Genomic DNA, 54,486 nt, shown 5'->3' with positions numbered 1-54,486 from the left:
ACCCGCTCGATAGCAGGTAACTCAAGTGCGCTGAAAGCCACTCGAAGATGCTGCTCATCAATTGCCACGGTTCCTATTCCGCACTGTTCGAGCAGATATTGGCGCAGTGTTTCTGCAGAAAAACCTATGCAACGTATACAGGTAAAATAACCAGAATTACACGGCAAAAACTCAACACGCAGCGGTACCGCAGCCCCACACTCCGTTGTGCTCCAGGTAAGATCACGTACCACGCGCTGCACCTCTCGGTAGCGTGCACACATCAACTGAAAAAATTGGTGTCTCTCACGTGCCGTGGCTGAACCCAACCCAGCAGGCTCATCTTCTTCAGCCAACAGACGCAGCGCAAGCGTCTGCGTAAGCGTGGCAGTACATGAAAGTGATGCACGGATCACCCCCATGACTTTTTTTTCAAAAGCCTGGTACTGGGAAACACCAAGAGCGAGTCCTGCACAGCTTAGAAAACCCACGCGTAATCCCCATGCGTACTCTTCCTTCGTTAACCCATCTATCTTTAACGCGCAGATATTCTTGTGCGCTTGCGCAAAGCGCGCAAAAAAAGAGCCACGCATCAAAGACGCCTCATACTCGAACCCGCTATACGCATCGTCACAAATCACCAGTACCGCACACCCTGCGTCAGCATAAGCATACACCACCTCGTATAATTGCTGTGCCTCCTCTTCCGTGGGGGTATAACCTGACGGATTATGGGGGAAATTCAAAATTAACCTTATCACCCCATCCGAAGCCTGTGCGTCCAGCGCTTCCTTGCACGCGCCCAAATCAAAGCGCCCCGCTCGAAAAAGAGAAAAGGCAACCGGCGTTGCCGCACAACGCACTGCTAGCATGAGATCATAATTTTCCCAGCGCGGTGCCGGCACCAAAACCGTCTGTCCTGCACCCACAAATAAGTCCATAGCACAGGACAACGCTGCCGTAAGTCCCGGCAACACGATAGGAAGCGACATCTTTGGAAAAACTGCCGCACAAGAATGCTCTCCCTGCTCTGCTGCACTCTGCATTGCTGCAACGTCCGGTTCATCCGGACACAACACAGGATCACGCGCACACAAACGCCGCGCCCAGCGCTCGCGAAGCGCAGGAATACCTGCAGTCGGCGCGTAGGAAACTATTTCAGAAGAAGAAAGATCAGGAACAAGCGCATGCAACGTATCACGAAGCACCGGCACCCCATGACGCAGAACCATGCCAACCGCCCCATTCATATCAGGCGCACGCATCCGCGCCTCTGCATTCTGTGCAACAATCCCGTGGGGAAAATACGCGCGCAAACCAAGAGGAGATAACAGCGCGTGCACCACCGTTCCTTCAAGAGCAGCGTTTAACGCACGCGCGCCTTCAGAGAGGTCCATGTCTCACAGTGTAGACACGCCCCCTGACCCTGTCAATTTATGCACCCCAGTGAATCGACAGCCCGACTTCAGAGCACACAAGCCCGCGCAGCCACACGGATGAGCTCGCCTGCGGCAAATGGTTACACAAACACCGTCACTTCACCGCAGCATATATCCCTGCACCAATAGCGGCTACACCGCACACAACTGCAACCCCGATAAGAACATTATTCGTGATCTCTAAACGCCTCAACCGCATGTTCAATGCGTTCACACGCTGCCTCAATATCTCCAATTCGCTTCTCAATGTCTCTATCAACTCTTTCGATTCGCTCAATGCGTGCTCCGATTCCTCCAAGGCCTTGGTGGCCTTCTCCAATTTCACGTCGAGCGTCTGTAAGGCCTTTTTGAGCGCGGCCGATTCGGCGTGCCGTTCCCTCAACTGCTGCTTGAGCATGTTTGATTCGAGCCGGATCGATGCCACCTCCCCCATAATTTCCTTTAAAAGCCCACCAGTAGCCGCCTGCGAATCCGCATATGCCACAAAAGAGCGCAACAACACCATACCCCACAATAGTGCGCCCACACCCCGCTTCCACATTCGGTCTCCTCACGACGATGCGTTCACCTTCCATTCATGAATAAATCCGAGCATGTATTGCTGGATATCCTCAAACCACTTCTTTTGGAGTGCGCACGCACGCACCCCTACATAACGGAAATGCCACGGCTCCCATACATACCCCGTCACCTGCTCGTAACCAGGGGGAAAAGACAGCGACCATCCAAAACGATGGGCGTTGCGCTGCGTCCACCTCCCTGCATCACTCCGTGCAAACGCCGGCGTGATAGAACCGAAATCCACTACCGTCCCCAACTGGTGCTGACTTGTTCCTTCTCGCGCGGAAAAACGCATAGCCTCCTGCATGCCATGCTCCTGCGCATACCAGGAGAACAACTTTTTCTGATACGCAAAAGAGCGATAGGCAGAACCAACGGACAGTGCCACCCCGTCATGCGCAGCCGCCTGAATCAGCTGATGTAACGCTTCGTACGCAACCTTAGTTAAGAGGAGCGATCTCCCCTTTGAAAAAAAGAGCCACTGCTCACGCAACGGCACCAAATGCTCCGGCACGAACGTTTCTGGCAGGGGATGTTTCTTGTCAACCAAACGCAACAGATACCCCTCCGTGGTAAGTACCGCGTCGAGCTCTTGCAAAAACTCCCTCCCCTGTGCACACAAACGCGTAGCAAGGCGCGCAGGAAGCGCCGCGCGCTTCGCAGCAGCACGCACACGATGCAGATCCACCCGATCCACGCCCTGCGGCGAGACCGCATTTCCCAGAGCAACTAACACGTACCCTGCATACGCACACGCAGTTCCAACGCGCCACTTAGTCCAACTCATCTAATGATCTAATTACCGTGAACATTTCAGAGAAGCCGGTCAGCTCTATCGCTCTGCGTACGCTCTCAGAAGGATTAAGAATGCACAGACGACGCTGGTACTTCAGTCCCTCATCGTACGCAGAGATAAGCACCCCCAATCCCGAAGAAGACATAGCCGTCACGCCAGAGAGATCCAAAACGACGTGATTCTCTTTGAGCGCTCCATTCGGGGCACACGCGACTCAAACTCCCCGTAAGTATAGGAGCTGACCGCTCCAGTCACCGTTAATAAAACGCACCCAGGCCGAACGTCTTTGGCGATATTTATATTATCCATACGGCGCCCCCGAACTTTTCCTCATTTCCTACCGAGGCCCAAGGCACTTTATTGCCAGAACAGTTACATCATCCTGCATATCTCGCGCCATAAACTCACACAGCCGAGCATAAATAGTACGGGTAATTTGAGAAACCGGAAGACCATGACTTTCCTGTAGAATCCTACCCACACGCTCGTTACCAAAGCGCTCCCGCTGCAAATTTTGTACTTCTACCATTCCATCAGTGGAAAATACCACCACGTCCCCCTGACCGAGTTGAACTTTCCTCACCCGCAAAAAGGGCATAACATCTTTAACAAAACCCAGCACGCGCCCCTCGCCTTGTATCTCCACCACGTTCTTGTATGAAGCGATGTACATCGACATGAGCGGTATGCCACAGTTCGCATAGTAGAGCGTATGGGTTGCCAGGTCAAGAATACAGAATACACCCGCAAAAAAAGTCCCACACGGCAAATTGTCTTTGATAAACCGGTTTATCTTCTCAATAAAGGTTGTAAATACTGCCGTTTCTTCCAGGCACAGTCCCCGCAGAAAGGTACTCAGTACAGACTTCAAAATCACCATTGACATACTCGCTGCCAGACCTTTTCCCGATACATCCCCGATAACTAGCAGGTATCTTTTCTCGGACAGTTTAATGAAATCAACAAAATCGCCCCCAAGTTGGTGCGCAGAATACGCAATTGAATCCACCTCAACGGAGGCATCCTGAATAAAATCCCTTTTCCGTTGTATTGACTCAATAATCTGATGGGACATTTTAAGTTCTTTTTCCACCGTGATAACCACGTCTTGCTTTGCAATATTCTGTAAGTAATAGGAAACCAATACAAAGTGTGAATACAACTTTTCTAAAACATGCTGATCATGATTGCTATATTCTACGCCGTTGTTTTTCATACCAAAACATAGACATCCAATAAGTTTCTGAGCTTCCCGAATCAAGACAATCATCTGGGCGTGCGTTATATCAAAAAAATGCAGGATATCTGTCCGAATTGCCTGACGTGCATGGTCAATAACTGGATCCGATTTTCTGATCATAAGAACATCTTGATTGAAAAAATACTGTAACGACTGATGTTCCATCTCATGCGTTGCCATCTCTTCAAAATCAGAATACACCGTCTTGAATACGCCTGCCTCGTCAGCAAGTAAAAATGTCAATCCTCTACACGCGATGCGCATACGCAATGTGTCCATAAACGTACGGAGTACCTGCGCAGGTTTTGCCGTGTAATCTAATGCTTGAAGCTCTGCGGCTAACTTCTGTCCAGAATCAGCAATTTCCCCAAAAAACACGCTACATGCATCAAAGGCATAATCACGCAGAGCAAACAGCGCATATACGATAAAAAACCCAAATACAAACTGCATATCAAGCGTAGAAAAACGGTGCACCCAAAATACCGATATATAACCTGCTGTACATGAAAACCCCACCGTGCATAACACAAAACGCAATAGCGCAAACACCACTTCTTTAAAGGAAACAATTCCAGTAGACGCAAATGCCCACTGAGAAAATAAAACTATAAATACACCTCCTAAGGGAAAAAACACAAACACCCAGGGAAAAACCGCAAACAAGAACAAGATAATAACCCACGTGATAAAACCCAAAGCCACTGCCCCCGCGAGAAACAGGAGTTGTTGCCGATATGCAATACTTTTCATCATGAATGCTTTTTTCACCAAAGTTGCGAACGTAACACAGGGAATGATTAGAAAAAAAAGCGCCGCGTATAACACAATACCCGAAACAGAAGAAAACAAATAATTTTGGTAAAATTTAAAACTCACCAGAACGTTCCATTTAAACGGACCCATGCCAAATATGATTATGAGAATTCCAAACAAATGGATCGTCGTATTACATAAGAAAAATCTCTTATCTTTTTTAAAATAGGGTAGTTGATACGCCATGTCAGAAAACAGATATGAAGCGTGGGTAAAAAGTATCAGTGCAATTTTAAATAAAAATGCCTGGATATTCATTTTACCGTACAGGACAGCGGTGAGCGACAAAGACAAGAAAAAAGAGGCTACACCTGATACCAAGGCTATATTTGCCAGCAGTGCATACGCGCGCCTTGTGTAAAACTTTAAACAGAATACGTCGAAAACAAAAACCGCGACAAAGAGGTAAGAAAAAAATAGTAACCCCATTACCTACCTCTTCACCTGCACAGTTACAATGGTCATGTCGTCATGGGTAGTGCGATCCGCACTGAAATTCAATGCTAGAGCTGCAATACTTTGAGCCATCTGCGCAGGGTGTTCACCCACATGGCGCTCTAATGTGTGAAGATACTCATCGGCGTCGCGCAGCTCTACTCCTTGGGCATTGACTACTTCAACTACCCCATCTGATACCATGACCATTACATCCCCAGGACACAACGCACGCTCATGAATCTGTATAGGGGGCAGATCCACAATGCCAATAACTGGACAATTCGAATGAAGATGATACACTTCGTGCGCCTCTCCCGCCTGGGTAAAGACAAGGGGACTTTCCATCGATGCGTTAATGTAGCGAATATTCATACCCGCTGTGTCAATTAATCCCAAGAATAAGGTCGTGTACTTATCGTGGAGATGCATACGCTTTACTGCCCGGTCCACCGCATACAAAATCTCAGGAAGATTCTTTTTGTCTTCCACGATGCGAATCGTGCTGAGCACAACACCCATAACTAACGACGCGGCCAAACCTTTGCCAGAAACATCTCCAATTACAAATAAAAACAGGTGTTCATCAATTGAAATAACGTCGTAATAATCCCCAGATACATTAACCAATGGCTGATAGAATGCCCCGACGCATATTTCCTTGGTATGTGGGAGCGCCTTAGGCAAAAGTGCGCGCTGTACACGCGCCATCATTGCCCATTCCTGGGATACATGGGAGTACAACAACAAAGTGCTCATGTTCCTCTTTCGATTTAAATACTCTTCAAACTCTTTGAACAAGAGCGATATAACTTCGCGCTCAACAGCACGGATAAAACGACATACTATAAAAAGACGCAGCTCTCCACTGGAAAGATATACCCCACGAGCCCTACGTCGGTCAGACATAAGACACAGATCATCATCAAAAAAATATATACCGTCTGACCAGTGCCACGTGTAGTCCATAGAAAACTTATGAAGCACAAGATCATACGTGCGTGTGTCTGAAACAAATCGTGCAGCACTGTTGTAAATAACACGATTACTTATCGTATCCATTAAGAGCACTGCGCAATCGGCGCGATATTCAAGCACCTCCTGGAAGGCAGCAACAAGTTGTTCATTACGGTAGCAAAAGCGCAGCAGTGTAATAAAATGTTCAAAAAGACGCGTTTCAGTTTGTCGATAGACAACAAGACGGATGCGCCCGTGCGCATAGCGTTGGATTTCTGTAAGCGCAAGCGCAAAAATCATGAAAACGAAACCTACCAGCAAGGCTCGATCACGCGAAGAAAGCTCAGGCAAATGCTCATACCGAGAAATCAACAGCGCCATATCGCGCGCAGAAATGAAACGACCGAGAAACGAATACCGCGGACTGAGAAAGCGCAAAAATATTGAAAAAAAAAGCGCCAGGAGTGCGAACGAACCTGCCTTTACAATTGCGAGCCTTCTGCGAATCACCTACCGTTCCCTTTGTATGGCTGCTTCAAAAACACGTTGTCTTTTAAACTGTGAGAAGAAAACTCAGATAGCACACGCACCCATCACAATGAAGCCAACTCATCCTGCGACACACGAGAAAGAAACACCACGCACGCGAGAATAATCCTTTTACCCCACGCGCCCCTTTCTGTAGCCTACTTGAGACTTGAAAGTTCAAGCAACGGCGGATGGGTGTTTTCCCCTTCCTCTTGAGAAATCTCCGCTAAGAGCGCACGCGACCGTGCAGAAAGCGTAGTTGGAATACGCACCAATACCTTTACGTACAAATCCCCCGCCCCGCGCGCCAGTGGGACCCCCATACCCTTAACACGCAAAAGCGCACCTCCCTGCGTGCCGGCCGGAACCCGCACCTGCTGCGCAGATCCATCTAATGCCCGCACCGTCACCTGCGCGCCCAAAATCGCTTGGGTTACCGATATCGAAGTTGCACAGTACAGGTCAGCACCTTCACGTTCGAAATACTCATGCGCACGAACAAACACAAACACGTACAGGTCCCCGTAGGCACCGCCTGCGCGACCGGCGTTTCCCTGACGGGGAATAGTAATGCGCCGCCCTTCTTCTACACCTGCCGGAATACTGACGATAATTTTTTGCTTTTTACGCTCAATGCCACTACCCGCACACCGTGCACAGGGACTTTCGATAATCGTCCCCTCACCACCACAGCGCGCGCAACTTTGCGCAATAGAGAAAAAACCTGTACTACGCCGAATCTGCCCCGTACCCTTGCAATCTGGACACATCTTACGCCCACCGCTGGCCGAGCCGGCACCCTTGCAGGTAACACACGTTTCGTCGCGCACATAGTGCAGCTCACTCTTTTTCCCGTACACTGCTTCTTCAAAAGAGATTTGCAAATCATAACGCAAGTTTGCCCCACGCCCGGAGCCACCCGAGCCGTCGTTCCCTGAACCGCCGCGGCGAGACGAAGTCCCAAAAATATTTTCAAAGATATCAGAAAAGCCACCCCCAAAAATATCTTCGAACCCCTGAAAGGCCGAAGAGTTAAAGCCATGCGCACCGTGCATATCCTTCAGGCCATCAAAGCCATACCGATCGTACGCGGCACGCTTCTGTGCATCAATGAGCACCTCATAGGCTTCGGTAGCCTCCTTGAAGCGTTCCTCCGCCTCTTTATTTCCCTGATTACGGTCAGGATGAAACTGAATAGCCAGCCGCCGGTACGCCTTTTTGATTTCTTCTCCACTCGCGGTCTTTGAGATACCGAGAACCTCGTAATAATCCTTCTTTGCCACGATCACCCCGTCTAGAGAATCTTTGTCTACATTTGCGCGCACACACAGAAAAACAGGGTGCGCACGCGAAACCGGCACAAAAGCAGGATGCCTGAAGCACCGCCTACGCAGGCTACATCCAAACACCCACTAGACAGCCGAAAGACCCGGGCGATCAGGCGAACACCCGGATCACAAAAGGCCTGGGGGAAGTCAGATTACACAGCTCCTACACGCAGGCTATTCCCTCCCCGCAACACCAGATGTCTACTTCGAATCTTCGTCCTTCACTACCTCGTAATCAACGTCACCACCTTCTGCCTCATTGCCAGAGGGTGCATCACTCTTCTTACCTGCAGCGGCACCCGCTGCTGCTTGACGTTTATACATCTCCTCCGCAATTTTGTAGGAAGCTTGCTGCAAGATCTCAGTCTTCGCTTTGATCGATGCGACGTCGTCGCCTGAGAGCACCGTTTTCAACTCTGCGATCGCCTCGTCTATGCGCGCGCGGTCCGCAGCGTTCACCCCGTCTCCCGCCTCTTTGAGCGTCTTTTCCGTCTGATAGATTAGGGAGTCAGCCACGTTACGCGCTTCGATTTTCTCCCGCTCACGCTTATCACTTTCTGCATTCGCTTCGGCTTCCTTTACCATGCGGTCGATTTCACTTTCGCTCAGACCACTCGAACTTTCAATGCGGATGTGCTGCTCTTTTCCCGTCCCCAGGTCTTTGGCAGAAACGTGCACGATACCATTCGCATCAATGTCAAACGTCACTTCAATTTGCGGCACTCCCCGCGGAGCAGGGGGAATTCCTACTAGATCAAAATTACCGAGCGTCCGGTTTTGGTTCGCCATGCCACGCTCCCCCTGCAGCACGTGAATGGAAACTGCCGTCTGCCCATCAGCTGCGGTGGAAAACACCTGACTCTTGCGCGTGGGGATGGTGGTATTACGACTGATAAGCGGTGTGAACACCCCGCCCATTGTTTCAATTCCTAGAGAAAGAGGCGTAACGTCTAAGAGAAGTACGTCCTTCACGTCCCCCCCGAGGATACCACCTTGAATTGCAGCGCCAATTGCGACAGCCTCGTCAGGATTGACTCCTTTCGATCCTTCTTTCCCAAAGACATCTTTGATCACGTGCGCTACTTTGGGCATGCGCGTGGAACCACCAACTAAGAGAATCTCATCGATCCTGTCCGCACTAATTCCGGCGTCTTTGAGCGCCTTGCGGCAAGGCTCCTTGGTCCGCTCAAAAAGATCATCAGTCATCTTCTCAAACTCAGATCGAGAGAGAGTCCTCTGGAGATGCTTTGGCCCATTGGCATCTGCAGTAATGAAGGGCAAATTAATCTCGGTACTCGCAGAGGAAGAAAGCGCTATCTTTGCTTTCTCCGCCGCTTCTCTCAGCCGCTGCAACGCCATGCGGTCGTTGCCCAAGTCGATACCCGTGTCACTCTTGAAGCCCTGCTCCAGCCACTGCACGATACGTGCATCAAAGTCATCGCCCCCCAGGTGAGTGTCCCCATTCGTTGACTTGACTTCAAAAACACCGTCACCGAGTTCCAAGATGGATATGTCAAAGGTACCCCCCCCAAGATCATACACAGCAATAATCTTTTCTCTCTTAGAGTCTTTGTTAAAACCAAAGGCAAGCGACGCAGCAGTCGGCTCATTAATAATACGCTTCACATCGAGCCCTGCTATCTTCCCCGCGTCCTTGGTTGCCTGACGCTGTGCATCGTTAAAGTAAGCCGGAACGGTAATGACTGCCTCTGTGACTGCCTCGCCCAAATAATCCTCAGCTGTCTTCTTCATTTTTTGCAAAATGAACGCGGAGATCTCCTGCGTAGAGTAAAGCTTACCCTCCACCTCAACGCGCACGTCGTCTCCCTGTGGAACAATTTTGTAGGGCACCTTTTTTGCTTCACCGGTCAGTTCATTGAAACGACTGCCGATGAAGCGCTTTATCGAATAGATAGTATGTTCCGGATTAGTAACCATTTGGTTTTTTGCTGGCTGACCGACGACGCGTCCACCATCAGAGGTGAAACCGATAATGGAGGGCGTAGTCCTTCCCCCTTCGGCATTTTGAATGACAACGGGCTCTCCCCCCTCCATGATCGCAACACATGAATTTGTCGTTCCCAAGTCAATGCCAATAATCTTCCCCATAACCCTCAACTCCTCTGTATAGGATACCCGCCCTGCCTACAGGGCGCGCAGTATAGCCGTTACCTAGCACCGGTGCTCCAGAACTCCATCCTGACCTCTCAGCATACCCTGCCTGTCACTCCGAAGGGCCATCCCCACGATCGGGCTCTGTCTGCTCTTCAGGAGTGAGCACCATAACCTTGGCATGCCGGAGGATACGGTTCCTAACCCTATATCCTTTTTGTAGCTCTGCCCCTACTATCTTCTCATGCACAGAAGCGGAAGGACTCATACTCAAAGCCTCATGGAGATTTGGATCGAAGCGCTCCCCGAGCACCGGGTAATACTCAAGACCATACTTTGTCTCAAGCACTGAGGAGAGCTGCTTGCGGATCATAAGAACACCCTCTCGGAAGGCAGACGAAGCCTCCACCTCTGCACTCGACACGTGATCCGCCGCTTCAATAGCACGGTCAAAGTCATCCAAGACAGCGACGATGTCGGCAAGCAGCGCCGCGTACGCGTGTTCCACCGCCTCCTGCCTTTCCCGCAACGCACGCTTCCGGTAGTTTTCGAGGTCGGCAGCCTTGCGCAGGTACTGCTCCTGTAAAACATTCACGCGCTCGCGCAGGGCCTCTTCAGAGGCACCTGTCTCCAACTCCTGACTATGCTCCCCAGGAACAGAACCCTCCCCCGATTCAACCGGTACAGGATCAGACGCGCGAAGGCTATCTGCCCGCTCCAAGGCCTCGTCACAACCTGAGGCAACTCCCTGCCCCTGAACGTCGCCGCCGCACACTTTCTTCTCCTTTTTTGCCATAACACCCTCGCGGTAATGCCGTAAAAGTAACGAGAGACGCCGCCCTCGGTCAAGAAAACACCTATTTACCGTCTGACTACACCGACCACGATGCGACCTGCATCCCAATGGTAACTGCCAAGCACAGAAACGGACAACCACCTAACGTCCTTGGGACGGAACCTCATATCACGAGGATGCGCGATCAAGCTCCAGGCTGCGCATCCAAACGTCTCTTCCTATTCTGGAGAGTCGCGCGCCCAACCTTGGAAACCTTGACCTTCTTACCATCAATCTCGCACTCATACAGGAGCTTTACCCCCGTCTGCCCAGTCACCGGACACACGCCACGGCCACGACCGACCATACCCCGGATCCCCTTTCCACGATGAGCCTTTGACATACCACCCCTCCATCGCCCAACTGCTATTCTTCCTTCTTTCCTATTTTTTGAGACTGACCGTCTGGAACCATCCCACCGACGCGCGAAGCATCCTTCTTCCCAGCTCCTTTTCTTACAGGCACACTATCAGTACGCGCGCGTTTTTTGAGGCTTTTTTCAAAGGTATAGTCAACCAATTCCAACACAACCACATGTGCCGCATCCCCCTGCCTGAGGCCCAACTTCAATATGCGCGTATACCCCCCCTCACGTTCCCGCATGCGAGGTCCGATATCCGCAAATAACTTGTGCAACACAGCCTTATCCCAAATAAAACGGGCCACCTGGCGCCGGTTATGCACGGAGTCAGACTTAGAACGCGTAATTAACCTCTCTGCCGCGCGCCGCACCTCGGCAGCTTTCGGCTTCGTCGTGGTGATCCGCTCAAACTTAAAAAGAGAAGTAACCATATTGCGACGGAGCGCACGCCTATGCGCAGCCATACACGAAAGCGGGTTGAAACCGGTCCTATGCCTCATCTATTTCTTCCTTCTGTCGCATCAGTCTACTAACAACCCCCACATGGTTGTAGTCAGCCATACCCAGACGCAAGTTATATTCCTGCAACTTTCCCTGTATCTCACTTAAACTTTTCTTACCCACATTACGCGTATTCGCAAGTGTCTGCTCAGAAATCCTTGTCAACTCCCCCAGCGTCTTGATTCCCATAGTCAAAAGGCAGTTACGCGCACGCACTGAAAAATCTACATCAGCGATTTTCATGTTCAACAGCTCCAGAACGGCAGGGTCATCCTCTTCTGGCTCGTCCTCCAGGTCGAGCGCGGTCTCGTCAAAATTAACAAAAACTGTAAAGTGCTCCTTGATAATTTTCGCTGCCTCGGCTATCGCGTCTTCGGGACGCACCGTACCATCTGTCCACACTTCAAGGGATAACTGATCGTAATCCCCCCGCTGACCTACACGGCAAGACTGAATATCATAGCGGACTCTCAACACGGGACTAAAAATTGCGTCAACAGGGATAACCCCAACTAAATCGGCATACCGATCGTGCGATTCAGCAGGTACATACCCACGCCCGAATTCGACGTGTAGCTCTACTTCAACATGCGCACCGTCCATCATTTCCATGATGAGCAGGTCTTGAGACAGAACCTCGAGTTGAAACTTCTTAGCAAAGTCCTTCCCCGTCAAAGACACCGCGCCGCGAAACTCATACGTGAACGTACTAGACTCTGCCCCCTGCGGCAGGAGAAAACGCAGACGCTTAAAATTATTTAGAATCTCGAGGGTATCTTCCCGTACGTGGGGAATCTGTTCAAACTCGCTTGAAATGAAGTGCGCAACCCCGTCCGCATCAAAGGACGTGATGCGAACCCCGGTGACCGCATACCCCTGGATAGAAGAAAGCAAGACGCGCCGCAAACAGTTACCAATAGTGGTGCCAAAACCAGTCTCAAAAGGAGAGGCGGTGAACTTCCCATAACACTCGCTTGAGTTCTCCGAAAGAAACTCCAGCACCTTAGGTCTTTTAAAACCCTTCAAAAGATTTCTACGAGGCATGCTCACTCCTTTTATCAGATGCGGCGAGTTTTACGCGGACGACAGCCGTTATGTGGAAGGGGTGTGATGTCGCGAATCGAACGCACCCTCAGTCCCATGGTACCAAGCATTCTAATTGCTGACTCACGCCCAATACCCGGCCCTTTGACAAACACATGTACTTCACGCAGTCCGCACTGCTGCGCTTTCTGTACCGCAGCTTCCGCGACCGTCTGCGCTGCAAAAGGAGTAGATTTCTTTGCCCCGTTAAACCCAAGGCCTCCGGACGAAGCCCAGGAGAGCGCATTTCCTTGCAGGTCAGTAACCGTTATGATGGTGTTATTGAAAGTCGCCTGGATATACACGTTCCCCTCGTACACATTCTTTTTTTCTTTACGCTTTTTTGTGACCGCCACAATGCCCTCCTGATCCCCTTACTTTTTCTTTCCAGCGACGGTTTTTCTCTTACCCTTGCGTGTGCGCGCATTTGTTCGCGTGCGCTGCCCACGAACAGGCAGCCCCTTTCTATGTCTTAGCCCTCGGTAACACCCAATATCCATCAACCTCTTGATATTTAAGGCAACCTCAGTTCTCAGACGACCTTCCACTTTGTATTCTCTATCGATAATTGCACGGACAACTGCAAGCTCATCTTGACTCAAATCGTTTATCAGACAAGCAGAACTGATGCGGGCCTTCTCACAAATAGTCCTGGCGGATGAACGCGAAATACCATATATGTAAGTTAACGCAACGCTGACATGCTTATTAGGAAGATCAACCCCCGCAATACGCGCCATACCTCGTCTACCCCCTTAGCCCTGACGTTGCTTGTGCTTTGGATTCACACAAATCACCCGGATAATACCGAAACGCTTAATAAGCTTACACTTATCACAAATAACCTTTACGCTCGTCCTTACCTTCATGAACTCACTCCTCGTATACATCCTTTCGCAAGTACCCGCTACAAACTGCGCGGTAGCACTTTGCCACGCCCTCCCAACCCCTCACGCTGCCGCATTTTCAACTGCGCCTCAATCTGACTCATAGTGTCTAGATCCACCCCTACCAGAATCAACAGAGAAGTACCGCCCATCAGTAAGGAAATAGAGGACGGAAACCCAAACGCAGCTTGAATCAAGGTGGGCAGCACTGCGATCATCGCAAGATACAACGAACCGGGAAGTACCAGGCGGTTCAAGATCCCTTGTAAATATTCTTCCGTCTTATCCGCACGAATACCCGGAATCGTACCTCCGTTCTCGCGAATCTGCTTTGCTATCTCAGTCGAGTTAAGGGTGACTTGCGTGTAGAAGTACGCAAAAAACACAATCAAAACTACATAGAACGCGTTGTACCACCAACTGTTCGGTCGTAAGAACTGCGCAAGCTGATGCAGAAAGCGCACGTTCGGTCCAATACTGCTGGCTATCTGCAGGGGAAATGTCAAAAAAGATGAGGCAAAAATAATCGGAATTACGCCCGAAGGGTTTATTTTAAAAGGGATATACGTGCTCTGACCACCGTACATTTTCCGCCCGACCACACGCCGCGCATAATGAATTGGTATTTTTCGTTGCCCCTGCTGCTCATACACCACCAGCACAATAATTCCTACAAACATCACAAACGCAACGATCACAAACACCATATTCAATTCGCCAAGACGCTGCAGCCTCCACATCTCCGCAAGCGCATGAGGCAAACGCGCGACAATACCCGAAAAAATAATCATTGACACACCGTTACCAATGCCTCGCGCTGTGATCTGTTCCCCAAGCCAAAGCGTGATCATACTCCCTGAGGTCACCGTCAGCATGGTGACAAACAGATGCACGGCGTAGCTCTGAATAACAATGGCACCGGGAATCTGATTTGCGTAGACGGTTACCGCAGAAGACTGTATAAGACACACAAAAACCGTTGCAACACGTGTCCAAAACTGAACGCGACGTCTCCCCCCTACATCTTCTACAACCTTCTTAAGACTTGGAAAAACAATCATCGAAAGCTGCATGAGAATCTGCGTCGAAATGTACGGCATCACTCCCAGCATAAACACTGAAAAATTCGAGAACGCCCCGCCTACAAAAAAATCCATGTAGTCTGCAAAAGCATTTCCCCGAACCTGAGATCGGAAATAAGCAGAAAGCGCACGCGGGTCTACACTCGGAACTGTCAGCACCGAGCCAAAGCGAAACACCGTCAACACGCTAAGCGTGAAAAAGATACGCGCACGCAGCTCCCTTATCCGGAACACCGCTGCAAAAACACCCTGTTTCATATACCGCTCATCGTTCCTGCGCTTCAATACACTCCACTGAACCGCCCGCCTGCTGAATCTTCTCCTGCGCACGAGCAGAAACCCGGTCCACCCGCACCACAATAGACTTTGTCAGCTCTCCGTCTGCCAAGATTTTGATGAAGGGGACCCGCCCCTTTACCAAGCCCTTCTCGATGAGAGTCTGTCTGTTGACCGTCTCCCCTGGAGCATAGACAAACTCAAGCGCGCCCACATTAACTACCGCGTATTCCTTTCTGAAAGCACAGTTAGAAAAACCACGCCGCGGCACACGCCGATATAGCGGCATCTGCCCACCCTCAAAACCTACATAAGCCTTACGCCCCGCACGGGCCTGCTGTCCCTTAGTACCCCGCCCAGACGTGGTACCCCGCCCAGAGGAGGACCCACGACCCACGATACGACGCGCCCTATTAGCCCCCTTCGGAGCAATCAAATGGAAATCCGCCACTAACCTAACTCCTCCACCCGCACCAGGTGCGAAACAGCTCGCACCATCCCCAAGACGGCAGGACTCCCGTCTTTCTCCACCATTGAATGCAACTTCCTCAAACCCAAAGACCGAACCGTCCGACGCACCGGCTCCCTCTGACCGATCGTACTCCTCACCAGCGTTATACGCACCCTCTTTGTCATGCCTACCCCCACATATCCACGAGTGCCTTTCCACGCTCACGTGCCAACTTTCTTGCATCCATCAACTGCGCAACCGCCCCAAACGTTGCACGAACCACGTTGATAGCAGAATTCGAACCCAAAGACTTAGACAGCACATCGGTTGCACCTGCAACCTCCATGATAGCACGCACGGTTCCACCAGCAATAATACCCGTACCTGAACAGGCAGGGCGCAGTAACACCAGAGAGCCCTTAAACTTAGCTTGTACTTCATGCGGGATGGTACCATCCTTGAGCGGAAAGAGCACCATACTCCGCTTCGCCCTTTCAACACTCTTCCTAATTGCCTCGCTCACATCCCCGGCTTTACCAAAACCAAACCCCACGCGGCCCTTTTGATCACCAACTACCGTGAGTGCCGAAAAGGAAAACCGACGTCCGCCCTTTACTACCTTTGCCGTGCGGTTCAGCTTGATTAATTTCTCGGTAAACTCTTTGTCTCGAAGTCTGTCTTTGCCAAAATCCCTGCGACGATCCATACGCTCTCCTAGAACCTAACTCCTGCCTTACGTGCACCATCTGCGACGGCCGCCACTACCCCGTGGTACAAGTACCCATTTCGGTCAAAGATAACCGTGTCAATGTGTTTCTCTAAAAGGCGCCTGCCGATCTCTTCTCCTATCTGCAAACCAGAAGAAACATTTGCCCTAAGCAGAACAAAATCCTTCTCAAGAGTAGAAACTGACGCAAGCGTGCTACGCGCGTCGTCGTCAATGACCTGCACCGAAATGTTCCGATTACTTCGGAACACCGTCATCCGAGGGCGAACCGCCGTGCCATACACCCTCTTCCTAATATGAACCTTACGCTTCATCCTCTTTCGCTGTTTATCACTGCACTTCCTTAGCATGCGTACCTCTACTTTACCCCTGACTTTCCTACCTTACGCACAATGGTCTCGTAATCATAGCGAATACCCTTACCCTTATACGCCTCAGGCAACCGCAGCCTACGAAGTTGCGCTGCGAACTCCCCCACTCTTTCCTTACTTACACCGGAAACAATAACCCTCGTGGAAGACTCAACCCGCACCTCAATACCAGAGGGAATGAGCACTGTAAAGTCATTGGAGTAACCCAATGCCATCACCAGCACCCGCCCTTGAACCTCAGCGCGGTACCCGATACCCGTAATTACCAATGTCTTAGAAAACCCTTCGCTTACCCCAACTACCATATTGCTCAAAAGCTTGCGATACAGCCCATGACATGCACGCGCGCGCTTGGAATCATCACACCGGGCAACAATTGCGTATTCCTGCTCAACACGAACCGTAACCACTGGGAGAAACGCACACGAAAGCACCCCCTTTGGACCCTCGACCTCAACCACCCCAGAAGAGACTCGCACGTGCACACCGCGAGGAATAGACACAGGAACTTTACCAATTCTTGACACTACAGCCCCCTACCAAACTTTGCAAATCAGCTCACCGCCCACACGCTGCTCCCTTGCATGCCTGCCAGTGGTCACCCCTAGAGAGGTAGAAACAATCAAAGTGCCGTACCCGTTATACACACGACGAAGCGTCTTGTACCCCGAGTACACACGGCGGCCCGGAGTAGAAATCCGCTCGATACCGTGAATAACCGACGTTTCGTTATCGTCATACTTAAGAAACACACGAATACAACCGGAACCATCCTCCTCTACTTTCCTGAAGTTCCTGATATATCCTTCCGTTTTCAGTATTTTCACAATCTCAACTTTCAACTTCGAAGAAGGTACATCCACTTTTTCATGTCCCGCACGCGCCGCGTTACGTATCTTCGTGAGCATGTCTGCAACAGGATCCGAAACACCCATACTCTCCCTCCTTTCCTACCAACTCGACTTCGTTACCCCAGGGATTTGACCCTCGCTCGCCAGCTTTCTAAAACACAGGCGGCACAATTGAAATCTCCTCATGTACCCGCGGGGTCGCCCACACACCCCACAGCGGTTGTACCTGCGCGTAGCGTATTTCGGAGTTGCTTTTGCCTTATTGATCATTGCTACTGTCGCCATGAAATCCTCTCTTATTTTCTAAAAGGCATACCGAGCTTCGTAAGAAGAGTACGAGCCTCCTGATCTGTCTGCGCAGATGTCACTACATTGACGTTCAAACCGCTAATTCGCTCGATTTTGTCAAAGTCAATTTCAGGAAAAATAATCTGTTCCGTAATACCCATCGAGTAATTACCATGTCCATCAAACCCACGAGGACTTACCCCACGAAAATCCTTTACACGAGGCAGAGCAACATTGATGAGCCGGTGGAGAAACTCATACATCCTACTACGGCGCAGAGTCACCATCACCCCAATCTCATTGCCTTCACGCAGCTTAAAATTCGCAATACTCTTGCGCGCCCTAGTCTTTACTGCATGCTGGCCACTAATAATACCCAAATCTGCTACTGACGCGTCCAAAAGCTTCCGATTAGCGAGCGCTTCCCCGAGACCCATACTCAACACTATCTTCAACAGCCTAGGAACCTGCATCACCGTCGAGTAACCAAAATCCCGCATCATATCCGGAACAATCTGCTGCACATACCGGACTTTCAGTTCAGGTATGCAAGAATGATCGGTCATAGCACCTCTCCTGTTTTACGACACACCCTCACTTTCTTACCGTTTTCCATCCGATACCCCACGCGCGTAGGCCCCTTCTTGCCCATAATCATAACGTTGGAAATATGAATAGGAGCTTCAACCTCCATGATACCCCCCTCATCCTGAGCACTCTTTCTACGAATCGTCTTTTTGCGCATGTTCAAACCCTGCACCAAAACGCGATCTACGTCGCGGAGCACACGCAGCACTGCACCCCGCTTACCCCGATCTTTGCCGGCAATCACCAATACCATGTCATCCTTGCGAATCTTTACCGTCTTCCCCATCACTTTCCCCTTCACAAAACCTCAGGAGCTAAAGACACGATTTTCGTAAAATCCATATCCCGCAGCTCCCGCGCAACAGGACCAAAAATACGCCTCCCCTTAGGATTTCCATTAGCATCGATAACAACACAGGCATTGTCGTCAAACCGAATATAAGTACCGTCTACGCGACGATACTCCTTAGAAACTCGCACAATGACGGCCTTCTCTACTGACCCTTTCTTAATCGCAGAAGTGGGAAGTGCATCCTTCACTGCCACCACTATGATATCCCCAACACTCGCGTACCGGCGACGGGATCCACCCACCACCTTAATACACTGCACCAACCTGGCTCCAGAATTATCCGCGACGTTCAACCGCGACTGCACCTGAATCATGACACAAATCCCTTACTTCGCTCGTTCAACAATCTCTACCAACCGCCAGCGCTTACGCCTACTCAAAGGACGACTCTCGGCAATACGCACCACATCCCCTGCCCGCGCGGTATTTTCCTCATCATGAGCCTGATACTTTTTGCTCCTCGACACGTACTTCTTATACAACGCGTGCAACTTCTTTGTCGTAATCCGAACCGTAACGGTTTTGTGCATCTTGTCACTGGTCACCAGCCCGACAAGGGTGCGCCGCTCAGGCCTTTTCACCGTACACTGCTCCATCACTCCCGAACCCCTCTCTTTTCTAGTTCAGTCAACTCTTTATGTCGCAAAAAAGTATTAACCACCGCAATTTGACGACGGAGAATCCTTTTCATAAGCTTGTTGTCAACATGCTCAACAACAAGCTGAAAGCGCAGATCCAAGTATTTTCTCTCAAGCTCACGACGCCTCGAAAGAAGCTCAGAATATGATAATTGCGCACACTCACCCCGACCCATCTTACAGCTCCCTTCTAAATTTCCTGTACGCGTTCGGCAAACCGCGTCTTGATTGGAAGTTTACTTCCTGCCAGAAGCATCGCTTGCTCTGCCAACGCCCGTTCTACACCCATTAGTTCAAACAGAACAGTACCTGGCTTTACTACCGCAACCCAATACTCAGGCGACCCCTTTCCTTTTCCCATACGCGTTTCTGCAGGCTTCTTGCTGTATGGCTTATCGGGAAAAACACGAATCCACAACTTACCCCCGCGCTTAATCCTTCGGTTTAACGCTACACGAGCCGCTTCGATTTGTCGGCTCGTCAACCAAAACGGCTCAAGACACACCAGCGCGTACGCACCAAAATCAACCGCATTGCACCGAGTGGCATCCCCCTTCACCCTCCCCCGCTGTACCTTTCGGTACTTTACCCGCTTGGGACTAAGCGCCATACCTCAACCTCTCTCCGCATGCGTACGCTCGTCGCGCACCAACTCGTCAGACCTTTGACCACTCTCCCTGCGCGATCGCCGCAACAGAGAGCCTACATCTTTGCGACACTCATTCCCGTACATCATCCCTGAGTATAGCCACACCTTTACCCCGATACTCCCATAAGTCGTATGTGCCTCGGCAAAACCATAATCAATATCTGCGCGCAGCGTGTGCAGAGGCGTACGCCCCTCTTTTATCTCCTCAGTGCGAGACATCTCAGCACCACCCAAACGCCCCGAAACTCGAATTTTTACCCCTTGAGCACCAGACTTCATCGTCCCCGCACAGGCATGCCGCAAACACTTACGAAAAGAAACACGCGCCGTGAGTTGGCGAGCAACATTCTGCGCAACCAAGTAAGCATTTAACTCCATGCGCTTGATCTCTTTTACCTTGATTTGAACCTTCTTATTCAAACGCTTTTGAACCTCAGCGCCAATCTTTTCTATGTTTACACCCTTTGCTCCAATGACTACTCCAGGGCGCGCGGTGTGCATCACTACCGTCACTCGCTGGGGATGACGGACAATCTCCACCTCGGCAATATCCGCATTTTTGCACTCAGGAAAGGAGCGAATCATGCTACGAATCCTTAAATCCTCATGCAGCAACGCCGCGTACTCCCGAGGACCTGCATACCACCTAGAAGACCATACTTTATTGATCCCCAGTCTCAGACCGATTGGACTAACCTTTTGACCCATCTTTCGTCCTCACACTTTCCTCTACCACAACAGTGATGTGACACATCCGCTTCAACTGAACATCTCCCCGCCCCCGTCCCCGGCACCACAGACGCTTCAAACGAGGCCCCTCATCTATCTGAATGTCACGCACGAACAAGCGCTCTTCATCAAGACGCTTGTCCCGATCAATTGCATTCGAAGCCGCTGACTTCATGACCTTGGAGATTAAACGTGCACCCTTGTGCGGTAAGTGTCCCAAAAGCGCCATCGCGCGCACATACGGCTTGCACTTCACCACATTCGCAACCGGACGCACCTTTGTCGGAGACGCAACCAAAAATTTTGTCTTCGCTCGATACGTGACACGCTCAGTCATCAGTTCACCTACCTTCCCACTTTCTTGTCAGAACCGCTATGCCCACGGAACACACGAGTCGGAGAAAATTCACCCAGCTTATGCCCCACAAACTCCTCCGTAATGTACACTGGGATCCACGACTTGCCATTGTGCACCGAGATAGTGAAGCCCACCATTTCAGGGATAATGGTGGAACAACGCGAATACGACTTGATCACCTTTTTATTTCTCTGATTAGCCGCTTTGTTCATCTCGACAACTCGCTTATACAGCTTTTTATCAACGAAGGGACCTTTCTTCACCGACCTAGACATACCCCCCCCTTACTTTCTCTTTGACACGATAAAGCGATCGGATACCCTGCGCTTCTTGCGCGTCTTGTATCCTCGACACGGCTGCCCCCAGGGAGTTACTGGGTTACGTCCCTTACCACGCCCTTCACCACCACCTAACGGGTGATCCACAGGATTCATAGCCATACCACGAACTGTCGGCCGTACCCCACGCCAACGCGCACGACCTGCCTTCCCCAAAGCCGTGTTCATATGATCCTCATTACCTAATTCACCAATAGTGGCATAGCACCTGCGATGCACCAGACGCGCCTCCCCAGAGGGCAAACGAAGCATCACATAGCCACCGTCCTTTGCCGCAATCACCGCCCTGGTGCCTGCAGAACGCGCGATCTGACCACCCTTACCGATCGTAAGCTCAACGTTATGCACCGTAAAACCAACTGGAATTACCCCGAGTGGCAGCGCGTTCGCGGGTTCTAAAGGGACCTTCTCTCCGCTAACGACCCGCTGCCCCACCTTCAAACCCTTGGGTGCGAGTATATAGCGCTTCTGACCATTCGCGTAAAACACAAGCGCGATGTTCACACTTCGATTCGGGTCATACTCGATAGTCTTTACCGTGCCAGGTATGTCGTGCAAATCACGTTTAAAATCGATATCACGGTACCTCCGCTTATGCCCACCACCACGATGACGCACCGAAATCCTACCCCCAGCACCCCTGCCCGCCTTGGCAGGCTTACCGCGTGTAAGACTCTTTTCGGGCGTGCGCGCGGTAAGCTCCGCACGACACAAATCAACACGCCCCCGCAAGCCCGCCGTCATAGGCCTATACATCTTCAACGCCATCCCCGTCTCCTTCGGTCACCGCTCTGGCACCTTACGCAGCTACCGCAGCTTACCGCTATGCACGCTCAAGAACACCAATTGACTGTCCTGCTGCAACGTGCACGATCGCCTTCTTCCACCCAGACGTCCTACCGGTCCGATGACGAACACGCCTCTTCTTCCCAAAGACATTCATTACCGTACACCGCCTAACCGTTACTCCAAAAAGCTGCGTCACCGCCTGCTTAATCTGAATCTTTGTCGCACGAGCTGCAACACGGAACACGTACTTACCCTGTTGCCGCAGCGCATTCGACTTCTCCGTAAGCACCGGAGCAATCACTACATCAGTATGTTCCATCTTGTGCAGCATCCTTTGACCGATAGAAATCCGCGATCTTATGTACCGCAGTCTCCAAAACCAATACCTTGCGCCCGTAGAAAAGGTCGTGCGCGCGCAAACGGTTGTACGACAAAAAACTGAGCGTTGGAATATTTCTCCCCGCACGCTTCAACAACGCATCATCATTTTGCAAGATGAAAACGGTACGCTCCTTTTGTGCAAAATGACGCAACACCTGTATCAGATCCCTAGTTTTTCCACTTTCGACCGTAAAGTCCTCAATCACTGTCAGCGCATCCCCCTGCGCCTTTAAACTTAGGAGAGACTTCATGGCCAAACGCTTCACCTTCTTCGGGAGGGCATAGTGAAAATCACGCGGCTTAGGACCAAATATAGTACCACCCCCCACTAGAAGTGGAGACTTCTTATCTCCGCGGCGAGCACGACCCGTACCCTTCTGCTTATAGGGCTTGGTATTCGAACCATGCACTTCGGAACGTCCCTTAGTACACGCAGTCCCCAAGCGCTTGTTACTCAACTCACTATTTATCGCGTAATAAATCACACCCCGGTTCACCGAACGCCCAAAGACACTCTCATCAAGCTCAATTGACCGCAGCGCAACACCTTCAACCGAATACACTGTCTTTTCCACTGCGTATACACCCCTATCTTTCACGCTTGACCGCGGTCCGCAGAAACACCGTGGCCTTGTTTCTACCTGGCACCGCACCGCGCACCATCACGACACCCAAACCCACATCAATCCGTTCAATACGCAGATTCTGCACCGTCACCCGCTCAGCCCCCATACGTCCCGGCATTTTTACGTTTTTAAACGTACGGCCAGGACTCGTACACTGCCCGGTGGAACCCGCTTCACGATGAAACTTCGATCCGTGAGAAGAGCGACCTCCGCTGAAACCCCACCGCTTCACTACTCCCTGAAATCCTTTTCCTTTTGAGAGAGCACACACATCAAGATAACGCACGGACTCCAATACACGCACATCGAGCACTTGCCCAACCGAAACGTCCAACGTAAAGCCCCGAAACTCCCTCATGACCCTCACCGGCGGTATCCGCTCAGCGAACTGTCCAGCATACGGCTTTGAGATATGACTTTTCTTCATGCACCCTGTGCCAAGTATCACTGCAGAGTAACCGAAGCGCTCCACATCCTTCAGTCCTACCACCACGTTGTGCTCCACCCGAATCACCGTCACCGGCGTAACACAACCCCGTGCGTCAAAAATCTGGGTCATACCAACTTTCTGGCCGATTAAACCAACCATCACCTACCTCTTCCGTATCGCAACGCACAGACAAAACACACACGCCTCACTGCTTTATCCGCACATCCACTCCTGCAGAAAGCTCTAAACCCATAAGCGCATTCATCACTTCCTGAGAAGGCTCGATGATATCAATCAGCCGCTTGTGCGTACGCATCTCAAACTGTTCCCTCGACTTTTTGTTCACATGAGGGGAGCGCAAGACCGTAAACTTGTGCATCCTAGTCGGAAGCGGAATAGGTCCGAGCACCTCAGCACCCGCCTTCTGCACCGCGTGCACGATCGCGCGCGAACTTTGATCCACTAGCTCCACGTCAAATCCGCACAGTTTTACCCGAATTCTCTCCCTGGCCATAACCCCTCCATCAGCCTAAAACCGCACCCACCTTGCAAAATAACTCCAAACACACTCCGCGCCGCAAACGCCTACAACAAAATCTCTGTCACCTGACCAGAAGCAATAGTGCGCCCCCCTTCACGAATCGCAAGCTTCAGACCCTTGTCCATAGCTATCGGGTGGATGAGCTCACCTATAATCTTGGTGTTATCCCCCGGCTTCACCATGTCCACCCCTTCAGGAAGAGAAATCGTACCGGTGATGTCAGTAGTTCTAAAATAAAACTGCGGACGATAACCTTGAAAAAAAGGACTGTGACGGCCACCCTCTTCCTTAGAGAGCACGTAGATCTGCGCCTCAAACTTGGTGTGTGGCTTAATAGAACCGGGCTTAGAAAGCACCTGACCGCGCTCAACCTCTTTTTTATCCACCCCGCGCAAAAGCAGCCCCACGTTATCACCTGCAATTCCCTGATCAAGCAGCTTATTAAACATCTCAATGCCAGTAACCACTGTTTTCTTAGTGGGCTTAATCCCGACGATCTCGACCTCTTCATTCAGACTAATTACCCCACATTCGATGCGCCCCGTGACAACGGTACCACGCCCAGAAATAGTGTACACATCCTCGATAGAGAGCAAGAAAGGTCTTGCGTCGTCACGCACTGGGTCTTCAAAGTAGGAATCCATGGCCGCAAGCAGTTCCTCAATACAAGCTGCATCCTCCGGGGAAGCGCCATCCTGCAGAGCTTTAAACGCAGACCCCTTGACGATAGGCGTCTCACGCGAAAACCCATATCCAGCAAGCGCATCACGCACCTCTTCCTCCACCAGCTCTAGCAACTCAGGATCATCAACCAAATCAACCTTGTTCAAAAAAACAATGATGGAGGGAACACCAACCTGACGGGCGAGCAGAAGATGCTCCTTCGTCTGTGGCATAACGCCGTCAGGCGCAGACACGACGAGAATACCACCGTCCATCTGCGCAGCACCCGTGATCATATTCTTCACATAGTCCGCGTGCCCAGGACAATCAATATGCGCGTAATGACGACGATCGGACTGATACTCAAGATGACGCGTGTTAATGGTGATCCCGCGCGCTTTCTCTTCAGGCGCATTGTCAATCTCGTCGTATTTTAGTTGCTTATCACCGAACTTCTTTGCACAGTACGAGGTGATCGCCGCAGAGAGCGTTGTCTTCCCGTGATCGACGTGCCCAATAGTACCCACGTTCATGTGAACTTTAGTGCGCGCGAACTTTTCCTTGGCCATGAAAATCCTCCTCAAAAGATCTGTGGCACAGATACGGCGGACCCCGCACGCCCGCACGCAACAAGGAGGCACAAAAAAGCGAAATGAAGGATCGACAGCGCTACAACCAAACGGGCCTCTCAGGCACCGCGCACAACCAGCGCGGGATCCAAGCGCATTGCGCGCGCTTGAAAGGGGACCCACCTGAACACCATCAAACCAACATTTGATGACTGGTTTGGCATCCTCTTGCGTCCCACCGCGGGCGCGCAAGTCCGGTATTTTGCGGCCGATGGTAATAGGACAAACGCAGGCTGTCAAGCTCTTCCAAAGGAAATATACCCGAATTCAAATAGTACACGGCGTACCCATTCTCACGACCACTCACGTGCGCGCAAGTTCTGCAAACGCCTCTCGCAAAAAACTGTCCAGAAATACCCGTGCCTGCGCACTCAAACGCAATGACGTCGCCGTCCATTGCATTCGGCCATGACACTGCCACCGCGCGATTGTTTTGCCAATGTACGCTTCAATTCCCTTCCCGAACCGCGCACGAAATGTAACCACATCCAGTCCCTGTTCAAGACGTAATCCCATTAACAATGCTTCTTGCACACACATATGTTCTGTAAGGAATTCGTGCTCATACACATTTTCCCGACACACTTCTGCTAAGTACTGGCCAAGATGTTTCCGCACCGTGCTGCGAATCGCCCACACCCCCTCCTTTGATAAAGAAAGGTTGACAAAACGCGTGCCAACTGCGCCAGGCCCCACCCCTGCGTGCGGTGCCATCCGCCAATATGCTCTGTTGTGCGCGCTCTCGTCCGCCGCAGTACGTGCAAAATTCGAAAGCTCATACCGGTTAAATCCTGCACGCACCAGATACGCGCTGCCGTGTGCCCAAAGCGCTGCAATTCGCTCCTCTTGCGTTTCAGTCGGATGCGGTACACACAACCCATATAGCGACACGTGTCTCAGCCCAAAAGACAAAAGCTCATCTATATCCTCACGCACCATTCGCGCCGTTTGCCCGCGCAATCCAGCGATGAGGTCTGCTGAAATACGCACCCCGCCAGAGAAAAAGCGCGCATTTGCCGTCATCACGCGGAGCGCGGTACGAGCACATTCAGCAGAAGCTGCACGACGCTCCGCACGCAACACCTCATCACGCAGACTTTGTACCCCAAGGGATAAACGGTTTACTCCGCCTTCCGCACACGCACACAAGAACTCTTCGGTCACATCCTCAGGATTCACCTCAAGAGTGAACTCCTGAATCGGATACCGCTGCGCGGCGCGTAACGCTACGCAAAAACGACGAATGTCCTGCGGTGCCAATAGCGAAGGGGTACCTCCACCCATATACACTGTCTGCCACCCCTGGACCCCAAAGCACTCCCGCTGCAATGCCACATCCTGTAGCAGCCGATCGATAAAATGCGGACAAGGCTGATGAGGCCTAAAATAGGTTGAACGCACCAGGGAGTAAAAATCGCAGTAAGCACAGCGTTGCGCACAAAAGGGGATGTGCACGTACAAAGACGCACCGACCTCAGAAGACATGATAAAAGGAACAGCACGATGCGCAGCACGCACCACAAATGCGGCGCCTACACACTACAAGACACCAAATGCTCCGAAAGGGAAATAACGCATGAATGCCTTTGCTTTTATCTGCGTACTACCGTCGATGGCACCCCACAGACGAGAATCGCTGGAGACAATTCGATTATCGCACAGCACGAAGTAGGAGTGCTCGTCCAATTGCATCTCTTCCATGAAACCAGAAAAGGGAAGCCGTTCAGACCAATGCTCAGGAAGCACCCCCTTACGCACGTCGTAGCTAACTGCACTCACCTCAAATTCCGTGAGGAAGTGTTGCTGACCGTGGGGCTTAACGTACAGCACAAAATCGCGCATATAGACAGTGTCCCCTGGAAGGCCCACCACCCTGCGCATTTGCGGCCGCGAAAACATGCGATCTGCCGCGCCAAACGGCCGGTACAATTGAAGGCTTACGAAGCCTAACACAGCATTCATCGCCCTTTTAAACAGGCCTATATCCTCTTTCTCAAGAGGAGTTGCAAGCACCAAATCCCCCCGCTTGATGCGGGCAAAGCGAAACAGGGACGAGGCAAGAACGCAATCCCCTGCGCTCAGGGTCGGCTGCATCGAGTCCGCCTGAATGCGATACGCTGCAACCACATGCGTAGTGATAAAAAGATAGAACAGAAAGAAGCCCACCCCAGCACTACAAACTGCGGTCGCATTTCGCCGTGCTTCGCGCCGCGCCAAATATGAGTACCTTCTCCACCGCGCAAACATAAAACGGCGTCCCTCCCAGACGCGGCAGCCTAACACGGTGATAATCGAATTGACAAGGGAAGTGCCTATCCGGTAGCATCCGGCGCCATGAGGGGCACAGGAACCCATCTCATTGCAAAGAACCGCAAGGCTTTTTTCAATTACCATGTGGAAGACCGTCTAGAGTGTGGCATCGCGCTTGAAGGCACGGAGGTGAAGTCTGTGCGCGCGGGGCATCTTTCCTTTCCTGACGCATTTGCAGAGATGTGCGGAGGCGAGCTGTGGCTAAAGAATGTGCATATTGCGGAGTACGTGCATGCTTGTTCCTTTGCTCCCAATCCGGATCGGATGCGGAAGTTACTGGCACATCGGGACCAGATTGCGCGCTTGAAGCGCAAGGTTGAAGAGAAAGGCTATACTCTGGTCCCCCTGGAGTTTTACCTGAAAGCAGGGCGGGTGAAGGTAGCGCTGGGAATCTGCAAGGGCAAGAAGCTTTTTGACAAGCGCGCGCAGATCAAAGCCCGCGACAACGCACGGGAGCTGTCCCGCAGCCTCTGTGAGCGACACCACTAGTCTCATGGAAAAAGGTATCCGTTCTTCTCGGTTGCTTATCCTGTTCGTGCTGTTCGCGCATGCTGTTCACGCAGCTCCTCGTGTTGGCGTCTACAGGCTGGAAGTGTCTGGTGTGCCTGCGCACACAGAAACCACCATCAACGACGCGCTCTTTTCTTTCATCCGGGAATTGCGTGGGTATCACGTTGTAGATTGCAGAGAGCAAGCGGTGCCGCACCGTTTTCCCGAAAAAGGGAGTCTTGACTATATATTTTGCGGCGCGATGAACCTCACCCCTGAGGGGATTAGACTGGCTGTTGCACTCAAGGGTAAAGATCACAACGCCACGCGGCTACTCTCCAAAACATATGAGACGGCAGCGCGCATTCTGCTTGACTCGCGCCACCTGGTCCGAGATGTGTTTGACCGTTCCGTCCCGCTGACAGGGAATCAGACAAAGACGTCTGGCATGCGGCACACGCGCGCAGGTGAAGAATCCATTTCGTCCCTAGATGCCCTCGCCGGTTCCTGGCACAGCACAGAGGAAGAGGAAAGAATCGTCATCGTGAGCGAAGGCCGCGGCATCGCGGTGTTGCGCTCCGGACTTTCCGTTCCCCTCAAGCTGAAAATTTCAGACGGAGTGCTCGTGGTGTCACAGAAGGGGGCAGTCAATGCGCGACAGTTTTCTCATTTCCCCCCTGAGATCGCTCAGAAGCTCGCGCAGGAGGCGCGTCCGCTCCAGTGGAGGTTCACAAAGATCTCAGGAAACAACCGGCTTTCAGGCGTCAGAACCGCCCCTGTCGTGCGGGGCGCAGGGCACACCGCTTCTGTTGAGTATGAAGAGGTGCCTGAGGAGTGGGTCCGCAACTGACCTCATTCTTTACGTACTTCCCCCACATGAGGGAGGGAAGGAGAGTCACGCCTTTCCAGTCCTGCAAGAGGCAACGGCGCCGCACCAGCGCGGAGCACACGCGGCACAGGGTGCGTGAGGTCTATCACCGCGCTTGGGGAGCCGGTCAGTGGTCCTGCGTCTACGGTCAGCGCAAGATGCTTTCCAAAGATGTGGTCGATGTCCTGTGCATCTTGCAGCGGCGGCTTGCCGTGCCGATTTGCACTCGTGGAAAAGATCGCTCCCCCAACTGCCCGTATCACTGAGCGCAGCCACAGGTCAGCAGGACAGCGGAACGCCTGCGTCGCGCCGTCTTGCATGCGCAGCACAAACGTATACGGACCAGGCCACAGCGCACGAAACTCCGCAGGAAGCCGCGTCCCGGTATAGATAACCACGTCCTGCGGATCTGCAAGCAGTGCAATGAACGGATAGCCCTCTCTCCGGTTCCCTTCCGTCTCTGTGCACCCACGCGCCTTCAGACATATGAGATCCGGAACAGCGTGTGGCACAAGGCCAGAGAAACCGTACACCGTATCTGTCGGCAACGCTACGAGCGCACCGGCTTTGAGCGCACGCGCAGCAGCGTGCGCAGACTGCGCCTCATGTTTTAAAATACGCACGCGCGCTACCCCACAGCAGCTGTAACAGGACGACAAAGAAGCCGACGCACAGCGCGTACACCTTGCAACGCGTGTCGCTAAAACATGCAGGTGCAACAAGCGGACGTGCATCCCCAGAATCAAGGGTATGCATGTGCGCAACGGTAAAGTTTACCGGCCTCACTAACACATCCCCCGCGCGGACATATCCTAGCTGACGCGCATACGCACCGATAGTCTCTTCGTCAAAGGATAGAGCGTCCACCACCGCAGCCAAGTCGCGCCCACGCTCTGCGAGCGTCTGGATGTGATGGACGAGCTCCTTTTTCTCACGTTCCAGTAGCCGCATGGCACACACCCCCCGCTCTCCCCAGAAAAAGGCGAGTACACCGTAGCTGTTCAGCGCAAGAGACAGGGGAAGTACTACCCTCAAGTAAACGCGCATAGAGTCCTCACCGCTTCCTCTGGCTGCGTGTCTGCACTGTCTTCCACATCTTCACCCCTGTTTTTGTCCGTACCCCCCCCCCGCCAGGAGGTAATGACACAGGCATTGCAGGTGCCTTCCGCACCCGCGCGTTGCCGTCATTTACGGCGTAAGAACGGGGTGCTTTTACGAATTGTTGAAAAAACGGACCGCACACGCTATGCTCATGCTTTGCGGCACGGCTGCCGACACAGGATGCGTGAGGGAGTTCACGGCACAGAGGAAGATGCTATGGGATCAGAGTCAGCAGAAATGGACAGTCCACGCGCAACTGCACGCCCTCAGGAGCAGGGGGAAGACCGTGCCTGGGATGCGTGTGGCGTGTGGGTAAAGGTACCGCCGGAAGCGCAGGAGCCACCCGTCAGCTCAGGTGGCCCAGAGGATCCAGAGGCGCCTGCCCAACACGCTCCCCCGGGTGCGCGCGTGGATGCGGTGCGGCACCATGTGTACCGTGCGCTTCCTGTGCAGTCCTCTGCAGAGGGTTCTCGTGGCTTTGTTGACCTCTCCGTGGAGGACGAGGTGCTCGCTCGCGGGTGCAGCCACGCTCCGGGTGGCGAGTCCTCCTCCGACCAGGCGGCAGATGCGCCAGTCGGAGATGCCGCTTACTCGGAGGTGCCGTCGTTCGACGATTTGGTTACACGCACCGCGCAGTCTCAGGACGACAGAGTTGATCTATCGGCAGCGATGAGCTCCGTTGTGACCGAAGAGCCGCCAGAGCCGCGCGGGTGCAGCATGCCCTGCCCCAGCGGGTCGTGCGACACCACAGAGTTCGACGACTTGCTCTCGAGTTTGAGCCACGACGCACCGGAATACCCGGTCGATTCCGACCCTATCACTTACTCTGCTTCGGAGCCTTCTTCGGAAGGACCGGTACGCGGCGCCCCATTCAGTGATGTGGACGCAGTTGCGCAGTCCCTCATGGGTGATGCCCAGGTGGCCGCGCAGGGGGCGCAGGCCAGTACCTCAGGCGATGCTTCCACCGATTTGCTTCTGAAAATTGCGCAGGAAATCAGCAGTATCCGCGCTGATCTGGACCAGCTGAAGGGTACCTTCTCCCAGCAAGCTGGCGCCGAGCCTGCTCAGGCTCCCGCCACCGCTCCGGCTCCGGAAGGAACAGAGGCTGCCTACTCCGGGTTTTTCTGTGACGATGATCCAGACGAGACGATTGCGCTTACCAACGATGAGCTGAACAATATCCTCATCACCTCTGAGTTTACCGAGGAAGATGGGAAAGACTCTGCGGCCGACGCATTTGGTGGTGAACTCAGTGGTTTTGAGTCCTCTCACATCGAGTCCGCTGCAGGCGATTTCAGCTACCTAGAGGAGGACGACCACGCTGCAGCGCGCGTCGCGCAGGAGCAGTGGGTGCAACAGGGGCGTGCTACCCTTGGAAACGAAGTTTTCGATGTGAAAGAGCAGGGGGCTCACGCGGATCGTGACGCTGCGGCCGGTCCGTCTCCTGTTGCCAAAGATGACGCATCGCCTGAGGCTCAACGGGCGCACGTTTCCTCCACCGGCCTCGATGCAGCCGGTGCCGAGCAGCCCCTCAATACTGAAAATGTCTTCGACGACGAGGACACCCAGCGCGAAGATGCATCGTTCCCACTGCCAGAAGAGCAGGAGTTGAACGTCTCCGTTCCCTCGCTAGAGTTTTCTGCTCCCCACGCGGTTGAAACCGCCGCCTCTGAGTCTTCGGAGGTTGCCACGCCGGTGGCAATCGGGTCCCCGCCCCAATCGGAAGCGGCCCGTCCTGCGCAGGGGGATTCTGCCAACCTTGCACCTCCCCTCTCAAAGAGCCTTGCCGACGAGGTGCGCTCTGTGCTCGGGTATATGGACCGGCTGCTCGAAAGTCTGCCCGAGGAGAAGATCGAGGAGTTTGCGCGATCGGAGTATTTCCACACGTACAAACACCTCTTTGACGAGCTAGGGATTTCCTAATGGGTCTTATCGCGCGCGCTTCCTGCATCCGGCGTAGCTCGGGTGTCTCCTGCGAGTACTACCGCCTGGAACTGCAGTTCGTACAGCTGGTTGAATCTCTCGGAATTCCCCGCGCGGGTTTTCTCTTTCTCACTGAAGAGCGCATGTTTGACCTGCGTTTCCCCTTCGGGATTGACACCACCACGTTTTACCGTATGCGTGTTCCCACCTCCCTCCTTTCGCCCGGCCTGCCTGCGGAGCAGTGGACGACCCTGTTCAGGCAGGAACTTACCGAATTGCAGGGTTACTTCTCTTCCCATCTATTCAGCACGCTGCGTGCGCTCCATTTGTATCCGTTTTCCGCTGGAAGCGTGCGCGTATACCTGGTGCTCTTTGATACCCGAACCGACGTCGAGGAAGGTGCCCTCGCTGCAGACCTTCACGGTGATGCATCAGGCGAGGAGCGCGTGCGTTCCTTTATCCTTGCCGTACAGGCGCGCTTCTCGTTTATCGAGGCGAGTAGGCCCGTGTATCCGCGACAGCCGGAGTTGGCACCGAGCTGCTCCCAGCTCGAGTTCGCCCTGAACAATCAGCGGATGGCAAACCTGTTCACTATCAGCATCAACCAGAGTGCGTTGCCCCCCGCCGTTCTTCAGGAAGAACTGAGTATGGTACGCCGCTGCTGTGCGCTGAGCAACCAGCTATTGACGCTCGTAGGGAACGACAACCTTGCCTCATGCGTCGCTTCCCGGGAGCTGCGCGTTGTGGTCTTCTCTTCCTTTCCCGTCGATCCTGAGCTGTACCTAAACCAACTTACCCGTGGCGTCAGCGCGTACTTTGTTAACCACGCGGAGAATTCACTTCTCATCACAAGCAGTGGAACTACTCGCGCGCAGACGGACGTCCTCCGTTTCTTGCAGTACGAAACCGGGGAGACGTGTCGCTGAACCTCCACTCAAAATATAACCCAAGAAGGGAGGCGGAGCGTTTTGTCGCTGCGATCCTAGAAGGTCGCCGCATTGTGGTAATAACAGAGCCGGGTGAGTCGTACACCGCGGAGTTTTTGCGGGCACGCTTTCCACATGCAAAGCTTATCGCAGTTCGATACACAAACGATGCGTTCACTTCATCCGATATCCAGTGGGACGCAGTCTGGAGACCAGACTGCGGCAGTTTGCATTCTTTCTTAATTAATCATATCCCTGACGAATTGCTCGGGCAAACCGCGTTTGTTCCCTGGGAGCCAGCAAACCGAATATGGCGCGCACAAGCTCAGTCCACATGGCAAGAAATCACCTATACCATCAAAATAATTCAGAGTGAAATCGCCACGCGCATATACTTCGGAAAACGTTGGTTACTGAATACACTGAGAAATGTATTTTTTCTTGAGCGCCCGGTACGGGTGTGCCTGACCGCACCGGAAGTGTTGTGTGTGGCTGCAGGTTTCGGACTCGAGCAAATCACCCGAGTCGGACTTCCCATAGTTGCGGTCTCCTCAGCACTGCAGGCACTTCTCTACCGCAATATTTCTCCTGATATCTGCATGAGCACGGACGGCAGTTTTTGGGCCGCAGAGCATTTTCCGCCAGCGCCTACCCTTCCGGTGTTGTTTCCCTTAGAAGCGTGCATTCCTCCACGTGTGTTTAAATACTCTCCAATTTCTTTGCTCAACTACCATTCGCATACAGAACACTTCTTTCTGCAACACCTGCACATCCCCTCGGTTTCTGCACAAAGACATGGGAGTGTCATGGGGACTGCACTCGAATATCTTTTACAGTGTGGGGTACATTCTATTTATTTGGCCGGACTCGATTTGCACCCAGGAAAGGGATTCCAACACGCACGTCCACATGCTTCCTTCAAACGTTTTAATCCCAAGAGAACTGAGCCACTTGCGACCTGCATTGCAGGAAATTTTGACAATCGCTCACTAGAAACATACGCACACTGGTTTTACAGTCTCCCACAAGAGAAAACCCAGAAACTTACACGGCTAAATACAGAACACGCACCACCTTCCAATGTACGTACCATCACGTATGAAGATTTCTCCCAACACGCCTTCGCCAAAAAGGATACATTCACCTTTTCAGATGGGCCGCCGATTTCGCGCATCCACAAAAAGGCAGTACTCCGCCACTACTTTGAACGCATCGCACGCAGTGCACACCATGCACGTATCGCATCCAGTATAGCCAGCTCCGGCATAGAAAAAGAGGCATTTGAGTTTCTTGCATACGCTGAGCTACTTCACCTGAGAAAAAACCCTTCTCAGGGAACACAAACTCTCATTCACAAGGTGCGCCATGAAATCGTTCAACTTAGGAACAAGCTCAACATATGACTAATGTGTTTAAAAAAAACATCCGAGCGCTCAGAATGCGCTATCAGGATATCGCCTTGACACTGGAGCGCACCCATTCTAACGGAATATACGCCGGCACATTGACTGCACACACAGGAGAAAACATTCCCTTCTTTAGGAACAATCGGACACTCCACTCAAGATACAACCCATGGATAGAAGCAGAAAGAACTCTGCCTGCGCAGCCATGCTTCATTCTTTTTTGTGGCATCGGGGCAGGTATCCACATCAGTGTTTTCTTAGAAAAATTTCGTCACGCATGCTGCGCGGTATGTGAATTTGATTACGCGAGTTTCCGTGCACTCCTGGAGCAGGTGGACCTCACGCATATTATCGTCCAAGAACGCGTCCACTTTCTTCATCCGCTCACCCACGGTAGTGCATCACAAGAAATTGCACAGTGTTACATGCCCATCATCCATGGCAATTTTTTTGTTCACTATCTACAACCCTGGAAGGCATTTTTTCCCACAAGCGAACAAAAGATTGCTGAGCTTACCAGCCAAGCAATGAAAATCATCCGTGCCGACTTTTCAGTCCAAGTGCACTTTGGAAAGCTTTGGATGAGAAACGCATTACTCAATCTAAGGTATGCACAGATATTCACACCAAAGCTACCGAACATCAATACACAAACTGAGGCGATCATATTAGGTGCAGGGCCAAGTCTTGAAAAAGGTATTGAAAAAATACGTTCACATAGGGATGTGTATACTATTTTTGCATGCGATACTGCTTTTCCCGTGTGTTGCACAGGCGGTCTTATGCCAGATTTTTTTATCAGCATTGATCCGCAATACATCTCGTATGCACACACTATGTGTTCATTCCCTTCACAGGTAACTGCAATATTCGACATATGCGCGTGTCCATGCGCAGTACGCAGTTTTTATTTGAATGGTAATTCACTTATTTTCACCGGAGGAGGTCACCCTTTTAGTGTATACGCAAATCGTTTTTCTTCCCTACCTTTTTTAGAAACTAGTTCGGGAACGGTGGCTGGCGCCGCCTATTCGGTGGCTTCCTTTCTAGGGTTTACCCGTATCACTTCTGTTGGAACAGACTTTTCCTACACCAACGGAAAGCCGTATGCACGAGGGACATATCTTTCTAAACAGTTCGAACAGAAAATACTGCGCATATCGCCGCTTGAAACACAGTTCTGTAATCTGATGTTTCGCACCCCGACAAGACAGGACAACACACAAGGAGGAATTACCTACTCAAACGAAATACTCGACCAATATAAAAGAAATTTCGATCAAATTACGCCAGGTGCACGCCCATGGCATGCAGCAGATTTTCGCGCATTTCCCTACAAACAATTTATTAATTTTTTCCACGCACAACTGAGAAGCAAACACGCCGCGGCACTCCTCGCCATGCTACCCTTTATAACATGGTACAAAACGAAGCGTACACCGCAGGCACCTATCTTTCGAATCCTAGAACTTGTACTGGAGGATGTACTCCGCTATACTGGGTGCAATGAGTAGGACGTGCGTGCGCGCCTATGCCGTTTTTGCTATCGCTATCATGGTCTTAACGGTGGCTTGGTTCGCCTTCTCTATTTCACAAGCGATTCAAAGAAATACCGTCGGGGCGCAACAGCGCTTTGCACAAGTGATCAGGCGGATTGCACCGCGCGTGACATCCAAAAGGCAGTTGACAGATGCAGAGGCGGATTTTATCCAGAATTTGTGTAAAAATGATGGCCTTATCATGGCGCTGAATATTTTTTCTAACCGGGTGCAGTTGTTCTCCTGGACGTACGACGACCTCATGTTCGTTGCTGTTGGGGGAAGTGAGTTAGTACCGAGAAGTAGCTCTTTTTTCATAAAAATCTTTTCGGGAAGAGTGCCTTATCAAGCCAAAGACGAATGCTTGTCGTTTACCGCAGCGTTGAGGGTACTCACTCCCGCGAATATCTTTTCTAGGGGTTGCGTGGTCTTTCTGGTTATGCTCACCCTCACCATATCAAGCATGGTCTTTTTGGTTATTGAGTATCTGAGCGTGCGCCGATTCCAGTGCGCACAGGGGGACGCGCGCCCTCGTCCTGCTGGACCTCAAGGTACTGCGAGCGCTTCTCGGACAGACGAGGCCCAGGTGCCGCCCGGTACACCGCCTGAGTGTCAGTGTCCGTCTTTTGAAACTCATGGGCAGGACCTTGCTTCTAAGGAAAGCGTGAGCGACCTCGAAGGTTTACATTTGTACAACCATTCTGACGAGGAGCTTTTTTCCATACATGACTCAGTGTTCCAGGAACATACAGGGGGGGAGGGCCGGATGTCTTCCTCTTCCGGTGAGGAAGGGTGCGGGCAGACGTTGCTTCCCGTTCATGAAAAAAAGAGCACCTATGGTCTTTTCAATCCCTTAACCGGGGTCGGTTGGCGGGCCTATCTGGAGGAAAGGCTTGAGGCAGAATTAGGACGCGCCACCGCTTCCGAACAAGACCTAACGCTAATGATAGTACAGGTGGAGCACCCCGCGCACCAGACAGCCGTTGCGGACACAGCGAAAAAGCTCGTGGAGTTCTTCAAATTTCGGGATATGCTCTTTGAATTCGAGGGTACTTGCTGCTTCGCGGGTATCGTACAAGACGCAAGCCTCGAAGAGGCGATGGTACTCGCGAGGGATATACACAAGGAGCTGTGCGGCGCCATTGAGAGCGCACGCGTCCTTATCGGCATCGCGACGCGTACGTCCAGACTAACTACCGCGGCCCACTTAATTGAGGAGGCGCACGCGTCGGTGAAGAGGGCGCGAGAAGACCCCGCACACCCCATCATCGCTTTCGAGGCCCACCACCAGTGTGGGCGCCCGTATCGGTCTTCAGCTTATAGGGATGTCCCGGACCGGTCTACCTGCTAATAATGGCTTCCTTCTCGCCGCGCCGCGCACTCTGCAGAAGCGCAGCACCCAACCTCCTGAAACTCTGGGAAGAAACAGTTGCACCGGTGACCACATCCACCATCTCGGGATTACCCTTTTCAAGCAAAGCATCGGCGAGCTCTCTGAAGGCCTTTTCAGGACCTATGCCCGAGGATGCATACATGACCCGATGGTAGTCAGCGTCCTGGGACTTAAATCGCCCTTCTTTATGCTGATAATCGTAAACCACCTGCACCATCTTGCCACCATCAAAAGTAACCTCGAGAAAGTCCTTCCAACCATTCTCATCAAAATCCTGATACGTCGCCCGGTACGTGCCATTCGGGATAGAACTAAATGAACACGCCCCAAGCAACACCGCAAGACACAGCGCGAACGCGCCACCTCTTTTCACCATAAAACCCCCAAGTGCCGCAGTATAACAACTGGGTATACACCTACACAAGCCCCCACAGCATCGCCCGACTGCTCAGCCCATTGTCTTACTTCCGACCATTACACCACGACCATCGGGAAAAGAGAAGCCACTACCGATGTGCGTAAAGCACTGAGACGCTCAAGGACACGCAACGTCAAAAGGGCAGAACGCCGCGCCGCACGCGTCGAAAACTCTTTATAACTCATAGAGACATCCTGCTCAGCACCCGCACCGTCGGATATACAGCGTATAATAACAAAGGGGACGCCATTAACTGACGCTACATGCGCAAAGGCTGCCCCCTCCATTTCCACACCATGCGCACCAAATTCGCGTATAATGCGTGCACGTGTTTGCGCATCTGACACGAAAAGATCCCCTGAGGCGACGCGCCCTTCGACTAAACGAGAAACGCGAGAAGGCGGATCCCCCGAGCCAGAGAGCACGCAAGCACCCTCGGTCCACTCCGGATCCCGTGTGCAGAGATCAAAGGCTTCCCGCACCAAATACCGCAATGCCGTGTTCGCAGTCCACTCTACAGAATCCATGCGCGGAATACGCCCTTTCTGGTAACCAAAAGCGGTAACGTCTACATCATGCTGCACTGCATCGACAGAAACTAGCACATCAAAAACACACAAGCGCTCATCGAGAGCACCTGCAATTCCTGTATTGATAAGCACACGCGCACCAAACTCCGAAATGAGTAGTTGAGTGCAAAGCGCTGCATTCACTTTCCCAACACCGCCGCACACATACACCACCTGAAGCGCACCCACCGACACAACATAGAACGTGAGCCCTGCCCGCTCTGTACCTACTCCCCCGAGACACTCACGTACGCGCGCAACCTCCTCTCCCAGTGCAGCAAAAACGCCGACCGTCACGCACCCTCCCCGTAAAAAACACGAAAACGCGCACTCGCAACCCAGGCACAGAAGAAAGCTGTCCCTTGAAGGTCAGGAAAAAGTCCCAACCACAAGGCACACCGATAAATGAACGGAATATAGCAGGGAGAGGACTCGAACCTCCGGCCTCCGGGTTATGAGCCCGACGAGCTGCCAACTGCTCCACCCTGCGGTGACGCACAGAGCATACCACGACTAGAGCCCGAAGTCAAGCCACAAAGCAGGACGCTCCGCCCCAGCTTGAAGCGGAGCCTTACAATCATACATACGACCAGAGGATGCGACACGCAGGTTTAGTTAGTTACTCTTACCCTGATCAGCCACAGCCTGCGCCCTCGCTGCAACATCCGCCTCATTACCTAAAAAACGCTTCCCACACAGGGTAAAATCCGCCTCAAACTCATAGACAAGCGGTACACCGGTAGGCAAATTCACTTCCATTATCTGAGTCTCATCCAAAGACTCTATGTGCTTCATCAGTGCGCGCAACGAGTTACCATGCGCCACAATAAGCACACGCTGTCCGGAAATCATCTGCGGTTTGATTTCCTCTTCAAAATACGGCACCACACGCGCAACGGTATCTTTCAAACTTTCCGTAAACGGAAGTACTGGCGTCCGACCAGACGCGCATACCCCCCGGTAGGAGGCTTGAGTATGCGGACAACGTGCGTCCCCTACAGTAAGCGGAGGAGGAGCCACATCAAAGGAGCGACGCCACACCCTAACCTGCTGCTCACCATACTTCTGCGCCGTCTCTGTCTTATTTAAACCTTGTAGATCCCCATAATGCCGCTCGTTCAATTTCCAACTTTTGTGAACCGGCAACCACTCACGGTCCAGTGCCTGGAGTACAAAATTGAGCGTACGAATGGCACGTTTCAAGAAAGAAGTGTAGCATAGGTCAAAATCAAACCCCGCTTCTTGCAGTACGCGGCCCCCCTCCTGGGCTTCCGACTCCCCACGTGGGGTAAGCGGAACATCTGTCCAACCAGTGAACAGGTTCAGCCTGTTCCATTCACTTTCTCCATGACGGATCAACACAAGCTTCATGGCCCTCTCCTCTCAACAATACGTTTTGCACATCCCCTTTTATCTGACAAAAGGCGCATCCTCACCCCATACAAAAAGATCATACACCTGGCACATCGTCCTCAACATACAAATCCAAAAGCGTATCCTTTCTTGGGATCGGCTGCCCGTGAGGATCCCGCGTAGGATACTGCAAATAGCGATCAATAACGTCGATGAGCTCGTCAGAACACGCATGCTCAAGCATTTCCGCTTCTTTGTGCACCACTCCCGCTTCTAAACACAATACCTGGGAAAGAAAACTCTCCAACAAGCGATGCTTCCTTAACACTGCAGATCCAAAAACTGCCCCCTTTCTGGTTAACGTACAGCCAAGACGATGCGTGCGTTGCACATAGCCACCCTTTTCCAAACGCTTTACCATTGTGCTGATAGTCCCCGGCGTTACGTGTAAAAGGCGAGACAACTCCCCGGTACCCACGCGCTCCCGGCGAGACCGCGCCAACGCCTTTACCACTGTCTTCAAATAATTCTCTGCTGCAATATCTGACACTAACGACATCGACTCAGCCTACACGGATACATCCAATCGCGCCTGCGCGAGCGACACACCCTGCGCAGTGAGTAGCAGCAAGGCACCGTGACGCTCTACCATCCCTCTCCTGAGCGCGGTACGCACCACGCGGGCTGCCCTGCGCGCAGACCAACTCACATGTTCTGTCAGGTGCACTTCAGCGCACTCCACGCTGCGCTCCACCGTGTAACGGTGTGTTGCAAGATGCACGGCAAGTGTCGCCACATCTAGATCAAGTTTCAAAGCACGCATTACCAGACGCCTGCGCACAACCCCGTGTTTTGGAGAGAAAAGGTACACCAACGCGAACAGAACGCCCGCCATGGTGGCCATTGCTCCTGCAATGCTGCCGTCTATCTTCACCGCAAGAAAAAGCCCACTAATGGACGCACAAGAGGCGAGCAATGAAGCAAGAACCAACATCAACAACAAGTTATCTGTCAACAAAAGCGCTGCTGCAGGCGGTGTAATCATCAATGCAATGACCAACACTGCACCCACCGAATCGAAGGCTCCCACACAGGTAATACTCACCGCAAGCATAAGCCCATAATTAATAAGCGTAGGAGAAAAACCCAAACTCGTGGCAAGCACCGGATCAAACGTAGAAATCTTGAGTTCCTTGAAAAAGAGCGCAAGCAACAGCAGTAATCCACACAAGACGGACCCCATCTGTACCAGACTCCTAGGCAAGGACCAAGCAAAAAACGAAACTCTATCCAAGGGCGCAAGTCCAATTTCCCCAAGCAGTACCGCATCTGTATCAAGATGTACATTCCCCGCATACAACGACACAAGGATCACCCCCAACCCAAACATTGCAGGGAACACAAGCCCGACTGCTGCATCGCTCTTTACCATCCCTGTCTTCTGCAAAAGTTCTGCACAGATTACCGAACATATCCCCGCAATCACTGCCCCCACAAAAGGCACGAAAGAAGAAAGCGTACGACTCAGAAAATAACCGAGTACTATCCCCAGGATAACCGAATGACTGATCGCGTCACTCATCAGCGATATTCTACGCAACACTAAGAAAACCCCACACAGCGCGCACGCAACCGACACGACCACTGCAATAAGCACAACCTCCATGGTCATATTCTACCCCTCCTCTTGAAGAAGCGAAACCCGTCTTCTTCGCCACAGTTGATACAAAACACCCCGCTGAGGACCAAGCATAATAGAGACAAGCGCAATACCCGTCAGCACCAACACTATCACGGGGCCAGTAGAAAGCCTGGGAACCTGGGCAGAGACAACCGAACCTGAAACACCTGAGACACCCCCAAATAAAGCAGCAAGCGCGCATAAAACCCTTAAATTGTTTGTCCACTGCCGCGCTGCCACTGCAGGCGCAGTCAGCAGTGCGCTCATCAAGATAACCCCCACTGCCTGAACCCCTACGACAACTGCAACTACGATGAGTGCCGTGAGCATGAACTCCATAAGCTGTGGAGAAAAACCTTGCACCGCAGAGAAGTCTCGATCGAAGGTAGAAAGCTTCAGTTCTTTCCAAAACAGCAGTACAAGCAAACCGATCACCACCTCCATCGCAATGATGAGCAGGACATCTCGCTGCAAAATCGTGGCCGCTTGCCCTAGAATGAATTTGTTCAGACCAGCCTTTGCCGCCTGGGACGACTTCTGCACGTGGGTGAGTAATAGAAACCCAAACCCAAGAAAAACACCCAACACAATGCCCTGCGCACCATCGGTATCAATTTTTGTAGTACGCATCACCATTAGCATCACCACAGTTCCTACTAAACCACTGAGGGCAGCACCCAGCAAAAGTATCTCAGTAGACTTCGTGCCGGTTAAAAGAAACGCGATAACAATCCCCGGAAGGGTTGCATGAGAAACTGCGTCACCGAAAAGGCTTTGTCGACGCAGCACCGCAAAACTGCCGACCAGCCCAGAACCCAAACCCAAAAAAAGCGTGCCTAACACCACATTTTGCAGCGTATAGTCAGAGAACAGACGCATGAGCGCGTGCATCGTGCACATCCTCCTTATTTCCTCTCGGAAAAAGGGTGGAACTAATCCGTCCGCCATAGGCTCTTTGAACGTATTCTTCGGTGAAGGCAGACACGACGGCCCCTTCAGCGATGACGCGAACATTTAAAAGCAGCACGCGGTCAAAATACTCTGCCACCGTCTGCAAATCATGATGCACAACAAGCAACGTTTTCCCACGCCCTTTCAGCGTTTTTAAAAGAGTAACGATTGCTTGTTCAGTAGCTGCATCCACACCTTGAAATGGCTCATCCATGAAGTAAAGATCCGCGTCCTGCACCAAGGCCCGCGCGAGAAACACGCGCTGCTGCTGACCGCCTGAAAGCTCACTGATTTGTCGGTCTAAAAAGGCGCCCATTCCTACTTCCTCGATCGCTTCCCGGGCACGCGCCTTTTCTCTTTTTCCCGGACGACGAATCCAACCGAGCGAACCGTACGAACCCATGAGCACCACATCAAAAACGGTAGTAGGGAAATCCCAATCCACTGCACTGCGCTGCGGGACATACGCAACACGTCGCCGCTCTTTTGAAAAAGGACGCCCAAAGACTCGCACCTCTCCGGAAGCGAGAGGCAGAAGACCCATGATCGCCTTCAATAGGGTCGACTTGCCCGCCCCATTAGGACCGATAATGGCCTCGATAACCCCCTCTGGAATACGCACATCCACGTCCCAAAGCACCGGCTTCTGCCGATACGCAAGCGTCAGGTCGTCAACCTGGACAGCATAAGCTGTTGCTGATATCTCTGCCATATACTGCTCTCTTCTTTTCGCTCAATCGGGTAAGAGCCGTCAGCGGTGAGCGCGCCACCTCCTTCACTAATCACCACGCCGTGAACGGGCGCTGTCGTACAGCCGACCACCAACGGCTCTTCTACCCACTCAACTCTACATTCCACGCTAGCGAGCCAACGCAGCAACGATCGTATCGATATTGTGTGTTACCATCCCTACGTAGGTACCCTCGCTCGTACCCGCATCCCCCATCGCATCAGAAAACAACTCGCCTCCAATCTGCACTACGTGCCCTCTTGCCTGCACCGCATCCCTTAACGCTTCAACGTTTTTGTGCGGAATAGAACTCTCAATAAAGATAGCAGGGAGTTTACGTTGCGCAATAAACGCTGCCAGTTCCTGCATATCATGCGCACTGGCTTCCGAAGCGGTGCTCACCCCTTGCAACCCCTTCACCTCAAAACCATACGCACGGCTAAAATAGCCGAACGCATCATGAGCGGTCACCAACACACGCCTTTCAGCAGGCAGCGACTGCGCCTTGCGCCGAACGTACGCGTCAAGCTTATCCAACTGCTGCTGGTACGCCTGATAACGTTGAGTAAATTCGCGAGTTTTTCCCGGCAACAGCTTGCACAAGCTTTCGTACACTGCCTTCACCGAATAAGACCACAGCTTTACATCAAACCACACATGCGGATCGAACTCTGCTTCCTCAAGAGAAAGACGCTGCGACACCGGAATAGTCTCAGAAACTGCAACTACCAAGCGGCTCCCGCGCAGTTTGGAAAACACCTCGCCCATCTTGGTTTCCAGGTGCAACCCGTTGTACAGGATGAGATCCGCATTCCCGAGCCATTCCACATCCCCCGCAGTAGCCGTGTACAGATGCGGGTCAACACCAGGACCCATCAACCCCTTTAGATGCACATCACCTTGAGCGATGTTTTTGACAGCATCCGCTACCATGCCAATGGTGGTGACAACCAGGGGTTTCCCGTCCGCTGCGGCATCCTTGCTACCGAATGCGTGCGTAAAACCGGTCAGCATGCCAAGCGCGAGCACGCAGGCACATATTCTTTCACGTATCAAGTGACACTCCTTGGGTGAATTTTGATGCATCAAAGTAGCGGATCACGCAGGAAACGTCAATTTTTCAGTACCCTTTCAGGAAAAGAAAACGGCACTCTGGCGCGGAGCCTCTCGAGCTACATGATAAAGAAGCATTTGATCTTCCTCGCATAAGCAGCTACAGTTGCGCCCTCTTATGGATCACACCGCGTCACTGAGTCCTGTGCGCCCTGAAGCACAACCTACAGACGATCGCGAGCGTGCGCTCAGACCGCGCCTCCTGAAAGACTTTCTAGGTCAGGAGAAAACAAAACGCAACTTACGTCTTTTCATTCAGGCAGCGCGCGATCGCAACGAAAGCTTAGATCACCTGTTCCTCATCGGCCCCCCGGGGCTCGGCAAAACGACGCTCGCGCATATCACTGCATGCGAGCTGGGCGTTGAGTGCAAGGTTACAGGCGCACCGGCGCTTGATAAACCAAAAGATTTAGCGGGTATCCTCACTGCGCTGAGTGAGCGAAGCGTCTTCTTTGTGGATGAAATCCACCGCCTCAAACCAGCCATAGAAGAGATGCTGTACATTGCCATGGAGGACTACGAGCTGGATTGGGTTATCGGTCAGGGACCGTCCGCGCGCACGGTGCGCATCCCACTCCCCCCATTTACCCTCATTGGTGCAACCACTCGCGCGGGTATGGTTTCAAGCCCGCTAATTAGCCGCTTTGGAATCGTAGAGCGCTTCGAGTTCTATACCCCTGAGGAGCTTGCTGCCATTGTGCAACGCTCAGCGCGGCTTCTAGATATCACGCTCGATGCACGCGCAGCGTTAGCCCTTGCGCGGTGTTCGCGAGGAACACCCCGGGTGGCCAACCGGCTTTTGCGCCGTATACGCGATTTTGCCCAAGTTGCGGGGTCTGCACACATCAGCGAGACGATAGTACGCGCAGGGCTTGCCCACCTAAAAATCGACGAATTAGGGCTAGAACTGCACGACATACAGCTGCTGCGCGTCATGATTGAGCACTTCGGCGGAGGGCCAGTGGGCGCAGAAACGTTAGCGATCTCCCTCGGGGAATCACCGGAAACACTTGAGGATTACTACGAGCCCTACCTTATCCAAATTGGGCTCATGCAGCGCACCCCCCGCGGGCGCATGGCCACCGCGCGTGCCTATGCGCACCTAGGTCTCCCTGTCCCCGAGGCACGCACGCTCACCCCGCACTCCCCAGAACAAGGAACGCTTCTTTAGCAAAGATGCGAACACCTTGTCAGAGCTGTCGGCAGCTCCGCTCGGACGGGGTAAGACACAAGAGTCTGAAAAAGGCATATACTACGCGCGGGAGGGGTACGTTTCGTGAAGATGTCTGCGTTTTTTGCACCAACCCTGCGGTCTGCACCTGCTGATGCAACCATCGCAAGCCACCAGCTGCTCATGCGCGCAGGGTACGTCAGAAAAATCGCCAACGGCCTGTTTGCGTACCTTCCCCTGGGCCTGCGCGTTCGACACAAAATTGAAGCGATTATTCGGGAAGAACTCGAGGCTATCGGGTGTTTGGAGTGCACCGCGCCTGTTGTGACTCCTGCAGAGTTGTGGAAGGAATCTGGCCGCTGGTACCGCATGGGCGCAGAGCTTTTGCGCGCCAAAAATCGGCTCGATCACGAGCTCCTTTTCAGTCCGACTGCAGAAGAATCCTTCACCGCTTTGGTGCGCGGCGACTGTACTTCCTACAAACATTTTCCCCTCAGTCTCTACCAAATCAACGCAAAATATCGCGATGAAATCCGTCCGCGTTACGGACTGATGCGCGCGCGCGAGTTCACCATGGTCGACGCCTATTCTTTCCACACAGACTGCGCATGCCTTGCGCGCACGTACGAAAAGTTTGCGCACGCGTATCGCGCCATTTTCCGTCGCATCGGCCTATCAGTCATTGCAGTACATGCACACCTCGGTGCGATGGGGGGGCAGGAATCCGAGGAATTCATGGTAGAGTCCGCGGTGGGTGACAACACGCTCCTGTTGTGTCCCCACTGCACCTACGCTGCAAATTGCGAAAAGGCCGTCGGACAGCGCCCCCTCCCAGACACGCATGACACTCATCTAAAAGACGAACACGCAGGGTCAGATCTCAAGACGCCTGCAGCAATGCGCGAGGTACACACCCCGCACGTGAAAACTATTGAGGAACTTGAACACTTCTTGCACGTACCTGCACATCGCTGCATCAAGACGCTTATTTACCGCATTGACACGGTGCCCCAGGCGGCTGGGCATTTTGTGGCAGTGTGCATCCGCGGCGACCTAGAACTCAACGAGTCAAAGCTCGAAGCGCTCCTGCGCGTGCCATCTGTAGTACTGGCAACTGAACAAGAGGTGTATGCACTCAGCGGCACCCCCGTAGGATTCATTGGTCCGGTAGGACTTGCACAGCGTGCTGCAGCTGCGTATGCCGCTCGCACCCCTGCGTTCTTCCCCTCCGCTGCTGAGCCTGCATCCGTCACTTCTGACATTCCATTTTTTTCCCTCGTTGCAGATCAATCCGTGATGGCTATGCACGACGCTATCACCGGTGCGTTGAAAGTTGACACGCATCTTGTGCAAGTAGAACCGGGTCGAGACTTTGTTCCTGACGCAGTTGCAGATCTCATGCTCGTGCGCGCCGGCGACCGGTGCATACACTGTGGAGCGCCCCTATACGAAAAAAAGGGTAACGAACTAGGTCACCTCTTTAAATTAGGGGACAAATACACGCGCAGCATGCACCTTACCTTTACTGATGAGCAGGGTGTACGACAGTTCCCCCTGATGGGCTGCTATGGCATTGGCCTTGATCGCACGCTTGCCTCTGTGGTGGAAAACCACCATGACACGCGGGGTATCAGCTGGCCGCTTGCGATCAGCCCCTACGCAGTTGTGCTCATACCCATCCCTCACACGCAGGCCCCCTATGCAGCAGCAGAGGCACTGTACGTGCAGCTGCGGACACGGGGAGTTGAGGTACTGTTTGATGATCGTGCAGAGCGACCCGGAGTAAAGTTCGCAGATGCTGATTTAATCGGTATTCCCCTTCGTGTGGTACTGAGTGCGAAAACGCTACCGCGCGTTGAATGCACAACACGGTGTGGTGCGCACACGTATTTTTTTACGCAAGAAGAGGCGTCCGAGCACATTGCACGCCTGCTCGAACAACTCGCTTCCCCGGAAAGTTCGTAAGAACGGGAATGCCGGAGCGGGATCCAGCGCATGCAGTGCTGAGACCTGCGCGTAATAGCACAGTGTACGGCACCCGTGGTTTAGAAAAAAATGACGAAGGAGAAAAGGAAAAACGGTGTACATAAAGGTAGCGCTCGTGTGTCTTTTCAGCATGGGCGCGCGGTGTCTTTTGGCCACAGAACCGGCGCCAGTCTCTGGAGATTACGTATTGTATCGCGACTATTCGTGGAAATCGCCCACATGGGTTGGCTTTTTGTGCTACGACGCACACACGTACGGTGCGCTGCTGTGTACTCCGGCAGAAAGCCGCAGGATCACAATTCTCTTCACGGGCACTGAAAAGCACGGCCGCTTTGAGCTGACCGGACAACGCATCACCTCACCGGTGCGCACAGAGGATCTGACTGGCATAAATTATCTCATGGATCTTTTTCCTCAACTACAGCGCTGGAAGCATTTTCCCCGGGATACACACACCCTTGTTGCGCGGCATACCGATCGGAGTAAAAAGAGCACACAATTCTCAGGGGCAGTCGAACTGCAGTTCGCTTCTTTTGTCCCCCTCTTCCACCTAGAAATACTCCGTGATAAGCAGCAGCGCGTCATGCTCCAGCTAAGCGAGATAGGGAAGATCGACCACACCAGTGACGCAGCCTTCTTTCAATTCACCCCCATGCCCCCGTCCACGCCCACTGATGCACCGCCAGCAACGCTTAATCAGACCCTGACACGCACGGAGTATGTCATCGATGACGTGTGCATTGCACTTGATCCGCAGTGGAAAAGAATTGCAGAAAATTCCTTTCTTTCAGACTTTGCCTTTCTCACCGTACACCAGGTGCCTGCACCGCGCGCGCACGACTATTCTGCGCTCCGTGCATTGCTGCAACTCTTTCTGTATTCAGGCCCTCAGGGAAAAAACATTCTTGAACAACTCCATATCAATGACACTCACGCGCGTCTTACGCTTTCCTATGCAGTGTTTGACCTTCCGTCAAAAACAGTTAAAAAGACATGGAAGATATTCATCCGCCACTCTGATACGCACTACTCTATACTTAGTCTCACGGCGGACCAGCGCACAGCGCAGCGTTACGCGCGCTACTTTGACACGCTCATTGAAACTATCCGTACAAAAAACTAAAAAATGCTGAATTGGAGCATACCCGTGATTAGACACATATTATTTGACATAGACAACACGCTGTACTCCTGTACAAATCCCATTGAAATGGCTATCACGCAGCGCATACACACATTTGTTGCACATTTTCTCCACGTATCTTGTGAGGAGGCGCGCGCGTTACGCCAGCGCACAAAGCACCTCTATGCTACCACCTTTGAGTGGTTAAAGGCAGAGCACAATCTCATTCACGATGAACACTACTTTCGTGCCGTGTATCCTCCCACCGAAATACAGGAGTTGCAGTACGATCCGCTGCTCCGCCCTTTTTTACAGTCACTGCACATGCCACTGACGGCATTAACTAACGCACCGCGCGTGCACGCACAACGCGTATTAGATTTTTTTCATCTGTCAGACCTTTTTTTAGATGTCTTTGACATCACGTATCATGCAGGCAAGGGGAAACCACACCACAGCTGCTTTGTGCGTACGCTTGAAGCGGTACACAAGACTGTGCAGGAAACGCTTTTTGTCGATGACTGTCTCATGCACGTGCGTGCCTTTATTGCGCTTGGCGGACATGCCGTGCTGGTTGACGAACGTGACTGTCATGCAGAACTGCCTCCTTCTGCACGCATGACACGCGTAAAAACAATTTATGAATTGCCCGCACACCTTGCACGCCTCGCCCAAGGAGACAATCAGTGAGTATACATTCGTTGCAGCAGACTTTTAGCGACATCGTCCCGCTCCTGGAGCAGTATACGCGCGCAGACCGCTTCATGCGGGAGGATAATTTGTTACACGAGAGAAACGAACCTATCCGGCGTATCGTTGAGTCCCTCGTCGCCCGCATATTACTCCCCGGCTCCACAATGCGCGGAAATGAGCAAATCGCATCCTTTTTACATAAAACCAATGAAGGGAAACGGGGACTCATTCTTGCAGAACACTACAGCAATTTTGACTTACCCTGTCTGCTCTACCTTATGGAACAAGGAAGTAGTGCCGGGCGCATGCTTTCAGAAAAAATCGTATCTATTACCGGTATTAAACTTCGTGAAGAAAATCGCATCCTGGCAATGCTCACCGAAGGATATGATCACCTAGTGATATATCCCAGTAGGAGTCTGGCCACCATCACTGATGCGCACTGTCTTGCAAGAGAGACAAAGCGCAGCCGAGCACTGAATCGTGCAGCTATGAAGTATTTAGAGGAACTGCGCAACGCGGGAAAGGTGATTCTCGTGTTTCCTGCAGGGACACGCTACCGACCCGGGAGACCGGAAACAAAGCGAGGGGTGCGCGAAGTATACTCCTACATAAAACACGCCGACGTGCTGCTCCTTATTTCAATCAATGGGAATTGTTTGCGCGTTGCAGAACGTTCAACTGATATGACGGAAGACGCGGTGCATCCGGATGTCGTGCTTCTTGAAGCGCGCACTGTAGACGACTGCGCCCTTTTTCGAGAAAAAGCGCTGGACTGGCACCGCACACACAACGTGGCGGCACCGTCAGAGGATAAAAAACAAATCGTAGTCGACTATGTCATGCACCTTTTGGAAGAAATGCACGAGCACAATGAACGAGAAAGGCTATCGTGAATTTTTCGCTGGAATTCCCCGTAAGATCCTATGAGCTAGACGGATACGGACACGTGAACAATGCGGTATATCTCCAATATTTTGAATATGCGCGCGCCGCTTTTTTGCTCCACATAGGGTTCGACCTCAAACAGTTGCACGAAGCAGGTTACGCTTTCTACGTAACCCAGGCGCACATTCACTACCGCACTGCAGTGCATCTATTCGATACGTTGCGCGCCCGGGTAAAACCATTAAAGCTCGGAAAAGCTTCCGGCGTCTTTTCACAGACGCTGGAGAACCAGCATCACGTGCTATGCGCGGATGCGGAAATTACCTGGGTGTGCGTTTCGCGCACAAGCGGCAAACCAACTAAGATTCCTCCCGAGTATCTGGTACCTGCGCTGTATCCGGATTACTAGTCCTCCCTTCTTTCCCCCTTTACTCTCCCAAGGACATCACACTACGGACGGGTACGCATACGCAGTAAGGAGGTAGGGTTTATCGCGGAGCCGTTCTTATAGATTGTAAAATGCAGGTGTGGTCCCGTGCTGCGTCCTGTTTTTCCCAATAATCCGATTTTTGTCGCGCTGGTGACGCGCGTACCTGCTGAAACCAACACCGTCTGCAGATGCCCATACAGGGTCTGATACCCCGCGTGGTGCCCCACAATCAGGTAATTACCATACACTGCACTGTATCCAACCGTGCGTACAATCCCTCCGAGCGCCGAATATACCGGGGTACCCCGCCGACTCACCATATCCAAACCATTGTGAAAACTTCTAGCACCGGTAAACGGATCACTACGCCATCCATACCGTGAAGAAACATAGTACCGACTGCGAAGAGGAGCACGAAACAAGTCACCATTAATTTCCTGCAACGCGCGTGCGCTTAAATGTGCACCGGGCAAAAACAGTACGCGTGCAGGCTGCAATGGCTGCACTACGTCAAACGACGTATTTTCCCTCCACTGTTTCGCAGAAGAAAACGGAAAAGGCACGCAGGACTCCCGTGCAGCTGAATTATAGAACGGAGAAACCAGCGTACGCACTGAAGGAGGTGACTCCTTTGAAGAAGACGGCGTGTTAAGCAGCACCAATCGTTCTAAGGAAATCTGATGCGCCGCCGCTATAGACGAAAACGTGTCGCCGTTTTTTACGGTATATAAAATGCCGTCCACTGAGGGGATTTTTAGTAGCTGTCCAACTTGGAGCGCCCGTGTGCTGCGCAATTTATTCAAACTAATGATTGCATCCTGACTGATGTCATAGCGCTGCGCAATCCTTCCTACCACATCACCTTCACGCACTTCGTACACTGTGTAGTACAGTGCAGGCTCCGCATCTTCCTGCACGATACGTGCACGGAGCAAGGAAGACACGTACCCCGACGCCTGACGTGGTTCCTGCTCAGTGAGCGTGAGGGCAGGTGTCAATGGTTCCACCTGAGCACCAAAGTACGCAAGGGCAAGAGCAAGGAGCAACAGTGTTACGAACAGTAACAGTGCCCCTACGGGGACAGGTCTACACGGTTCTCGCACAGTCTGTTTGGAACTTCGACAGTACACGCTCACACCGGCTATCCTTCAGGTGTACACACTGCCGTATCCTGCGGGCAGGTTGCGTCTGTACCTAACGCACCGTCTAGAGCGTCCACGCACGCACGCGCGCGCGCGAGGGAGTCCGGCGGAAAAGAAGTTAACACCCGCATGAATGCAGGGCTCGGTGTTGTCCACACCTGTGCAGGCAGCGCCTGAAGACGCGATGAAGGAAAACGCACACACCAAGCAAGCAAAAAAAAGCGCGTGTAACGCGCATTCCCGTGCTGACTCACGCCACCGTACGTGCGATCTCCTACCAGGGGGAATCCCTGTGCAGCGCAATAACGGCGAATCTGATGCTTTTTCCCCGTAACCGGCACAATCACGCGGAGCACCAGCGCGCTATCACAGCTATACAACACTGTTTGCACATGCGTTACCTCTCCTGAACGCACCAGCGTGCGCGCCGCAGCAGCGGTGCGCGCAGGGGCGGCGGTGATCGCAAGATAAAACTTGCGCAATGTATGCTGCTGCAACGCGGCAGAAAACCACTGGGCACCGCGTAACGAGCGCGAAAAAGCAATCAGTCCCTCTGTTCCTCGGTCCAAGCGGTGCAACGGTCCAGGGCGGAATGACAAAGCAGGGGGAACGTGCGCACGCCCTTGTCCCCTCACCCAGGCGTCCAGGCTGCGCGGACCGTGCACACACAACCCTGCGGGTTTATGAAAAAAAAGCAAATCTTGTGTCTTAAATACCACCGAAGGCAACACGCGCAGCTTCGGTGTTCCAGGCATCTTCGAAAGGCGACTGGATGCTGCACGCGCCCTACACAGGGATTCAGGTAAAGAAAGCACATCCCCCACCTGCACCCGCTTTGCAGGCTGCACCGGACGACCATTGAGCCGGATAGCGGTGCGGCGCAGCGCGGCATACACCCCAACACGCGGACAGGCAGGCAACAATATTCGCAAAACACGATCTACTCGTCTACCTGCATCGTTTTGGGTGCAGCGAAAACATTCAACAGCCGCTCCACCATGGGGTCTCACGGTGGAAACAGGAGGGACGACATCCATATGCACAGTGTGGGGAACGTTAGACGAGACCCACCTTTTCACGCGACGAACACCTACTTTCATACACGGTGCGTCCCCGTGCCGGATACCAGTTGCTCCTCCCAAACGTCCTCCCCGTCTTTCCCAGTACGACACCACAGCCCATGGCGGGTACAGCCGCCCCAGTATAGCGCACACAACGCTCCCTTGACAAAGGTTTAGAGAGTATAGGAGACTGCCCCGCGATGGACGGTGGCTATTTTCTTGGCCAGCTGCATGCGGTGTTCAGTGGTGAAGTCTTCCTCTCTGCCACCTGTAGTTGGCTTGCAAGTCAGGTGATTAAAACGGCTATCGCATGCCGAAGGTCGGCTATACGGTCGGTGCACGGCTTTTTTGATTTTGCTGTTTGGCGCACCGGCGGCATGCCTTCGAGTCACTCTGCTCTTGTGTCGGCGCTCACGCTCTCTTTTGCGCTCAAGTGCGGGTTGCATTCGGATCTGTTCATCTTTTCCTTTTTCTCTGCCATCATTGTCGTGCGCGACGCGCTCGGTGTGCGCCGTTCAAGCGGCCTGCAGGCCGAGGCGCTCAATAGCCTCGGTGCGCGTGTTTCGGAGAAACTTGATTTTTCTTTCAGACCAGTGCGAGAGATTCATGGACATAAACCGCTGGAAGTTGTCGTTGGCGTGGCAGTGGGCATCGTCACGAGCGCTTTGTTCTACAGCTCCATGAGCCCTTGAGTCTCCGGTGGACGTGCATGCAATGCGGCGGACCCCTCCACACAGAGGAAGAGGCGGTGCTGTGCGCGTTCTCTCGTGTGTCCCTGCCGCGTCGGGAGGCGCAGACCTTTTCTGTACCGTACAGAGGGCACACCAATGATAGAGCGCCTACGGAGCAGTCGCGGGAAACTCACCCTCACCCACCAGATTTTCCCCCTCAGCTTTGGGGGGAATGCTTTTTTGCCTGCGCGCGCGCTCGTTCCGTTCTCCGTTGATGCTGGAGAGCCAGCCGCCGTCGCTGTGGTAAAGGTTGGGGATACGGTCCGAGAAGGTCAGCTGATCGCACGCGCCGCGCACGCCGGTGCTGCTCACGCACATGCCTCCGTCCCCGGTGTCGTCACCCGCTTGGTAAGTGCTAATTTTCTCGCCGGTAGTGCCCTGCGCGCTGTCGAGATTCGTACACGCGGTTCCTTCGAGCATCTTGGCAAGGTCCAACCAAATCGCCCGTGGCAGCACAGCACCGCTTCAGAATTGCTGCGCCTAGTTACAGATGCAGGAGTAGTGGCCACACGCCTACATCCGCACGCCCAGATCACGAGCACCGCAACGGGCACGCACGCGGGTGCACAGCACACGTACGCGAAAGACTACGGACAGAAGGGAAGGACTGAAGCGCACACGCTGCGTCTCATGCGCGCGGCGTGGGAAAGCGGCAATGCGCTCGCCACGCACCTCCACCTGCACGTGCGTAAGGGTGTACGGAAACTTACGCTCTACCTTTGTGACGACGACGCCACCTGCCCTTTGAGTTCGTTCCTTGCGCAGGAGTTTCCAGAACCTGTTGCTACCGGTACCGCCATTATTGCACGGATACTGGACGCTACGTATACCGCGTGTCTCCACACGCTGCCAAAACGCTCCCCCGGTCTTGCAAGGA

67 protein-coding genes and 1 tRNA gene (2 of these 68 only partly in view) are annotated in these 54,486 nt (G+C 52.6%); 15 read left to right on the top strand and 53 right to left on the bottom strand.

Features of this window, described 5'->3' with window-relative positions; translation table 11 throughout:
* The 40 genes from TPCCA_RS01105 to lepB form a co-directional block, all read right to left on the bottom strand.
* A protein-coding gene (locus TPCCA_RS01105; protein ID WP_013944906.1) for an aminotransferase class I/II-fold pyridoxal phosphate-dependent enzyme crosses the window boundary here: on the bottom strand, window positions 1-1,376 show its 5' portion. 64 nt of this gene lie to the left of the window's left edge; the window shows 1,376 of its 1,440 coding nt (coding positions 1-1,376); its start codon is at window positions 1,374-1,376; its stop codon lies off the left edge, out of view.
* 136 nt (window positions 1,377-1,512) lie between these two features.
* Window positions 1,513-1,944 (bottom strand): hypothetical protein, encoded by a 432-nt coding sequence (locus TPCCA_RS01100; RefSeq protein ID WP_245522161.1) that lies wholly within the window; start codon window positions 1,942-1,944, stop codon window positions 1,513-1,515.
* 24 nt (window positions 1,945-1,968) lie between these two features.
* Window positions 1,969-2,766, bottom strand: coding sequence for a M15 family metallopeptidase (locus TPCCA_RS01095; RefSeq protein ID WP_013944904.1), 798 nt, complete (start codon window positions 2,764-2,766; stop codon window positions 1,969-1,971).
* Window positions 2,753-2,920 carry an STAS domain-containing protein gene (locus TPCCA_RS05605; protein ID WP_245522160.1) on the bottom strand — a complete coding sequence of 56 codons (168 nt, stop codon included), beginning with the start codon at window positions 2,918-2,920 and terminating at the stop codon, window positions 2,753-2,755. The genes TPCCA_RS01095 and TPCCA_RS05605 overlap by 14 nt, the downstream gene beginning before the upstream one ends.
* Before the next feature lie 192 nt (window positions 2,921-3,112).
* Window positions 3,113-5,260 (bottom strand): PP2C family protein-serine/threonine phosphatase, encoded by a 2,148-nt coding sequence (locus TPCCA_RS01085; protein WP_013944902.1) that lies wholly within the window; start codon window positions 5,258-5,260, stop codon window positions 3,113-3,115.
* Between the two features lie 3 nt (window positions 5,261-5,263).
* The gene (locus tag TPCCA_RS01080) at window positions 5,264-6,733 is read right to left on the bottom strand and encodes a PP2C family protein-serine/threonine phosphatase (protein WP_013944901.1); all 1,470 of its coding nucleotides are present in this window, start codon (window positions 6,731-6,733) and stop codon (window positions 5,264-5,266) included.
* 176 nt (window positions 6,734-6,909) lie between these two features.
* Window positions 6,910-8,034: a molecular chaperone DnaJ gene (gene dnaJ / locus TPCCA_RS01075; protein ID WP_013944899.1), complete on the bottom strand. Its 1,125-nt coding sequence runs from the start codon at window positions 8,032-8,034 to the stop codon at window positions 6,910-6,912.
* Window positions 8,035-8,280: 246 nt separating this feature from the next.
* Entirely contained in the window at window positions 8,281-10,188 is a 1,908-nt protein-coding gene (gene dnaK, locus TPCCA_RS01070; protein ID WP_010881664.1) for a molecular chaperone DnaK, read from the bottom strand.
* Window positions 10,189-10,303: 115 nt separating this feature from the next.
* A complete protein-coding gene (locus TPCCA_RS01065; RefSeq protein WP_013944898.1) occupies window positions 10,304-10,966 on the bottom strand; it encodes a nucleotide exchange factor GrpE in 663 nt (220 codons plus the stop codon).
* A 205-nt stretch (window positions 10,967-11,171) separates the two neighbouring features.
* Entirely contained in the window at window positions 11,172-11,369 is a 198-nt protein-coding gene (locus TPCCA_RS01060) for a hypothetical protein (RefSeq protein WP_010881662.1), read from the bottom strand.
* Window positions 11,370-11,392: 23 nt separating this feature from the next.
* On the bottom strand, window positions 11,393-11,887 hold the full coding sequence (gene rplQ, locus TPCCA_RS01055; protein ID WP_013944896.1) for a 50S ribosomal protein L17: 495 nt from the start codon (window positions 11,885-11,887) through the stop codon (window positions 11,393-11,395).
* Window positions 11,877-12,932 carry a DNA-directed RNA polymerase subunit alpha gene (gene rpoA / locus TPCCA_RS01050; protein WP_013944895.1) on the bottom strand — a complete coding sequence of 352 codons (1,056 nt, stop codon included), beginning with the start codon at window positions 12,930-12,932 and terminating at the stop codon, window positions 11,877-11,879. The genes rplQ and rpoA overlap by 11 nt, the downstream gene beginning before the upstream one ends.
* Before the next feature lie 14 nt (window positions 12,933-12,946).
* Complete coding sequence (gene rpsK / locus TPCCA_RS01045; protein ID WP_013944894.1) at window positions 12,947-13,327, bottom strand: 30S ribosomal protein S11; 381 nt, start codon at window positions 13,325-13,327, stop codon at window positions 12,947-12,949.
* 18 nt (window positions 13,328-13,345) lie between these two features.
* Window positions 13,346-13,711, bottom strand: coding sequence for a 30S ribosomal protein S13 (rpsM, locus tag TPCCA_RS01040; RefSeq protein ID WP_010881658.1), 366 nt, complete (start codon window positions 13,709-13,711; stop codon window positions 13,346-13,348).
* Between the two features lie 15 nt (window positions 13,712-13,726).
* A complete protein-coding gene (gene rpmJ / locus TPCCA_RS05225) occupies window positions 13,727-13,840 on the bottom strand; it encodes a 50S ribosomal protein L36 (protein WP_013944893.1) in 114 nt (37 codons plus the stop codon).
* A 38-nt stretch (window positions 13,841-13,878) separates the two neighbouring features.
* A complete protein-coding gene (secY, locus tag TPCCA_RS01035; RefSeq protein WP_013944892.1) occupies window positions 13,879-15,198 on the bottom strand; it encodes a preprotein translocase subunit SecY in 1,320 nt (439 codons plus the stop codon).
* Window positions 15,199-15,205: 7 nt separating this feature from the next.
* A complete protein-coding gene (gene rplO / locus TPCCA_RS01030; protein ID WP_013944891.1) occupies window positions 15,206-15,667 on the bottom strand; it encodes a 50S ribosomal protein L15 in 462 nt (153 codons plus the stop codon).
* Window positions 15,667-15,852: a 50S ribosomal protein L30 gene (gene rpmD, locus TPCCA_RS01025; RefSeq protein WP_010881654.1), complete on the bottom strand. Its 186-nt coding sequence runs from the start codon at window positions 15,850-15,852 to the stop codon at window positions 15,667-15,669. Before rpmD ends, rplO begins: the two co-directional genes overlap by 1 nt.
* Before the next feature lie 2 nt (window positions 15,853-15,854).
* Entirely contained in the window at window positions 15,855-16,373 is a 519-nt protein-coding gene (rpsE, locus tag TPCCA_RS01020) for a 30S ribosomal protein S5 (protein ID WP_013944890.1), read from the bottom strand.
* Window positions 16,374-16,381: 8 nt separating this feature from the next.
* The gene (gene rplR, locus TPCCA_RS01015; protein WP_013944889.1) at window positions 16,382-16,744 is read right to left on the bottom strand and encodes a 50S ribosomal protein L18; all 363 of its coding nucleotides are present in this window, start codon (window positions 16,742-16,744) and stop codon (window positions 16,382-16,384) included.
* An 8-nt stretch (window positions 16,745-16,752) separates the two neighbouring features.
* Window positions 16,753-17,292 carry a 50S ribosomal protein L6 gene (gene rplF / locus TPCCA_RS01010; RefSeq protein ID WP_013944888.1) on the bottom strand — a complete coding sequence of 180 codons (540 nt, stop codon included), beginning with the start codon at window positions 17,290-17,292 and terminating at the stop codon, window positions 16,753-16,755.
* A 9-nt stretch (window positions 17,293-17,301) separates the two neighbouring features.
* On the bottom strand, window positions 17,302-17,700 hold the full coding sequence (gene rpsH, locus TPCCA_RS01005) for a 30S ribosomal protein S8 (protein ID WP_013944887.1): 399 nt from the start codon (window positions 17,698-17,700) through the stop codon (window positions 17,302-17,304).
* Between the two features lie 15 nt (window positions 17,701-17,715).
* Window positions 17,716-17,901, bottom strand: coding sequence for a type Z 30S ribosomal protein S14 (locus TPCCA_RS05220; protein ID WP_010881649.1), 186 nt, complete (start codon window positions 17,899-17,901; stop codon window positions 17,716-17,718).
* An 11-nt stretch (window positions 17,902-17,912) separates the two neighbouring features.
* Window positions 17,913-18,470, bottom strand: a complete 558-nt coding sequence (gene rplE, locus TPCCA_RS01000; RefSeq protein WP_013944885.1) for a 50S ribosomal protein L5 — start codon at window positions 18,468-18,470, stop codon at window positions 17,913-17,915.
* Window positions 18,467-18,778 (bottom strand): 50S ribosomal protein L24, encoded by a 312-nt coding sequence (gene rplX, locus TPCCA_RS00995; RefSeq protein WP_010881647.1) that lies wholly within the window; start codon window positions 18,776-18,778, stop codon window positions 18,467-18,469. The genes rplE and rplX overlap by 4 nt, the downstream gene beginning before the upstream one ends.
* 11 nt (window positions 18,779-18,789) lie before the next feature.
* Complete coding sequence (rplN, locus tag TPCCA_RS00990; RefSeq protein WP_013944884.1) at window positions 18,790-19,158, bottom strand: 50S ribosomal protein L14; 369 nt, start codon at window positions 19,156-19,158, stop codon at window positions 18,790-18,792.
* Window positions 19,159-19,170: 12 nt separating this feature from the next.
* The gene (rpsQ, locus tag TPCCA_RS00985) at window positions 19,171-19,425 is read right to left on the bottom strand and encodes a 30S ribosomal protein S17 (protein ID WP_010881645.1); all 255 of its coding nucleotides are present in this window, start codon (window positions 19,423-19,425) and stop codon (window positions 19,171-19,173) included.
* A 14-nt stretch (window positions 19,426-19,439) separates the two neighbouring features.
* Window positions 19,440-19,658: a 50S ribosomal protein L29 gene (gene rpmC, locus TPCCA_RS00980; RefSeq protein WP_013944883.1), complete on the bottom strand. Its 219-nt coding sequence runs from the start codon at window positions 19,656-19,658 to the stop codon at window positions 19,440-19,442.
* A 14-nt stretch (window positions 19,659-19,672) separates the two neighbouring features.
* A complete protein-coding gene (rplP, locus tag TPCCA_RS00975) occupies window positions 19,673-20,092 on the bottom strand; it encodes a 50S ribosomal protein L16 (RefSeq protein WP_010881643.1) in 420 nt (139 codons plus the stop codon).
* Between the two features lie 3 nt (window positions 20,093-20,095).
* Window positions 20,096-20,839, bottom strand: coding sequence for a 30S ribosomal protein S3 (gene rpsC, locus TPCCA_RS00970; protein WP_013944882.1), 744 nt, complete (start codon window positions 20,837-20,839; stop codon window positions 20,096-20,098).
* A complete protein-coding gene (gene rplV, locus TPCCA_RS00965) occupies window positions 20,823-21,197 on the bottom strand; it encodes a 50S ribosomal protein L22 (RefSeq protein WP_010881641.1) in 375 nt (124 codons plus the stop codon). The genes rpsC and rplV overlap by 17 nt, the downstream gene beginning before the upstream one ends.
* A gap of 8 nt (window positions 21,198-21,205) precedes the next feature.
* Complete coding sequence (gene rpsS, locus TPCCA_RS00960) at window positions 21,206-21,493, bottom strand: 30S ribosomal protein S19 (RefSeq protein ID WP_010881640.1); 288 nt, start codon at window positions 21,491-21,493, stop codon at window positions 21,206-21,208.
* A 9-nt stretch (window positions 21,494-21,502) separates the two neighbouring features.
* Window positions 21,503-22,324, bottom strand: a complete 822-nt coding sequence (gene rplB / locus TPCCA_RS00955) for a 50S ribosomal protein L2 (RefSeq protein WP_013944881.1) — start codon at window positions 22,322-22,324, stop codon at window positions 21,503-21,505.
* A 55-nt stretch (window positions 22,325-22,379) separates the two neighbouring features.
* Window positions 22,380-22,664 (bottom strand): 50S ribosomal protein L23, encoded by a 285-nt coding sequence (locus tag TPCCA_RS00950; RefSeq protein ID WP_010881638.1) that lies wholly within the window; start codon window positions 22,662-22,664, stop codon window positions 22,380-22,382.
* On the bottom strand, window positions 22,651-23,301 hold the full coding sequence (gene rplD / locus TPCCA_RS00945; RefSeq protein WP_013944880.1) for a 50S ribosomal protein L4: 651 nt from the start codon (window positions 23,299-23,301) through the stop codon (window positions 22,651-22,653). The genes TPCCA_RS00950 and rplD overlap by 14 nt, the downstream gene beginning before the upstream one ends.
* Before the next feature lie 13 nt (window positions 23,302-23,314).
* Window positions 23,315-23,941 (bottom strand): 50S ribosomal protein L3, encoded by a 627-nt coding sequence (gene rplC / locus TPCCA_RS00940; RefSeq protein WP_013944879.1) that lies wholly within the window; start codon window positions 23,939-23,941, stop codon window positions 23,315-23,317.
* A gap of 46 nt (window positions 23,942-23,987) precedes the next feature.
* The gene (gene rpsJ / locus TPCCA_RS00935) at window positions 23,988-24,296 is read right to left on the bottom strand and encodes a 30S ribosomal protein S10 (protein WP_010881635.1); all 309 of its coding nucleotides are present in this window, start codon (window positions 24,294-24,296) and stop codon (window positions 23,988-23,990) included.
* Window positions 24,297-24,367: 71 nt separating this feature from the next.
* Window positions 24,368-25,555, bottom strand: coding sequence for an elongation factor Tu (tuf, locus tag TPCCA_RS00930; RefSeq protein WP_010881634.1), 1,188 nt, complete (start codon window positions 25,553-25,555; stop codon window positions 24,368-24,370).
* Between the two features lie 363 nt (window positions 25,556-25,918).
* Window positions 25,919-27,136, bottom strand: coding sequence for a coproporphyrinogen-III oxidase family protein (locus tag TPCCA_RS00925; protein WP_013944877.1), 1,218 nt, complete (start codon window positions 27,134-27,136; stop codon window positions 25,919-25,921).
* A gap of 18 nt (window positions 27,137-27,154) precedes the next feature.
* Entirely contained in the window at window positions 27,155-27,781 is a 627-nt protein-coding gene (gene lepB, locus TPCCA_RS00920) for a signal peptidase I (RefSeq protein ID WP_245522158.1), read from the bottom strand.
* 168 nt (window positions 27,782-27,949) lie between these two features.
* On the opposite strand from lepB, the gene smpB reads away from it, so the two are divergent.
* Together smpB and TPCCA_RS00910 are read left to right on the top strand one after the other, a co-directional pair.
* Window positions 27,950-28,414: an SsrA-binding protein gene (gene smpB / locus TPCCA_RS00915; protein WP_013944875.1), complete on the top strand. Its 465-nt coding sequence runs from the start codon at window positions 27,950-27,952 to the stop codon at window positions 28,412-28,414.
* A 4-nt stretch (window positions 28,415-28,418) separates the two neighbouring features.
* Window positions 28,419-29,264 (top strand): TP0183 family DNA metabolism protein, encoded by an 846-nt coding sequence (locus TPCCA_RS00910; protein WP_013944874.1) that lies wholly within the window; start codon window positions 28,419-28,421, stop codon window positions 29,262-29,264.
* A 2-nt stretch (window positions 29,265-29,266) separates the two neighbouring features.
* Here TPCCA_RS00910 and TPCCA_RS00905 read toward each other — a convergent pair whose 3' ends face one another.
* Together TPCCA_RS00905 and TPCCA_RS00900 are read right to left on the bottom strand one after the other, a co-directional pair.
* Complete coding sequence (locus TPCCA_RS00905) at window positions 29,267-29,905, bottom strand: L-threonylcarbamoyladenylate synthase (RefSeq protein WP_013944873.1); 639 nt, start codon at window positions 29,903-29,905, stop codon at window positions 29,267-29,269.
* Window positions 29,886-30,329 carry a septum formation initiator family protein gene (locus TPCCA_RS00900; RefSeq protein WP_013944872.1) on the bottom strand — a complete coding sequence of 148 codons (444 nt, stop codon included), beginning with the start codon at window positions 30,327-30,329 and terminating at the stop codon, window positions 29,886-29,888. Before TPCCA_RS00900 ends, TPCCA_RS00905 begins: the two co-directional genes overlap by 20 nt.
* 27 nt (window positions 30,330-30,356) lie before the next feature.
* On the opposite strand from TPCCA_RS00900, the gene TPCCA_RS00895 reads away from it, so the two are divergent.
* Genes TPCCA_RS00895 through TPCCA_RS00875 form a run of 5 tightly spaced genes read left to right on the top strand, consistent with a single transcriptional unit; the run spans window position 30,357 to window position 37,527 of the window.
* Window positions 30,357-32,306: a hypothetical protein gene (locus TPCCA_RS00895; protein ID WP_013944871.1), complete on the top strand. Its 1,950-nt coding sequence runs from the start codon at window positions 30,357-30,359 to the stop codon at window positions 32,304-32,306.
* The gene (locus TPCCA_RS00890; protein ID WP_013944870.1) at window positions 32,306-33,232 is read left to right on the top strand and encodes a YkoF family thiamine-binding protein; all 927 of its coding nucleotides are present in this window, start codon (window positions 32,306-32,308) and stop codon (window positions 33,230-33,232) included. The genes TPCCA_RS00895 and TPCCA_RS00890 overlap by 1 nt, the downstream gene beginning before the upstream one ends.
* The gene (locus TPCCA_RS00885) at window positions 33,223-34,635 is read left to right on the top strand and encodes a 6-hydroxymethylpterin diphosphokinase MptE-like protein (protein WP_013944869.1); all 1,413 of its coding nucleotides are present in this window, start codon (window positions 33,223-33,225) and stop codon (window positions 34,633-34,635) included. The genes TPCCA_RS00890 and TPCCA_RS00885 overlap by 10 nt, the downstream gene beginning before the upstream one ends.
* Window positions 34,632-36,152, top strand: coding sequence for a motility associated factor glycosyltransferase family protein (locus tag TPCCA_RS00880; protein ID WP_013944868.1), 1,521 nt, complete (start codon window positions 34,632-34,634; stop codon window positions 36,150-36,152). The genes TPCCA_RS00885 and TPCCA_RS00880 overlap by 4 nt, the downstream gene beginning before the upstream one ends.
* Complete coding sequence (locus tag TPCCA_RS00875; RefSeq protein ID WP_013944867.1) at window positions 36,145-37,527, top strand: GGDEF domain-containing protein; 1,383 nt, start codon at window positions 36,145-36,147, stop codon at window positions 37,525-37,527. The genes TPCCA_RS00880 and TPCCA_RS00875 overlap by 8 nt, the downstream gene beginning before the upstream one ends.
* On the opposite strand, the gene TPCCA_RS00870 is transcribed toward TPCCA_RS00875, so the two are convergent.
* The 9 genes from TPCCA_RS00870 to troA all read right to left on the bottom strand — a co-directional run bounded on the left by TPCCA_RS00870 (window position 37,517) and on the right by troA (window position 44,327).
* Window positions 37,517-37,945: an FMN-binding protein gene (locus TPCCA_RS00870; RefSeq protein ID WP_010881618.1), complete on the bottom strand. Its 429-nt coding sequence runs from the start codon at window positions 37,943-37,945 to the stop codon at window positions 37,517-37,519. The two genes, TPCCA_RS00875 and TPCCA_RS00870, sit on opposite strands and share 11 nt — an antisense overlap.
* Window positions 37,946-38,043: 98 nt before the next feature.
* Window positions 38,044-38,853 carry a 5'-methylthioadenosine/adenosylhomocysteine nucleosidase gene (locus TPCCA_RS00865; protein WP_013944865.1) on the bottom strand — a complete coding sequence of 270 codons (810 nt, stop codon included), beginning with the start codon at window positions 38,851-38,853 and terminating at the stop codon, window positions 38,044-38,046.
* Between the two features lie 120 nt (window positions 38,854-38,973).
* A tRNA-Met gene (locus TPCCA_RS00860) sits at window positions 38,974-39,046 on the bottom strand.
* 125 nt (window positions 39,047-39,171) lie between these two features.
* On the bottom strand, window positions 39,172-39,927 hold the full coding sequence (gpmA, locus tag TPCCA_RS00855; protein WP_010881615.1) for a 2,3-diphosphoglycerate-dependent phosphoglycerate mutase: 756 nt from the start codon (window positions 39,925-39,927) through the stop codon (window positions 39,172-39,174).
* Between the two features lie 79 nt (window positions 39,928-40,006).
* Window positions 40,007-40,468 carry a manganese/iron-sensitive transcriptional repressor TroR gene (troR, locus tag TPCCA_RS00850; RefSeq protein WP_010881614.1) on the bottom strand — a complete coding sequence of 154 codons (462 nt, stop codon included), beginning with the start codon at window positions 40,466-40,468 and terminating at the stop codon, window positions 40,007-40,009.
* A 9-nt stretch (window positions 40,469-40,477) separates the two neighbouring features.
* Window positions 40,478-41,581: a transition metal ABC transporter permease subunit TroD gene (gene troD / locus TPCCA_RS00845; protein ID WP_013944864.1), complete on the bottom strand. Its 1,104-nt coding sequence runs from the start codon at window positions 41,579-41,581 to the stop codon at window positions 40,478-40,480.
* Between the two features lie 3 nt (window positions 41,582-41,584).
* On the bottom strand, window positions 41,585-42,481 hold the full coding sequence (troC, locus tag TPCCA_RS00840; RefSeq protein WP_013944863.1) for a transition metal ABC transporter permease subunit TroC: 897 nt from the start codon (window positions 42,479-42,481) through the stop codon (window positions 41,585-41,587).
* A complete protein-coding gene (gene troB, locus TPCCA_RS00835; RefSeq protein ID WP_013944862.1) occupies window positions 42,453-43,253 on the bottom strand; it encodes a transition metal ABC transporter ATP-binding protein TroB in 801 nt (266 codons plus the stop codon). The genes troC and troB overlap by 29 nt, the downstream gene beginning before the upstream one ends.
* 147 nt (window positions 43,254-43,400) lie before the next feature.
* Window positions 43,401-44,327, bottom strand: coding sequence for a transition metal ABC transporter substrate-binding protein TroA (gene troA, locus TPCCA_RS00830; RefSeq protein WP_013944861.1), 927 nt, complete (start codon window positions 44,325-44,327; stop codon window positions 43,401-43,403).
* Window positions 44,328-44,502: 175 nt separating this feature from the next.
* On the opposite strand from troA, the gene ruvB reads away from it, so the two are divergent.
* From ruvB to TPCCA_RS00800, 6 genes are all read left to right on the top strand, one after another.
* On the top strand, window positions 44,503-45,555 hold the full coding sequence (gene ruvB, locus TPCCA_RS00825) for a Holliday junction branch migration DNA helicase RuvB (RefSeq protein WP_010881609.1): 1,053 nt from the start codon (window positions 44,503-44,505) through the stop codon (window positions 45,553-45,555).
* Window positions 45,556-45,666: 111 nt separating this feature from the next.
* The gene (locus tag TPCCA_RS00820; RefSeq protein WP_083815492.1) at window positions 45,667-47,520 is read left to right on the top strand and encodes a proline--tRNA ligase; all 1,854 of its coding nucleotides are present in this window, start codon (window positions 45,667-45,669) and stop codon (window positions 47,518-47,520) included.
* Window positions 47,521-47,635: 115 nt separating this feature from the next.
* Window positions 47,636-48,664 carry a DUF7954 domain-containing protein gene (locus TPCCA_RS00815; protein ID WP_010881606.1) on the top strand — a complete coding sequence of 343 codons (1,029 nt, stop codon included), beginning with the start codon at window positions 47,636-47,638 and terminating at the stop codon, window positions 48,662-48,664.
* 3 nt (window positions 48,665-48,667) lie between these two features.
* Window positions 48,668-49,354: a pyrimidine 5'-nucleotidase gene (locus tag TPCCA_RS00810; protein ID WP_013944858.1), complete on the top strand. Its 687-nt coding sequence runs from the start codon at window positions 48,668-48,670 to the stop codon at window positions 49,352-49,354.
* Complete coding sequence (locus tag TPCCA_RS00805) at window positions 49,351-50,253, top strand: 1-acyl-sn-glycerol-3-phosphate acyltransferase (protein WP_013944857.1); 903 nt, start codon at window positions 49,351-49,353, stop codon at window positions 50,251-50,253. The genes TPCCA_RS00810 and TPCCA_RS00805 overlap by 4 nt, the downstream gene beginning before the upstream one ends.
* A complete protein-coding gene (locus TPCCA_RS00800) occupies window positions 50,250-50,654 on the top strand; it encodes an acyl-CoA thioesterase (RefSeq protein ID WP_013944856.1) in 405 nt (134 codons plus the stop codon). Before TPCCA_RS00805 ends, TPCCA_RS00800 begins: the two co-directional genes overlap by 4 nt.
* 41 nt (window positions 50,655-50,695) lie before the next feature.
* Here TPCCA_RS00800 and TPCCA_RS00795 read toward each other — a convergent pair whose 3' ends face one another.
* Window positions 50,696-51,811 carry a M23 family metallopeptidase gene (locus TPCCA_RS00795; RefSeq protein ID WP_013944855.1) on the bottom strand — a complete coding sequence of 372 codons (1,116 nt, stop codon included), beginning with the start codon at window positions 51,809-51,811 and terminating at the stop codon, window positions 50,696-50,698.
* A 5-nt stretch (window positions 51,812-51,816) separates the two neighbouring features.
* Window positions 51,817-53,031 (bottom strand): RluA family pseudouridine synthase, encoded by a 1,215-nt coding sequence (locus TPCCA_RS00790; protein WP_013944854.1) that lies wholly within the window; start codon window positions 53,029-53,031, stop codon window positions 51,817-51,819.
* Between the two features lie 47 nt (window positions 53,032-53,078).
* Between TPCCA_RS00790 and TPCCA_RS00785 the strand changes: the two genes are divergently transcribed.
* Window positions 53,079-53,570: a divergent PAP2 family protein gene (locus TPCCA_RS00785; protein WP_013944853.1), complete on the top strand. Its 492-nt coding sequence runs from the start codon at window positions 53,079-53,081 to the stop codon at window positions 53,568-53,570.
* A 135-nt stretch (window positions 53,571-53,705) separates the two neighbouring features.
* Window positions 53,706-54,486, top strand: partial view of an SLBB domain-containing protein gene (locus TPCCA_RS00780; RefSeq protein WP_013944852.1) — the 5' portion only. It continues 704 nt past the right edge of the window; 781 of the gene's 1,485 nt are visible here — the first part of the coding sequence; it begins with the start codon at window positions 53,706-53,708; the stop codon falls past the right edge of the window.

Origin of the sequence: Treponema paraluiscuniculi Cuniculi A, from assembly GCF_000217655.1 — a bacterium.
Lineage (GTDB): Bacteria > Spirochaetota > Spirochaetia > Treponematales > Treponemataceae > Treponema > Treponema pallidum.
The sequence above is the reverse complement of the archived record's forward strand: the minus strand, read 5'-3'. Positions and strand labels throughout refer to the sequence as shown.

Bases quoted from the DNA above. Each gene is read 5' to 3' on its own strand.
- gpmA (WP_010881615.1), bottom strand. From the start codon at position 39,927: ATGAAGCTTGTGTTGATCCGTCATGGAGAAAGTGAATGGAACAGGCTG.
- TPCCA_RS05605 (WP_245522160.1), bottom strand. From the start codon at position 2,920: ATGTCTTCTTCGGGATTGGGGGTGCTTATCTCTGCGTACGATGAGGGA.
- rpsC (WP_013944882.1), bottom strand. From the start codon at position 20,839: ATGGGTCAAAAGGTTAGTCCAATCGGTCTGAGACTGGGGATCAATAAA.
- TPCCA_RS05220 (WP_010881649.1), bottom strand. From the start codon at position 17,901: ATGGCGACAGTAGCAATGATCAATAAGGCAAAAGCAACTCCGAAATAC.
- ruvB (WP_010881609.1), top strand. From the start codon at position 44,503: ATGGATCACACCGCGTCACTGAGTCCTGTGCGCCCTGAAGCACAACCT.
- smpB (WP_013944875.1), top strand. From the start codon at position 27,950: ATGAGGGGCACAGGAACCCATCTCATTGCAAAGAACCGCAAGGCTTTT.
- troD (WP_013944864.1), bottom strand. From the start codon at position 41,581: ATGACCATGGAGGTTGTGCTTATTGCAGTGGTCGTGTCGGTTGCGTGC.
- rpsJ (WP_010881635.1), bottom strand. From the start codon at position 24,296: ATGGCCAGGGAGAGAATTCGGGTAAAACTGTGCGGATTTGACGTGGAG.
- rpmC (WP_013944883.1), bottom strand. From the start codon at position 19,658: ATGGGTCGGGGTGAGTGTGCGCAATTATCATATTCTGAGCTTCTTTCG.
- dnaK (WP_010881664.1), bottom strand. From the start codon at position 10,188: ATGGGGAAGATTATTGGCATTGACTTGGGAACGACAAATTCATGTGTT.
- TPCCA_RS01095 (WP_013944904.1), bottom strand. From the start codon at position 2,766: ATGAGTTGGACTAAGTGGCGCGTTGGAACTGCGTGTGCGTATGCAGGG.
- rpoA (WP_013944895.1), bottom strand. From the start codon at position 12,932: ATGCCTCGTAGAAATCTTTTGAAGGGTTTTAAAAGACCTAAGGTGCTG.
- rplQ (WP_013944896.1), bottom strand. From the start codon at position 11,887: ATGAGGCATAGGACCGGTTTCAACCCGCTTTCGTGTATGGCTGCGCAT.
- rplC (WP_013944879.1), bottom strand. From the start codon at position 23,941: ATGGTTGGTTTAATCGGCCAGAAAGTTGGTATGACCCAGATTTTTGAC.
- TPCCA_RS01085 (WP_013944902.1), bottom strand. From the start codon at position 5,260: ATGGGGTTACTATTTTTTTCTTACCTCTTTGTCGCGGTTTTTGTTTTC.
- TPCCA_RS00870 (WP_010881618.1), bottom strand. From the start codon at position 37,945: ATGGTGAAAAGAGGTGGCGCGTTCGCGCTGTGTCTTGCGGTGTTGCTT.
- rpsE (WP_013944890.1), bottom strand. From the start codon at position 16,373: ATGGATCGTCGCAGGGATTTTGGCAAAGACAGACTTCGAGACAAAGAG.
- TPCCA_RS00890 (WP_013944870.1), top strand. From the start codon at position 32,306: ATGGGTCTTATCGCGCGCGCTTCCTGCATCCGGCGTAGCTCGGGTGTC.
- TPCCA_RS00785 (WP_013944853.1), top strand. From the start codon at position 53,079: ATGGACGGTGGCTATTTTCTTGGCCAGCTGCATGCGGTGTTCAGTGGT.
- rplN (WP_013944884.1), bottom strand. From the start codon at position 19,158: ATGATTCAGGTGCAGTCGCGGTTGAACGTCGCGGATAATTCTGGAGCC.
- TPCCA_RS00910 (WP_013944874.1), top strand. From the start codon at position 28,419: ATGGAAAAAGGTATCCGTTCTTCTCGGTTGCTTATCCTGTTCGTGCTG.
- rpsM (WP_010881658.1), bottom strand. From the start codon at position 13,711: ATGGCGCGTATTGCGGGGGTTGATCTTCCTAATAAGCATGTCAGCGTT.
- TPCCA_RS00875 (WP_013944867.1), top strand. From the start codon at position 36,145: ATGAGTAGGACGTGCGTGCGCGCCTATGCCGTTTTTGCTATCGCTATC.
- rplR (WP_013944889.1), bottom strand. From the start codon at position 16,744: ATGCTAAGGAAGTGCAGTGATAAACAGCGAAAGAGGATGAAGCGTAAG.
- troR (WP_010881614.1), bottom strand. From the start codon at position 40,468: ATGTCGTTAGTGTCAGATATTGCAGCAGAGAATTATTTGAAGACAGTG.
- TPCCA_RS00900 (WP_013944872.1), bottom strand. From the start codon at position 30,329: ATGCGCGTTTACTTGAGGGTAGTACTTCCCCTGTCTCTTGCGCTGAAC.
- rpsS (WP_010881640.1), bottom strand. From the start codon at position 21,493: ATGTCTAGGTCGGTGAAGAAAGGTCCCTTCGTTGATAAAAAGCTGTAT.
- TPCCA_RS00820 (WP_083815492.1), top strand. From the start codon at position 45,667: ATGTCTGCGTTTTTTGCACCAACCCTGCGGTCTGCACCTGCTGATGCA.
- troB (WP_013944862.1), bottom strand. From the start codon at position 43,253: ATGGCAGAGATATCAGCAACAGCTTATGCTGTCCAGGTTGACGACCTG.
- TPCCA_RS01060 (WP_010881662.1), bottom strand. From the start codon at position 11,369: ATGTCAAAGGCTCATCGTGGAAAGGGGATCCGGGGTATGGTCGGTCGT.
- TPCCA_RS00810 (WP_013944858.1), top strand. From the start codon at position 48,668: ATGCTGAATTGGAGCATACCCGTGATTAGACACATATTATTTGACATA.
- rplP (WP_010881643.1), bottom strand. From the start codon at position 20,092: ATGGCGCTTAGTCCCAAGCGGGTAAAGTACCGAAAGGTACAGCGGGGG.
- rpsH (WP_013944887.1), bottom strand. From the start codon at position 17,700: ATGGGTGTTTCGGATCCTGTTGCAGACATGCTCACGAAGATACGTAAC.
- rplV (WP_010881641.1), bottom strand. From the start codon at position 21,197: ATGACTGAGCGTGTCACGTATCGAGCGAAGACAAAATTTTTGGTTGCG.
- TPCCA_RS00880 (WP_013944868.1), top strand. From the start codon at position 34,632: ATGACTAATGTGTTTAAAAAAAACATCCGAGCGCTCAGAATGCGCTAT.
- rpmJ (WP_013944893.1), bottom strand. From the start codon at position 13,840: ATGAAGGTAAGGACGAGCGTAAAGGTTATTTGTGATAAGTGTAAGCTT.
- tuf (WP_010881634.1), bottom strand. From the start codon at position 25,555: ATGGCCAAGGAAAAGTTCGCGCGCACTAAAGTTCACATGAACGTGGGT.
- rplX (WP_010881647.1), bottom strand. From the start codon at position 18,778: ATGGGGAAGACGGTAAAGATTCGCAAGGATGACATGGTATTGGTGATT.
- rplB (WP_013944881.1), bottom strand. From the start codon at position 22,324: ATGGCGTTGAAGATGTATAGGCCTATGACGGCGGGCTTGCGGGGGCGT.
- secY (WP_013944892.1), bottom strand. From the start codon at position 15,198: ATGAAACAGGGTGTTTTTGCAGCGGTGTTCCGGATAAGGGAGCTGCGT.
- TPCCA_RS00950 (WP_010881638.1), bottom strand. From the start codon at position 22,664: ATGGAACATACTGATGTAGTGATTGCTCCGGTGCTTACGGAGAAGTCG.
- rplE (WP_013944885.1), bottom strand. From the start codon at position 18,470: ATGACCGATCATTCTTGCATACCTGAACTGAAAGTCCGGTATGTGCAG.
- troC (WP_013944863.1), bottom strand. From the start codon at position 42,481: ATGCACGCGCTCATGCGTCTGTTCTCTGACTATACGCTGCAAAATGTG.
- rpmD (WP_010881654.1), bottom strand. From the start codon at position 15,852: ATGACAAAGAGGGTGCGTATAACGCTGGTGAGGAGTACGATCGGTCAG.